The sequence below is a fragment of the Pseudomonas flexibilis genome (assembly GCF_000802425.1).
GTDB classification, from domain to species: domain Bacteria; phylum Pseudomonadota; class Gammaproteobacteria; order Pseudomonadales; family Pseudomonadaceae; genus Serpens; species Serpens flexibilis.
This window is the reverse complement of the sequence record NZ_JRUD01000016.1, coordinates 1-53,390: the sequence shown is the minus strand read 5'-3', so window position 1 is coordinate 53,390 and position 53,390 is coordinate 1. Positions and strand designations below refer to the sequence as shown.

Sequence of the window (53,390 nt, the reverse complement as noted above, 5' to 3'; positions counted from 1 at the left end):
CGCGGATCATCGCGTACTCCTCGCGAATCTTCGTGGCGTACTCCGGCTTCATCTCCTTGGACAGCAGGGTGGTGGCCACGCCCACGGCGCGCGAGGCGTCGGTGACGTACACCACCGCGTCGTTCTGATAGTGCGGATCGATCTTCACCGCCGTGTGCGCCTTGGAGGTGGTGGCGCCGCCGATCATCAGCGGCAGCCGGATGCCCTGACGCTGCATTTCCTTGGCCACATGCACCATCTCGTCCAGCGACGGGGTGATCAGCCCGGACAGGCCGATGATGTCGCACTTCTCCTCGAGGGCGGTCTTGAGGATCTTGTCGGCCGGCACCATCACACCCAGGTCGACGATGTCGTAGCCGTTGCAGCCCAGCACCACGCCGACGATGTTCTTGCCGATGTCGTGCACGTCGCCCTTCACGGTGGCCATGAGGATCTTGCCCTTGGCTTCCGGCTTGTCACCCTTTTCCGCCTCGATGAAGGGGATCAGGTGCGCCACGGCCTGCTTCATCACCCGGGCGGACTTGACCACCTGGGGCAGGAACATCTTGCCCGAGCCGAACAGGTCGCCGACCACGTTCATGCCGGCCATCAGCGGGCCTTCGATGACCTCGATGGGCCGCGCGCACTGCTGGCGGCATTCCTCAGTGTCCTCGACGATGAAGGCGGTGATGCCCTTGACCAGCGCGTGCTCCAGGCGCTTTTCCACCGGCAGGCTGCGCCATTCCTCGTTCTCGACTTCCCTGACCGCGCCGCCGCCCCGGTAGTCTTCGGCGATGGCCAGCAGCGCTTCGGTACCGCCGGGGTGGCGGTTGAGGATCACGTCTTCCACCTTATCGCGCAGCTCGGCCGGGATCTCGTCATAGATCTCCAGCTGACCGGCATTGACGATGCCCATGGTCAGGCCCGCCTTGATGGCGTGGTAGAGGAATACCGAGTGGATGGCCTCGCGCACCGGGTTGTTGCCACGGAACGAGAAGGACACGTTGGACACGCCGCCCGAGGTCAGCGCGTGGGGCAGGTGGTCGCGGATGAAGGCGCAGGCCTCGATGAAGTCCACCGCGTAGTTGTTGTGTTCCTCGATGCCGGTGGCCACGGCAAAGATGTTCGGGTCGAAGATGATGTCTTCCGGCGGGAAGCCCACCTCGTTGACCAGAATGTCGTAGCTGCGCTGGCAGATTTCCTTCTTGCGCGCGGCGGTGTCGGCCTGGCCGGCCTCGTCGAAGGCCATCACCACCACGGCGGCGCCGTAGCGCTTGCACAGTCGCGCGTGCTCCTTGAACTGCTCGACGCCTTCCTTCATGGAGATGGAGTTGACGATGCCCTTGCCCTGGATGCACTTCAGGCCGGCTTCGATCACCTCCCACTTGGAGGAGTCGATCATGATCGGCACGCGGGAGATGTCCGGCTCGCCGGCGATCAGGTTGAGGAAGCGCACCATCGCCGCCTTGGAGTCGAGCATGCCCTCGTCCATGTTGATGTCGATCACCTGGGCGCCGGCTTCGACCTGCTGCAGGGCGACTTCCAGCGCCTCGGTGTAGTTCTCCTCGCGGATCAGGCGGGCGAACTTGGCGCTGCCGGTGATGTTGGTGCGCTCGCCGACGTTCACGAACAGGGAGTTGCGGTCGATGGTGAACGGCTCAAGGCCCGACAGACGGCAGGCCTTGGGGATCTCGGGAATCACGCGCGGCGGGTACTTGGCCACGGCCTCGGCGATGGCCTGGATGTGCGCCGGGGTGGTGCCGCAGCAACCGCCGATGATGTTCAGCAGGCCCGAGGCGGCGAATTCCTCGACCACTTCGGCCATCTGCGCCGGGGTTTCGTCGTATTCGCCGAAGGCGTTGGGCAGGCCGGCGTTGGGGTGGGCGGACACGTGGGTATCGGCCTTGGCCGCCAGCTCGGCCAGGTAGGGACGCAGCTCCTTGGCGCCGAGGGCGCAGTTCAGGCCCACGGAAATCGGCTGGGCGTGGCGTACCGAGTTCCAGAACGCCTCGGTGGTCTGCCCGGACAGGGTGCGGCCGGAGGCATCGGTGATGGTGCCGGAAATCATGATCGGCAGCTCGACGCCCAGTTCCTCGTATACGCCCTGCACGGCGAAGATCGCCGCCTTGGCGTTGAGGGTGTCGAAGATGGTCTCGATGAGGATCAGGTCGGCGCCGCCCTCGATCAGGCCGCGGGTGGCCTCGGCGTAGTTCTCCACCAGCTCGTCGAAGGTGACGTTGCGGTAGCCGGGGTCGTTGACGTCCGGGGAGATGGAGCAGGTGCGGCTGGTCGGGCCGATCACGCCGGCGACGAAGCGCGGCTTGTCGGGGGTTTCCAGGGTCTTGGCGTCGGCCACTTGGCGGGCCAGGCGGGCGCCTTCCACGTTCAGTTCATACACCAGCTCTTCCATGCCGTAGTCGGCCTGGGACACGCGGGTGGCGTTGAAGGTGTTGGTTTCCAGGATGTCGGCGCCGGCGTCCAGGTAGGCCTTCTCGATGGCCTGGATGACGTCCGGGCGGCTCAGCAGCAGCAGGTCGTTGTTGCCCTTGACGTCCTGCGGCCAGTCGGCGAAGCGTTCGCCGCGATAGTCGGCTTCGTCCAGCTTGTAGCTCTGGATCATGGTGCCCATGCCGCCATCGAGGATCAGGATGCGTTCCTTCAGGGCCTGCTGAAGAAGGGAGAGGCGGGTGCTGCGATCGGACATGGAAAAACCTGGCGAAGAGGGTGTGACAAAAGTGCGCGCATGATAGCAAAGCTGCACGGGGCTTGAGCCGGGCGTGGTTGTGCATGAGCACGGCTCATGTTGCAGCCACGGGCCCGCCTTCCGGATAGAATGCGCGGCCTTCCTTCAGGAGCGCCGCCGTGATTCGTCGTGCCGTCCTTGCAGTCGCCGCGCTGGCGCTGAGCACCCTGGCCATGGCAGAACCGCTGTCCTATCAGCGGGACATCCAGCCGATCTTCACCGCCAAGTGCGTGGCCTGCCACGCCTGCTACGACTCGCCCTGCCAGCTCAACCTGGGCAGTGGTGAGGGGGCCGAGCGCGGCGCGCACAAGCTGCCGGTGTACAACGGCACCCGCACCCAGGCGCAGGACACCACCCGGCTGTTCCTCGATGCCCAGGGCGAGGCAGCCTGGCGGCGCAAGGGCTTTCATTCGGTTCTGGAAGGTCAGTCCGACCAGGCGGCGCTGATGGCGCGCATGCTGGAGCTGGGCCGCAGCCAGCCCCTGGCGCCCAATGTCCGGCTGCCCGAGTCGCTGGATATTGGCATCTATCGCGACAACCAATGCCCATTGCCGGACGAGTTCGCGGCCTACGCCAAGGCCAATCCGCACGGCGGCATGCCGTTCGCGGTGACCGGGCTGAGCGACGAGGAGTACGCCACCCTGCAGCGCTGGCTGGCGCAGGGCGCGCCGCTGGACAGCCGCTCATGGCAGCCGAGCCCACGCGAGCAGGTGCAGATCAGCGATTGGGAAGGCTTCCTCAACGGCAGCAGCCTGCGCGAACAACTGGTGGGACGCTGGCTATACGAGCACCTGTTCCTGGCCCACCTGTACTTCGAGGACGGCGAGCAGACGCACTTCTTCCAGCTGGTGCGTTCGCGTACGCCGAGCGGGCAGCCCATCGACCCCATCGCCACGCGGCGTCCCAACGACGATCCGGGCACCGATTTCCACTACCGCCTGCGTCCCGTCACCGATGTGATCGTGCACAAGACGCATATCACCTATCCGCTCGGCGCGGCGAAGCTGGCGCGGGTGAAGGCGCTGTTCTTCGCCGAGGACTGGGACCTGGAGCAGTTGCCGGGCTATGGCGTCGGTCGGCGCGCCAACCCCTTCGCGACCTTCGAGGCGATTCCGGCGCGGGCGCGCTACCAGTTCATGCTGGATAACGCCGAATATTTCGTGCGCACCTTTATCCGCGGGCCGGTGTGTCGTGGGCAGATCGCCACCGACGTGATCCGCGACCAGTTCTGGGTGCTATTCCAGGACCCGGAGCATGACCAGTACATCGCCGATGCGGATTACCGGCGCCAGGCGACGCCGTTGCTGGCCATGCCCGGCCAGCTCGACAACCTCGGCGACCTCTGGAGCCTGTGGCTCGCCTATCTGAACAAGCGCAACCAGTACGAGGAATTGCGCCGGGAACGCTACAGCGGCGCAGCGACGGAATGGGCACAGATCTGGCGCGGCAACGACAATGCGCTGCTAAGCGTGTTTCGCCATCACGACAGCGCCTCGGTGCGCAAGGGATTGATCGGCGCCGTACCGCAGACGTTGTGGTGGATGGACTACCCGCTGCTGGAGCGCACCTACTACCAGCTGGTGGTTAATTTCGACGTGTTCGGCAATGTCTCCCATCAGGCGCAGACGCGGCTGTATTTCGACCTGATCCGCAATGGCGCCGAACTCAATTTCCTGCGCCTGTTGCCGGCCGATTCGCGCCAGGCGTTGCTGGACAGCTGGTATGAGGGCAGCGGCCAATTGAAGCTGTGGCTGACCTACACGGGGGTCGACACTCGCACGCCCAGCGGCCTGACGCTGCCACAAGAGGGCGTGCTGCCGGCGTTCGCCGCCGGACTGCTCGGACGCTTCGAGTCGATCAACGCCCTGTCGGACGACCCACTGAACCGTTGCGGCGGCGCTGCCTGTGCTCGTGCGGATGGTCCGCCGGCGTTGCGCGAGGCCGAGCAGGCCCTGCGCCGGCTGGCGGCGAGCCCGGCGGCCGGGCTGCCGGTCATCCACCAGATGCCGGATGTCACGCTGCTGCGGGTGTCGCTTCCGGATGGCTCGCGGGTGATCTACACACTGTTGCGCAACCGCGCGCACAGCAACGTGGCCTTCATGCTCGGCGAGTCGCTGCGCTACCAGCCGGAGAAGGACACCCTCACGGTCTATCCGGGCCTGCTGGGCAGTTATCCCAACTTCCTGTTTTCACTGTCTGCCCAGGAGGTGCCAGCCTTCGTGGCGGCACTGGAGCAGGCCGGCAGCGCCGAGGCGTTCGCCGACATCGCATCGCGCTGGGGCATTCGCCGCAGCCATCCGGCCTTCTGGGACTACTTCCATGACCTGAGTGCCTACCTGCGGGAGCAGGAGCCACGAGAGGCTGGCGTGCTGGACATGAACCGTTATCGGAACCTGTAGCCAGAGGGCGCTCAAATCCGACTTGAATACTTGGACTTAACCGCCAAAGCCCTTTGGCGTACACTGCGCCGCATGTACGCGAGGAGTTGCCATGAGCACCATCACCATCACCGAATCCGCTGAAAAGTACCTGGCCGAGCTGCTCGAGAAGCAGAACACCCCCGGCATCGGTATCCGCGTCTTCATCACCCAGCCGGGCACTCCCTATGCCGAAACCTGCATCGCCTATTGCAAGCCCGGCGAGCAGAAGGCCGAGGACACCGCGCTGTCGCTGGCCAGTTTCACCGCCTGGATCGATGCCGTCAGCGAGCCCTTCCTGGAAGACGCCGTGGTGGATTACGCCACCGACCGCATGGGTGGCCAGCTGACCATCAAGGCGCCCAACGCCAAGGTGCCGATGATCAGCGAAGATAGCCCGCTCAACGAGCGCATCAACTACTACCTGCAGACCGAGGTGAATCCCGGTCTGGCCAGCCATGGCGGCAACGTGAGCCTGGTGGACATCGTGGAGGAGGGCATTGCCGTCCTGCAGTTCGGGGGCGGCTGCCAGGGTTGCGGCATGGTGGATACCACTCTCAAGGATGGTGTGGAGAAGACCCTGATGGAGCGCATTCCGGAGCTGAAGGGTGTGCGTGACGTGACCGACCACAGCAATCGCGAGAACGCTTACTACTAGTCGGCAGGGTAGCGGTTAAAGAGCCTCGCTTCGGCGGGGCTTTTTCATGCCTGCGCGTCAGTCGCGACTGAAGTCGCTCCTACAGGTTCGGTGGCTCCAGCCGCGATGCGCTGGAAACAAAAGGGCCCGTGTCTTGCGACACGGGCCCTTGGTGTTACCGGCTAAGGCTTAGGCCTGAACGACCGGGATCTTCGCGTTGGCCGCGGCTTCGCGGAACTCGGCGATCTGGTCGAAGCTCAGGTAGCGGTAGATATCGGCAGCCATGCTGTCGATGTCCTTCGCGTAGGCCATGTACTCCTCGACGGTCGGCAGCTTGCCGATGATCGAGGCGACCGCTGCCAGTTCGGCAGAAGCCAGGTACACGTTGGTGGCATCGCCCAGACGGTTCGGGAAGTTACGGGTCGAGGTGGAGACCACGGTGGAGCCGGTCTGTACGCGCGCCTGGTTACCCATGCACAGCGAGCAGCCCGGCATTTCCATGCGGGCACCGGCCTTGCCGTAAATGCCGTAGTAGCCTTCTTCGGTCAGCTGGTGGGCGTCCATCTTGGTCGGCGGTGCCAGCCACAGACGGGTCGGAATGCCACCCTTGACCTTGTCCAGCAGTTTACCGGCAGCGCGGAAGTGACCGATGTTGGTCATGCAGGAACCGATGAACACTTCGTCGATCTTGTCGCCGGCCACGGTGGACAGCAGACGAGCGTCGTCCGGATCGTTCGGGGCGCACAGGATCGGTTCCTTCACTTCGTTCAGGTCGATCTCGATGACGGCCGCGTATTCGGCGTCCTTGTCGGCTTCCAGCAGCTCCGGCTTGGCCAGCCAGGCTTCCATCGCCTTGGCGCGACGCTCCAGGGTGCGGGCATCGCCGTAGCCTTCGCTGATCATCCAGCGCAGCAGGGTGATGTTGGACTTCAGGTACTCGGCGATCGAGTCTTCCGGCAGCTTGATGGTGCAACCGGCAGCCGAACGCTCGGCGGAGGCGTCGGACAGTTCGAAGGCTTGTTCCACGGTCAGACCGGTCAGGCCTTCGATTTCCAGGATGCGGCCGGAGAAGATGTTCTTCTTGCCCTTCTTCTCGACAGTCAGCAGGCCCTGCTGAATGGCGTAGTAGGGGATGGCATGCACCAGGTCACGCAGGGTGATACCGGGCTGCATCTTGCCCTTGAAGCGCACCAGCACGGATTCCGGCATGTCCAGCGGCATGACCCCGGTGGCGGCGGCGAAGGCTACCAGGCCGGAACCGGCCGGGAAGGAGATGCCGATCGGGAAGCGAGTGTGGGAGTCGCCACCGGTACCGACGGTGTCCGGCAGCAGCATGCGGTTCAGCCAGCTGTGGATGATGCCATCACCCGGGCGCAGGGACACACCGCCACGGTTCATGATGAAGTCGGGCAGGGTGTGGTGAGTGGTGACGTCGATGGGCTTCGGATAGGCGGCGGTGTGGCAGAAGGACTGCATCACCAGGTCGGCGGAGAAGCCCAGGCACGCCAGGTCCTTCAGCTCGTCGCGGGTCATCGGGCCGGTGGTGTCCTGGGAACCGACGGTGGTCATCTTCGGTTCGCAGTAGGTGCCCGGGCGCACGCCCTTGCCTTCCGGCAGACCGCAGGCGCGGCCGACCATCTTCTGGGCGAGGGTGAAGCCCTTGCCGCTGTCAGCCGGCGCTTCCGGCTTCTTGAACAGGGTGGACGGAGCCAGACCCAGCTCGGCGCGAGCCTTCTCGGTCAGGCCGCGGCCGATGATCAGCGGGATACGGCCGCCAGCGCGGACTTCGTCCAGCAGCACGTCGGTCTTCAGCTGGAAGGTGGTGACCAGCTCGTTGCTGTCGTGACGACGGACTTCGCCCTTGTACGGGTACACGTCGATGACGTCGCCCATGGCCAGGTTGGTGCAGTCGAATTCGATCGGCAGGGCGCCGGCGTCTTCCATGGTGTTGTAGAAGATCGGGGCGATCTTGGTGCCGAAGCAGAAACCACCGGCGCGCTTGTTCGGCACGTAGGGGATGTCGTCACCGAAGAACCACAGCACGGAGTTGGTGGCGGACTTGCGGGAAGAACCGGTACCGACCACGTCGCCGACGTAGGCGACCGGGAAGCCCTTGGCCTTCAGCGCTTCCATCTGCTTGATGGGGCCGACGGAGCCGGGAACGTCCGGGTTGATGCCGTCGCGGGCCATCTTCAGCATGGCCAGGGCGTGCAGCGGGATGTCCGGGCGGGACCAGGCGTCCGGAGCCGGGGACAGGTCGTCGGTGTTGGTTTCGCCGGTGACCTTAAATACGGACAGGGTGATCTTTTCGGCAACGGCCGGACGGTTCTGGAACCATTCGCCGTCGGCCCAGGACTGCAGCACGGCCTTGGCGGCGGCGTTGCCCTTCTTGGCACGTTCGGCCACGTCGTGGAAGGCGTCGAACATCAGCAGGGTGTGCTTCAGTTGTTCGGCGGTCACGTTGGCCAGTTCGGCATCGTCCAGCAGCTCGACCAGGGTGGCGATGTTGTAGCCGCCCTGCATGGTGCCCAGCAGCTCAACGGCGCGCTGCTTGCTGATCAGCGGAGACTTGGCTTCGCCCTTGGCGATGGCGGAAAGGAATCCGGCCTTGACGTAGGCGGCTTCGTCGACGCCCGCGGGGACGCGGTTGGTGATCAGGTCAACCAGGAAGGCTTCTTCGCCAGCCGGCGGGTTCTTCAGCAGCTCGACCAGGCCTGCGGTTTGTTCGGCGTTCAGCGGCTGAGGCACGACGCCTTGGGCGGCGCGCTCTGCTACGTGTTTGCGGTAGGCTTCAAGCACAGTTATTACCTCATCAGTGGTCCCATGGGCCGGGACACTCATCCCGGGAACCTCGAGCCTGCACTCCACCGCTTTATGGGCGGCTTTGCCTGGGCTGCGAGATTTCCCCTCAAGAAGCTGCTTTCAAAGTTTTACGCCAAGGGGGACGAAGCGAGGAAGCGCTGCGATGAGGTTCTCGTCCCGCTCGGTTCGACTGTGCTCGTGACGCTTTGAAAACAGCTTCCGGCGGTTGGTGATGCCAAAAACGGCGGATGGATTCTACTGGAAAGGCGCTGTGAAAGTAAGTCGCGCAGCCACTACAAGCCGGGGTGACCCGGGTTAGACAAAGGGCTAAGATGCCCGCCCCGCAAGCCGCCACCCGGTCTTCGCCATGTCCGATTCCCGCCTGCCCACACCCTGTGTCGGACGCTGCTCCACAGTGTTTGGCGACCTGGTGTGCCGGGGTTGCAAGCGCTTCCTGCACGAGATCGTCGACTGGAACGCGTACGACGAGTCCCGCAAGGCACAGGTATGGGGGCGACTCGAGCAATTGCTGGTGCGGGTGATGGAGAAAAAGCTGGTGATCCAGGATGCGCAACTGTTGCGTCATCAGCTGGAGCGGCGGCAGATCCGCTTTGTGCCGCAGCTGTCGCCCTACTGCTGGGCCTATCAGCTGCTGGCCCATGGCGCCCGGCATATCCGCCGCCTGGACGCCTACGGGTTGGCGCTGCAGCCGGCTTACGGCGAATGGACGCTGACAGCGCTGCGCGATGCGATCGATGAGGAGTTCTATGCGCTCTCCGAGGCCCGCCGCCGGCAGGAAGCCGGTGGGCAGGCCTGAGGCTTCAGCGCTGCAGCAGGGTTTCCAGGTGCTGAATGATGTCTTCCGGCTTGAGTACCAGCACGTCGCTTTCCAGTGAGTCCAGCACCACCTCTGCGGTATTGCCCATCAGGGCGCCCGCCAGGCCGGTACGGGCCACGGTGCCGATTACGGTCACCGCTGCGTTGAGCGCGTGGGCGGTCTTGGGGATCAGTACGTCCGCCGGTCCTTCCTGGATATGCAGGTGGCTGTCCGGAACTTCGTATTCGTCCTGGAACCTGCGGCAGGCCTCGCGGTAGCGCTGCTCGATGGTTTCCTTGAGCTGGAAGGTCGGGTCGGCCGCCGAGAGCATGGGGGAGGGGTGGGCGCTGAGAACGTGCAGCTCGCCCTGGCACAGGCGGGCGATGTCGCTGGCATGGCCAACGATGCCGGTGTGCAGCGTCTGGTGCTCGCTGTCGGAGTTGCCGACATCCACGGCGGCGAGGATGGCACGGCCGGTCCAGGGCTGGTCGTTCTTGACCATCAGCACCGGGCAGGGGCAGTAGCGCAGCAGTTTCCAGTCTTCCGGAGTCAGGAAGGCCTTCTTCAACAGGCTGTCGCGGCGGTGCTGCTTGATCACCAGTGCGCACCCTTCGGCCTGCTGCACGGCGATCACGGTCTGGTGCGGGCCGTCCTGCCAGGCTTGTTGGGCGGTGACGGAGTATCCCTCGTCGGTGAGCGTTTTGGTCAGCGTGTCGAGCAGGGCGGCGTGGTTCTGAGCGGGCTCCGCGCAGATCAGCAGATGCAGATGCGACTGGGTCACGCTGGCAATCAGCTGGGCGCGCTTCAGCGCGAGCTGTTCCGGAAGATCGGGCTGGATGACGACCAGAATGCTGCGGATCGCTTGCATATGTGTGCTCCTTTGCGGTGTGCCTGGCTGAACTGTAGCCGCCTCGTCGGCCCATGCCGCTGACCTGGGTCAAGCGCGGGCGCTGGCTGGACGGGCGTGCGGTCGTATAATGCGCCGTTTTCGCTGTCGAGCCGAGCGTAATGTCCCCAAATCGAGTCCTGGATTCAGCTTTGTCCATCCCGCGCATGCCGAGCGGGAGGTGCTGATGAACTTGCCGGAAATTCATGCATTCCTGGGTTGCCGCACGCCGGATGCCTGGGTGGCGATGGCGCTGCAACACCAGGACATCCTGCTGATCGATCACAAGAACTGCGAGTTCAAGGCCGCTTCGACCGCGCTGAGCCTGATCGCCAAGTACAACCAGCGCCTGGATCTGGTCAACTACATGTCGCGGCTGGCGCGCGAAGAGCTGGTGCACCACGAGCAGGTGCTGCGCATCCTCAAGAAGCGCAAGGTCGAGGTCCGACCGGTGTCCGCCAGTCGCTATGCCTCCGGGCTGCGTGCCGGGGTACGCACGTCGGAGCCGCACAAGCTGATCGACACACTGGTAGTGGGTGCCTATATCGAGGCGCGAAGCTGTGAGCGCTTCGAGGCACTGGTGCCGCATCTGGACCTGGAGCTGGCCAAGTTCTACGCCGGCTTGCTGCAGTCCGAGTCGCGGCATTACCAGAATTATCTGAAGTTCGCCTATCAGTTCGGCGAGCCGGCCGATGTGGAGCGCTCGGTCGAGCGCTTCCGCGAACTGGAGCGGGAGCTGATCGAAAGCCCCGACGCGGAATTCCGCTTTCACAGCGGCGTGCCGGCTTAAGGGCAGCGGCCGGACGCAGGGTCCGGCTTACGCCTCCAGCGGGAAGGGCGCCTGTCTCCGTCCGTTGCCGTCGATCTGCAGGGCCCAGCCCTGCCTGTCCCAGTCGCCCAGCACGATACGCTGAGCGTCCTGCCCATTCACCGAGAGCGTATGGACGTCGGGTCGGTGGGTATGGCCATGAATCAGCGTGCGTACGCCGTGCTCGGACATCACTCGCTCGACCTCCGCCGGTGTTACATCGGTGATTTCGGCGGTCTTCATGCGGGTCTGTGCCCGGCTTTCATTGCGCAGCTTGCGCGCCAGTTGGCGGCGCTTGCTCAGCGGCAGGTGGCGCAGGATGAATAACGCCAGCGGATTGCGCAGGATGCGGCGCATGCGCATGTAGGCTTCATCGGCGGTGCACAGGCTGTCGCCGTGCATGAGCAGCACCCGCTCGCTCTCCAGCGTGATGACGCTGGGGTCCTTCAGCAGCGTGCAGCCCGCCTCGCGGCAGAACGCCCGGCCGATCATGAAGTCGCGGTTGCCGTGCATCAGGAAGATGCGTGTGCCGGTTTGGCTCAGCTCGTGCAGGGCGGCGGCAATCTGGTGCTGGAAGGGCGTCATGCCGTCATCGCCGATCCAGACCTCGAAGAAGTCGCCGAGGATATACAGGGCGTCGGCCTGCACCGCGCGTTCCCGCAGAAAACGCAGAAACGCCCGGGTGATGTCCGGGCGTTCCTCTTCAAGATGCAGATCGGAGATCAGCAGGATCATTCGGTGACTTCGGCACGCTCGATGATCACGTCGTCGACCGGCACGTCCTGGTGGCCGCCACGCATGGTGGTTTGCACTGCCTTGATCTTGTTGACCACATCCATGCCCTCGACCACTTCACCGAAGACCGCATAGCCCCAGCCCTGTACGGTCGGCGCAGTGTGATCGAGGAAGTCGTTGTCCTTGACGTTGATGAAGAACTGCGCGGAGGCGGAGTGCGGCTCCATGGTACGTGCCATGGCGATGGTGCCGGTCTTGTTGGAAAGACCGTTGTTGGCTTCGTTCTTGATGGGGGCGCGGGTGGACTTCTGCTTCATGCCGGGTTCGAAGCCGCCGCCCTGGATCATGAAGTTGCCGATCACGCGGTGGAAGATGGTGTTGTCGTAATGGCCATCCTTCACGTACTGGATGAAGTTGGCTACGGTTTCCGGCGCCTTGTCGGCGAACAGTTGCAGGGTGATGGTGCCGTGATTGGTGTGCAGCTTGATCATGACAAGGGCTCTCTGTCGCAGGGGAGTGAGGTCTGTCAGGTGTATGACAGCTCGGCTATGATACGGCGTTTATTTTGCTCGGCCTACCCGGGGCCGCGCAGCAGTCAGTCCAAGGATCCCATGAGCAAGCCCGAGATTCCCGCCGCCGCGAATTTTCTCCGTCCCATCGTTCAGGCTGACCTGGACAGCGGCAAGCACAGCACGATCATTACCCGCTTCCCGCCGGAGCCCAACGGTTACCTGCATATCGGTCATGCCAAGTCGATCTGTCTGAACTTCGGCCTGGCCGAAGAGTTTGGCGGCCAGTGCAACCTGCGCTTCGACGACACCAACCCGGCCAAGGAAGACCAGGAATACATCGATGCGATCAAGGAAGACGTGCGCTGGCTGGGCTTTCAGTGGGCCGGCGAGGAACATTACGCGTCGGACTACTTCGAGCAACTGCACGACTGGGCGATCCATCTGATCAAGGCCGGCAAGGCCTATGTCTGTGACCTGTCCCCCGACGAGGCCCGCGAATACCGCGGCAGTCTGACGGAGCCGGGTCGGAACAGTCCGTTCCGTGAGCGCTCGGTGGAGGAAAACCTCGACCTGTTCGCGCGCATGAAGGCTGGCGAGTTCCCGGATGGCGCACGTGCGCTGCGTGCGAAGATCGACATGGCTTCGCCGAACATGAACCTGCGCGACCCGATCCTCTACCGCATCCGTCATGCCCACCACCACCAGACCGGCGACAAGTGGTGCATCTATCCGAGCTATGACTTCACCCACGGCCAGTCGGACGCCATCGAAGGCATCACCCACTCGATCTGCACCCTGGAGTTCGAGGATCACCGCCCGCTCTACGAGTGGTTCCTGGACAACCTGCCGGTGCCGGCCAAGCCGCGCCAGTACGAATTCGCGCGCCTGAACCTGAACTACACCATCACCAGCAAGCGCAAGCTCAAGCAACTGGTCGATGAAGGCCACGTGAATGGCTGGGACGACCCGCGCATGTCCACGCTGTCCGGCTTCCGCCGCCGTGGCTATACCCCGGCCTCGATCCGCAACTTCTGCGACATGATCGGCGTCAACCGCGCGGGCGGCCTGGTGGACATTGGCATGCTGGAATTCGCCATTCGTGAAGACCTGGATGCCAACGCTGCGCGCGCCATGTGTGTGCTCAAGCCACTGAAGGTGGTGATTACCAACTATCCGGAAGGCCAGGTCGAGAACCTCGAGCTGCCGCGCCATCCGAAGCTGGACATGGGCGTGCGCGTTCTGCCGTTCTCCCGCGAGATCTACATCGACGCGAGCGATTTCGAAGAAGTGCCGCCGGCCGGCTACAAGCGCCTGATCCCGGGCGGCGAGGTGCGCCTGCGTGGCAGCTACGTGATCCGCGCCGACGAGGCGATCAAGGACGCTGAGGGCAACATCGTCGAACTGCGTTGCTCCTACGACGAAAACACCCTGGGCAAGAACCCGGAAGGCCGCAAGGTCAAGGGCGTGATCCACTGGGTGCCGGCCGCCGAAAGCGTCGAGTGTGAGGTGCGCCTGTACGACCGCCTGTTCCGTTCGCCGAATCCGGAAAAGACCGAGGAGGGCGGCAGCTTCCTGGACAACATCAACCCGGAATCCCTGGTGGTGCTCAAGGGCTGCCGCGCCGAGCCGTCGCTGGCCAGTGCGGTGGCCGAAGAGCGTTTCCAGTTCGAGCGTGAGGGCTACTTCTGCGTGGACCGTCGCGACTCGACGCCTGGGGCGCCGGTCTTCAATCGCACCGTGACGCTGCGCGACTCCTGGGGAGCCTGATATGGCGTTATCGATCTACAACACCCTGAGCAAGACCAAGGAGCCGTTCAAGCCGCTGGTCGACAACCAGGTGCGCATGTACGTGTGCGGCATGACGGTCTATGACTTCTGTCACATCGGCCACGCCCGGGTGATGGTGGCTTTCGACGTGGTGGCCCGCTGGCTGCGCCACCGTGGCTACGACCTGACCTATGTGCGCAACATCACCGACATCGACGACAAGATCATCCGTCGGGCCAACGAGAACGGCGAGCCGTTCGAGGCGCTGGTCGAGCGCATGATCGCGGCGATGCATGAGGATGAAGCGCGCCTCGGCGTGCAGCGCCCGGATCTCGAGCCGCGGGCGACCCGGCACATCGACGGCATGTTCGCGATGATCCAGACGCTGATCGATAAAGGCTATGCCTACGCACCGGGCAATGGCGACGTGTACTACCGGGTCGGCAAGTTCGAGGGTTACGGCAAGCTGTCGCGCCGCAAGATCGAAGACCTGAAAATTGGCGCGCGCATCGAGGTGGACGAGGCCAAGGAGGATCCGTTGGATTTCGTGCTGTGGAAGGGCGCCAAGCCCGGCGAGCCGAGCTGGCAATCGCCGTGGGGTGCGGGGCGCCCTGGCTGGCATATCGAATGCTCGGTGATGTCCACCTGCTGTCTGGGTGACACCTTCGATATCCACGGCGGTGGTCCGGATCTGGTGTTCCCGCATCACGAAAACGAGATCGCCCAGAGTGAGGCGGCGACCGGCAAGCCCTACGCAAATGCCTGGATGCATGCCGGTGCAGTGCGTGTGGATGGCGAGAAGATGTCCAAGAGCCTGGGCAATTTCTTCACCATCCGTGAGGTGCTGGAGAAGTATCACCCGGAAGTGGTGCGTTACCTGCTGGTGTCCAGCCACTACCGCAGCCCGATCAACTACTCCGAAGATAGCCTGCGCGAGGCCAAGGGTGCTCTGGAGCGTTTCTATAACGGCCTGAAGGGGCTTCCGGATGTACAGCCGGCGGGCGGCGAGGAATTTGTTGCACGCTTCACAGCGGCGATGGACGATGACTTCAACTCGCCGGAAGCCTGCTCGGTCCTGTTCGAGATGATCCGCGAAGTCAACCGTCTGCGTGAAAACAACCTGAATGCTGCTGGCGCGTTGGCTGCTCGCCTTCGGGAGCTGGCCGGTTTGCTAGGGGTGCTGCAGCTGGAGCCGGACGCCTTCCTGCAGGCTGGCGCCGAAGGAAAGGTGGATGGTGCCGAGGTGGAAGCGCTGATCGCCGCCCGCCTGCAGGCTCGCGCCGAGAAGAACTGGGCCGAATCGGACCGTATCCGCGATCAGCTCACCGCCATGGGTGTGGTCCTGGAGGATGGCAAGGGCGGCACCACCTGGCGTCTGGCTGAGTAACTCGCCGCTGCAATGCAAAAGGCCGCTCTCGTGAGCGGCCTTTTTATGTCATACACAAAGCGGGCCTCGGCGGAGGTGCCCGGCAGTAATTCAGTTATCAGAGGAGGGTGCCCGGTCAGCCTGATTCTTAGGCTTTGGGCAAGTGCTGCGAAAGGAGATGGTGCGGACGGAGAGACTCGAACCCTCCGCGCTTCGTTCCTAAGACACTGATTTTCAAAGACATTTTTAAGAACCGTCGCCGCTGGGAACGAATATGGGAACAGCGCCTGCCCGGGCGGTGCCGAGCGGGCATGAAAAAGGCGGCCAGACCGGGTGGTCGTGGCCGCCTTATGGACAGGGCAGGGTTACAGCTGCAGGGCGTGTTCCAGGATGCCGGCGAAGTCCGGGCCGTCCTCGCTGATCCACTTGCCGTAGTGCTTGCGGATCATGTCCGTGGACGTGTGGCCCATCTGGTCGGCGATCCACTCCAGCGGCACCGCGCCGGTGCTCAGCGACTGGCTGGCGAAGGTGTGCCGGCAGTTGTTCGGGCCGCGATAGCGCACGCCAGCGGCCTTGAGATGCGGCCGCCACCAGCCCTTGAGCAGCATGTCCGAGCTGGTGTGCGCCGCGCCGGTGCTGCTGTTGTGGAACACGAACCGCAGCTGCCGCACCCGCACCGTCTTGTTGTCGCGCTCGGTCACCGGTACCGCCACCGGCGGCAGGTCGCGGGTGTACGGCGCCTGCGCCTGCAGCGCCTCCCGCGCCGGGCGCAGCAGCTTCACCTCGCGAACGGAGCGACGCGTCTTGGTGGCCTTGTAGTGCCCGCGCACCTGCGAGCGCTGCAGCCGCACGATGCCGGCCTCCAGATCCACCACGTCCTCCCAGGCCAGCGCAATCGCCTCGGAGACGCGAGGCCCCGCCCAGATCATGAACTGCGCCAGGTTGCGTTCCTGCCCGCGCTCGGTTGGCGTGCCCAGGATCGCCGCGATTTCGCGCCGGTCAAACGGATCGGGATCGTCCGGGTCTGGCAGCAGTACCCGTAGCCCCTCGGTGGGATCGTGCGCCACGCGGTTGCGCATCCGATACAGCAGAAAGATCTGCCGCAGCAGCCCGACGATCTCCCGCACCGTCTTGTTGTGCAGCACCGGCATCAGCTCGGTCTGAACCCACACCTGCAGGTCCAGGTGGTCGATGCGATCCGCCTGGAATGCGCCCCAGCGCGGCCGGATATACCGCTCGGCGCGGCCCTTGTAGACGCGGAAACCCGAGGGGGCCAGCTCGTTGCGCTTGATGCCCAGCCACAGGTCGATGTAATGCCCCAGGGTGTTGGACGCGACGCGGGGCGACTCGGGGAAATGCCGCGCGTAGCTGAATGTCCCGTGCCGGATCTCATGGTTGATCAGCCCCACCAGCCGCTCGGCATGGGCCAGATTTTGCGGCGTTGCCGCGCCGGGAACGGGCTCGCGGCACAGCTCGCCCTGGTAGCGGAAGTACACGCGGACGGAGTTGCCGCGCACTTCGACGCCTTCGTATTTGCTCATGGAAACAGCCCGAAAAAGAAGGGTGGGGAGTCTATGCCCCACGGAAAAAGGCGCCCCGAGGGGCGCCCTAGAACCAGGCGGCGCGCTTTCTAGCGCAGTCTCACAAACACATCGGCGCCTGGTCGCGCCCCTCGAACTCCAGATCCACCCGTTCCCAGGTCGACAGCGGTTCGCGCATCGTTCGCTGCCAGCCGGCTTCGGCCTGGCCGAGCGCGGCCTCCTCGTCCGCGGTCAGCTGCAGCGGTGCCGAGCGGTCGGCGCGGCGCAGCATGGCTAGGGCGTTGAGGTAGGCACGCCGATCGCTCGGCGTGCTGCTGGTGAACACCGGGCCATGGCCGGGCTTGGTGAAGCGCAGGTGGCCGCCTCGGGTCAGGCTGATCTGCCAGCCGTGGTCGGCGGCATAGATCAGCAGCTCCCAGACCCCCTTCCCGCAGCGGCGGGAGAGGGAGGCCATTTCCACGGGCTTGTGATGGCTGGTCATTGCAGGCACCCCCGTACCAGTTGCCAGTCGGCGTCGCTGATCGCGCCCAGGGCCCGGGCCATTTCGGCCAGGGCCTGCACGCGGGCGCGCTGCTCCGGGGTGCGCTGTGACACAGCGCGGCGCCCAGCAGGGCGGTGGCGCGAGCGGCCGCAGGGATTGCAGCGTGCTGATTAACCACGGCGAGCCTCCTTGCTCAGGCGGCGCACCGCTTCCTGCTCGGCCATGATCGCCGCCCAGGTGGCGTCCTTGCGCTTCTGGCGCAGCTTGCTGCAGCGGGCATGCTTGCCGGTGGAACGGGCGTTGCCGCAGATGTCGCAGATATGGGGCAGGTCCAGCCGCTTGCTGGCCATCGGGGGACGGGTGCGCATGTTCATGCCTCCACCACTTGGGCCATACCAGCCGGCGGCGGCAGCTCATCGCACAGTCCATAGGCGCTTGAGCATGCACCGGCATCCTCCTCGCCATCGCTGGCGATCAGGTCATACTGAAGCCCGCCGCGTGTGGTGCGGGACCACTCGACGGCCTGGCGGATGTTGGCGATGTCCACGATCTGTGCGGCGGACATTTCCTTGATGGAACCCTGCTGATGCTTGGCATTGGCGCCTGCGAAGAAAGTTGCGCCGCCGCGCTTGCTGGCATGGCGCACCAGATCCTCCCAGCGCTCGATCCGGTCAATGTGCTCAGGCCAGCGGGCGGCAATTTCGCGCAGTTCTGATTTGCGGCAGTTGATGCACGGCATGCAGCCGACACGGCTGGCTCCCAGCATGTAGAGCGGATTGGGCTTGATGCCCATGTAGCGATGGGCCTCGAAGACGGCAGCCACGTCCCATTTCAAGATGGGCCGATAGTTGTAAAGCCCCTCGCCCACATAGTCGCACTCTGGCAGGTACCGACGGGTCAATGACTCGTCACGGCGAACGCCTTGCCAGGACAGAATCATGTTCTGGCCGTCCATAAGCGGGAGCATGACCTGCTCAACGATCACGTTGCGTTTCAGTTCCTCAGTGCAGAACTGTGCTTTACGGCTGGGGAATCGGCCCTTCCAGAGGCAAAGGTCCAGGAATGGAACGCCAGTTGGTTGAAGCACTTCCAGGGCCGCATCGACAGTGGCATCGCTGATGCCCTGCTCGCGCCACTTGGTATCGATGAACTGCCGTTTACGTGCGATCTGTTGGGTGAAGTCGGCGCGGCGGCGTTCGATCGTCACGCCAGTGGCCTGTTCCAGATAATCAACGTATTCCAACGTCAGCTCGTGCTCATTGCCGGTGTCCGCGAAAACCCCGCGCAGGTTCGGCGCATCCTGAGCTATGGCGAGCGCTAGGGTGGCGGTGCTGTCCTTGCCGCCCGAGACGCTGACGATGTTGTGCTGATCGCCGGCCAGTTCGTTGGTAGGGCTCCAGGGCCAGTTTTCGGCTTTGATTGGTTCGTGACTGACCAAAGCGTTCATACCCCCACCCCCGGATGCACGAACAGCGATTGCTGATTGCCGAGCAGGTCCGGCTGTTCCTGGAGCAATGCTGTGTCCAGCCCGAGCTTGGTGCAAACCGCCTCGGCGGCCTGGCGGGCGCCGATGGTGTTGCTGGCCGAGCATTTGAGGCCGATTGCCCTGGCCACGTAGGTGCCGGTGGTGAACCGAGCGATGATTTCCACGGAGCCGGCTGTGTTAGCCTTGGCGCCGCTTACCTTGGGTTGATTCATGGTGTTTCTCCTTGGGTAGGTTCGGCGTCGGGGAGTTGCCGCTCCCCGCGCCACTTCTCTCGAATGCCTGCCGATTACGCGACCACGTAGCCGGCGGGCGTTTTTCGTATGGCCCCGCGCTCAAGTGCGAGACCGAATGCCGCCACCGCGCGGCTGTTGCCGATGCGCAATGCTTTGGCGAAGTCGCGGGTGCCGTAGCGCGTTCCCGGCTCCAGCTTCCCGACGATGGCCAGCAATTCACCGAGCAGCGCGTTTTCGCTGTGCTCGCCGGCGTCTTCCTCGGCGTGCTCCTGCGCCGGTTCCTGTCGTTGCGGAACAGGCCCGGCCGTGCGCAGAGCCGCGAAAATCAGCGCGGGAACGATCTCCAGCGCCGCCGCGAAACCCAGGCAGAGGAGGGTGGCCAGTTGCGCCGGCAGGCTGGCCGCCTTGGCCGGCTGCGAGCGCAGCGCGGTCAGCTCGCGGGAGCTGGCCTCCAGCCGAGCCCGGGCCTGTTCCCGCTGATCATCCAGCCGGCGCAGGGCCGAGGTCTCCAGCAGCAGCGCCTTGCTGACCATGCCGCGCTCGCGCATGGCCGCCGCCTGTTCCTGGACGGAACGGGCTTCGGCATCCAACGCGGTCAGGCGGGCCTGATCGGCACGGCGGGCGGCCTCGATGTCGGTGATGCGCTGCTCCTGGATCGCCTGGTGCTGGGCACGACCGGCGAGCATCGAGGACATCAGCCGGTCATAGGTCGCCCAGCCCGACACGCCACCGAGGATCAGGGCGCAGACCATCATCAGCACCGCGCTGCCGTGGCGCCCCACGGCGAGCAGCCCCAGGGCCAGCGGCCAGGCCGCGTACTTGATCAGGTCCAGGACCACCGCCGCGCCGGCGAACAGCCCGGCCAGCAGGCGGTCCTCGATCAGCGCAAGCATGGCCAGGCAGACCGATACGGCCGTCACGCCACACAGGGCAACGGCCATCAGGGTCAGCAGCTGGGCCATGTGGGCGCCAATGGGTTGGGTGTGCATGGTTGGCTCCTCAGCGCGCAAACAGCATCAGCAGATCGGGCACGTAGTTGGCCGCTGTCACCAGCGCACCCAGGCCGAGGCCCTGGGCGATCCAGCCGGTGAATCGGTTCAGCAGTCGGTTCATGGTGTTTCTCCTTGGGTAGGGTCCGCCCCGGAGTTGCCGCTCCAGGGCGTGACGGTCAATGGCAGCGCTTGCGCAGCTGGTCCCACACGGCCCAGCCGCCCTTGACGTACTCGTGCACCTCGCGCTCGCCGAGGCGGTCCAGCTGCAGCACGGCCAGGCAGTCGGCATACAGCTCGCTGTCCAGGCCGCGCAGCTCGGTGAGGTCGAAGGGGTAGGCCTGGCCGTTCCACAGGCCGAGCAGGAAGCGGCCGATCACCCGGCTCTGGCCGGTGTCGTTCAGGCTGATGGGGACCAGGCGATTCAGCGCTTGTATCCCCTCCTGACGGCGGCGCGGGCGGTGGGATTGCTCGGCGAATACCTTGTTCAGGGCTTCCTGGATTTGCGGGTTCAACATGGTGCTTCTCCTTGGGTAGTTGGGCCGGGCGTTGCCGCGCCCGGTGGGTTTCAGCTGATGCGGATCTGGGTGCCGTCTTCATGCAGGACGATCAGGTGCACGTCCTCCAGTCGGTACTGGCCACCGTACCCGCCCTGCACCACGTAGCCGTCGCACTCCGGGGCGAGGGTTACCGGGAAGGGATAGGGGCCAGTCTCGCGTTGCCGCTGCGCCTGGTGGGCGTACCGGCTGGTCTTGCGGATCTCGGCGTAGAGCTGTTGGGGCATGGTGCTTCTCCTTGGGTAGTTGGGCCGGGCGTTGCCGCGCCTGGGGTTCACTTTTTGAACACCCAGCACTTCACCGTGGTGCAGCGCTGGTTGAGGGGGTTCTTCAGGTTCCAGTGCGCGCGCACGGCGCTGTCCACGCTCTTGTTGGCCTCGATCAGCTTGTGGCGGCGGCTCTCGCGCAGCAGGTCGCGCAGGGTGTTCACGTCGGCCAGCTTCTGGCGGTGCTCGGCGGCGCGCTCGCAGAACTCGTTGAGGTTGATGGCGATCAGCTCGTCCTTCTTGCTGTGGTTCACCATCGGGCCGTCGCCGAGCGATTCCAGGTACTCGTACACCTCCCAGAACTCGGCCACCTGTGGGTGGTCGGCGTTGATCGCCGCCTGCCGCTCCAGGGCCATGCCCATCAGGGTCTGCTGCACGCTGGCCAGCTGGTGGTCGGTGAGGGGCACGATCAGGCGCAGGGCGTCCACCAGGGCCATCATCTGCGCGTGGTTCTTGATGATTCGCTCCACGCGGATCTGCTGCAGGCCGCGCAGGGTCGTCTCGTGGACCTTCACCCGCTCGCGGAACAGCTCCAGGACGGCGCCTTCCTTCTTCACCGCCATCAGCAGGAAGTGCGACACCTCGCGGGCGCTCAGGTGGTTGAGGTTGTCCGCCGCCGCGCGACTGGTGCTGGTGACCTCCGGGCGCACGAAATGCAGCTTCACGATCCGCGTCATGATCGCCTCGGAGGCCTGCACCGCCGCGTTCTGGCTCATCACCAGCGTGCCCCGGAAGGGCGGCTCGTGGGTCTCGTTGCCGGCGGTCTTCACGCCGGTCACGCCCAGCGAGCCGCCGTTGAACATGGGCTTGAACTCGTCCCAGTCGAACGCCTTGCCGTGGCCGCTGCCGGCCACGTCGCTGCGGTCGGCTTCCAGCATCACCAGCGGCATGCCGCTCACCTGGGCGAGCCAGCGGCGCAGACCGGCCTTGGACATCTTCGAGGGGTCCTTGCCTTCCTCGTCCGGGCGGCCGAACAGCTTCCACAGGAACATCAGCAGGGTGGACTTACCCGCGCCGGCCTCGCCGGTCACTTCCAGGAACGGGAAGGACTGGAACTCCGCGCGGATCTGCTCGGCGAACAGCGAGCCAAACCAGAAGGCCAGCGCGATGACGCCCTTGGGGCCGAAACAGGTCCACAGCCAGTCCAGCCACTCGCGGCGGTAGCCTTCATCGGACACGGCCAGCTCCAGGCGAATCGACTTCTGCAGCGTCTTGAGGCGCAGCTTGCCGAACTCGAAGTAATCCTCGTCGTTGGCCTTCTCGACGATGCCGCCGCGCACGGCCAGGTCGCCAAACACATAGGCGCCGTGGTTCTTGCTGTAGCCGATGAAGTCGATGGTTTCGACGGATTTAATGTTGTTGAGCTGCTCTTTCATGATGCGATCCAACTGGCCTCCTGAGCCGGTGAAAATCGCGCCCTTCCCGGCGTGGGCCAGGCGCTTCTTGAATTCGCTGGCCGCGACGACCTGGCCGGCAGTGAATGCACTGCGCTCGGTGGTGTCGTTGGGCAGATCAATGCGGAAGTAGAACCAGGCCTCGTCGGTGACCTCGTTGCGCAGGTAATAGAGGGCCTGGAAGGAACAGTTGGCGATCTCCACCACCGCGCCGCACTGGCGCAGGGCCTTGTCACGCAACTGGCGGTCTGTGAGGGAACGGTCCTCGGAATGGTCGCTGTCGCGCAGTGTCTGCACGGCCTTGTTCAGCTTCTCCAGGTCGAGCTTCCACCAGTACAGGCGGCGCTCGTACACGAAATGAAATTCATGGTGTTCCCGCCATTCGTACATCAGCGCGCCCTTTTCGGCGGCGCTCTCAGCCAGCAGCAGTGCGCCGTGGTGACGGGCCTCCTTGAGGTCGCGCTCGATCTGCTCGGTGCGCTTTTCGGCGTCGTCGATGAACTGCCAGCGCTGGTGCAGGTCGTTCCAGTCCGCCTTGCGGTCGCGCTGCGGGATCTGCGCCGCCTCGCAGCGGAAACCCAGCTCGCGGGCCAGTCGGGCGTGCTTGCGGGTGTAGCGATGGGCTCCCGGCTCGTTGTCCAGCGCCCAGACCAGCTTCGGCAGCTTCTGGCCGGCGTCGGCCCGTTGCCGCACCAGGGCCTTGAGCGATTCCTCCGGGTAGTAGGCGCTGCTCATGGCCGACACGGCGGCGATGCCGTGGTGGAGCAGGGCGATGCAGTCGAAGATCCCCTCGACGATCCACAGCTCGTCCACGGCCAGCAGATCCACGCTGGGCGGGCACCACCAGTAGCCGCGCGGGCTCTGGCCGGGGGCGAAGCGGGCCTTCATCTTGCCGAAGCGGTGCGGCCGGTCGATCAGCCGCTCCCAGTAGCCGCCGTGCTCCAGGGCGAAGCGCACCGTGGCGCTGCCGGCACTGGTCTGGCGGTCCCAGTAGTTCTCCTGGGTGAACCAGCCGCCGATCAGGCCCAGGTCGAAGCCGCGGGCGAACTGCAGGTAGGCCATGGCGGTGGCCTTCGGGTCCTGCTCGGTGGACGGGGCGCGCTTGCTCCAGTCGTCGAACAGGTCCTCGTAGATTTCCTTGACGTGCCACTGCTGGCCGCAATTCTTCTCGCGGCCGCACTTGATGAACCAGGGCTCGTCCTGGCGGGAATACAGCTCGCGCTTGCCGCAGGCCGGGCATTCACCCTTGCGCAGGTAGTGGGTGCCAGTGACGGGGCGCAGGCCGTAGTCGCTCTCCAGGCGGCGCAGCACCTCGGCGCGGATCTCGCGGTCCATGCTCTTCATGCCCGCACCTGCTTGCGCAGCTCGCGCGCCGTGCGGTTCAAGCCGGCGATGTAGGGGTGGTCGCGCAGCACGGCCGGGCCGCGCATGCCTTCCGGCACCTTGCGGTAGCGGTCGGAGTACCACACCTCGGTCATGGCCAGTTCGTACTGGCGCACCACCCAGGCCAGGTAGGCCTCGGCCTGGGTGGGCGAGAGCTGGATTGAAACGGTGATTTGCGTACTGCTCATGGGTTGCACCTGAAATTCGGGCGTAGCAATCCCCTGCCCACGAAAAGGCGGGCATGGGCTCAAGGGGTTCGGGTTAAGCGGTGGCGCTGTCCCAGTGCTCGGCGACGGGCTCGTCCGGGGCTGGGCTCATGGCCAAATGCGCCAGGCGCGGCGCCATGAAGGCCGGCACGTCCAGCGAGGTCACCAGGTAGTCCGTGGTGCGTTCGAACAACTGCTGGTCGTTGCCCAGGTGTTCGTCGCGGTGGCGGGCCACGAACTGCCGGGCCGCGTCGGTCATCTGCTCCTGGTAGTCATTGTGGTTATCCATGGGCGGCCTCCAGTGTGTCGATCAGGTCCAGTTGCTGTTCGTTGTCCCGCTGCATGGCTTGCCGACGCAGGGTGGTGGGCGCCACCGGCAGGCGCACCGTCGGGTTGGCCATGCCGGAGGGGCTGAGTTCATGGGTCATCTGGAACTCGGCCCGCACCGACCAGCCGCAGGCCTCATTGGTGCACTGCAGGTAGGCGATGCGCAGGAATATGTGTTGACCATCGCTGGTCCTGATCCGCATGCGCCCGTGGCAATGCGGGCATACGAGCTTGTAGGTACTCAAACTGCCTCCCCAACGGCTCCGGCCGGGCCGGTAAAACAGGGGCGCCTTGGCGCCGATTTATTCGTGTTATTGGTGCAGGTCACGGGCATCGCACAACTGCTGCTGGCGGCCGTCGAGTTCGCCGTTGAAAACTGGGATCAGTCGGGTTGTGGTATTCATGTGTTCCCTTTAAGAACGGAAGGATTTCCAAATGGCAAACGCGCTGATCCAGAAACTGGATGTCATTGACAGGGGTAACCTGGCTGACGAGTACCTGGCCATGGCCTACAACGTTGAGCAGTCGCTCCTCCTAGCAGGTGCTGTACCCGGCAAGGACTACACGCTTCTTGACCTGTACAAGCTGGCGCAACCGCTTGTGATTGAGCTGTTCCGCGACAACAGCAGGCAGATGAAGTACGACATTCCGGTTTGGTGACCCGCACGGCCACCGCTACGCGCTGGTGAAAGGCCGCCTCGGATTCACGTGGGGATTTGACGGCATCCACCGGGATGTCCATCTCGATGTGCTCACCACGGTTGTTGCCCTTGTGCACGGTGTAGGTGGCTTTCGCTTGTTCGGTCATGGCTTGGCTCCTGATTTGCGATGCAGGGTGATAACCGCCCCGATTTCGGAATGTCGCGCCGCGATGTGTACCCGGTGGGCGGCCACGATCTCTGCGAGCTCGGCTTCGTCGATCAGGCCGTCATCCAGCGCCTGGACGATCAGCTGATCCACCCGGCCGCGCTTGGCCTGGGTGTTCAGGGCGCGCTCGAACAGCTCCACGTTGTCCAGCTCGCCCTGCTCGGGCATGGGCACGAACACGCCGCCATACAGGGCGCAGATGTAGTCGGGCAGGTGGGTGGTGCCGGTGGTCTGCTCCAGCAGGTGCAACTGGGCGTCGTTGAGCGGCTGGGCGCCGGCGTTCTCGTACACCTGGTTGTCCAGGCGCTTGAGCGGCAGGCCCAGGCGGGCGGCGGCGCACTCGCGGCCGCCGGGGTAGGCACACACCACGGCACTCATGACCTGGCGGCGGGTTTCAAGGATCGGGCGCTTCATCTTCTCGTTTTCCCGGTAATGGCCAAGGGCTAGGTTCAGCAGGCCTTGGCGAAGGGGTGATCCAGCAGGCCGGGGATCAGCTCCACGCCGATCTGAGTCGAGAGGTCGCGCATGACGGAGAAGGCGATGCGCCCATTGGGCAGGGTTTCAGAGCCGGCCCAGCGTTCGACCGTCTGGGTGACCGTGCGCGGCTCGTAACCTTTGCTCAGCGCGAACTGACGAAAACTGAGGCCTTGCTCAATAAGTCGGGCTTGGATCTGGCGCTTATTCATGGTTCCAAGGGTCTCGCTTGGCTAATATGTTCCCAATGCGACGCACCTTAGATTCCCAAATGGGATTCGTCAAGAGGAATTTTCCCATATGGGAATTGGAAAGCGAATTAGAGAAGCAGTTGATGCGCTTGGGCTAAGCCTGAAACAGGCCGCAGATCGCTGCGGAATCTCCTACAGCTCCCTTCAGAACTGGGCCGGTGGTCATCGAGAGCCACGGCCTGATGCACTGATCACCCTTGGGTCCCAATTGGGAATTTCGATTGACTGGCTGCTGACAGGCGAGGGTCCGATGCTGCGCGGCCAAAGCGCGCAGGCCACCGCCGCATCATCCGAGCCTGCGAACCCCCGTGAGCAGGCAATCCTGGAGCTGTACCGCGCCCTGGATGAGGACGCCCAGCGAGAGATACAGAGCGCTGCTGAGGAAAAGAAACGGCTGAAAGCCCTTGAGCAGCGCCTCCAGGAGCTTGAGGCCGTTGTCGCTGATATCAAAAGGCTGGCATGATCTGTTCCCATCAGGAACACACAAGGAACGTGAGACATGCCCTCACTGTCGTCCAATGAAGTACATGGACTGGGCCTACGCGGCATCAACGTAGAAACCGACATCTACGGCTCCCACTACACCTTCACGACCCAGGGGTTGTACTGGCTGTTCAACGTGCTTCACGAACAGCCAGCCGCAAAGCGCTCCAAGAAGCTCACCGTCTCCCTCCTCAAGACCATTGCCAAAGCTGCGCCGAACGACCACTGGCGGGAGCTGCGCATCAAGGCCGTCGAGCTTCCTACCGACGGCGCCAGCTATTACCAGCTCGCGATCTACCTGAACGGCACACCGCCGCGCAGCCCGCTGACGGTTGGCCCCCTTTCCGGGCTGTCTGGGCCGATCCCGTTTCTCCTGGAAGGGCGCTTTCTTGCGCTGCCCGATTACGCCGATGCCAATTTGCTGCTGACTGAAGAAGAGCAGGGCGAGCTGTTGGCGGGCGGATTTCTCAAGGCCCGCTTCGGGCTGCAGGGCTGAGGTCTGGAATGGCAGAAGGGATACTTCGGTTTATTTATACCAATGCTGTCGGTGAAACGATTACTCATAGGATACGTCTGAGAGGGGCGCGGAATTGCAGTCTAGCCAAATAATTCTTACTTTTGATGGCAGCCTTGTGCTGGGTCACTCTGTTTCTCTGCGGACTCTTTCCTATACGCTCCCTCATATACAGCGAGCTATTGATAAAACGGTTTATTATTCCGTAAGAAAAGAGATTAGGAAGTTCACTACTCTACCTGGTGATATGTACCCTTTGGCGGATATATATCTTCATGCAGTCGAGAAAGGCTCATTAAAAATCCCTTTTCTTAGTGACTTGGCTGGTGAGATTCCCAGGTTGTTCAATGCTTTTTTGAATGAACCCTACGAGAGGGCTGGGCGGGAGGTTCTGAGTAGTGTTAATCAGATTGCAGTGGATGTGGAGAATCGAAAAATACACGTCGGCTTGCAAAATGTTGATATTGTTACGCAGGACGATTTGCTGAATAGAGAAGATGACTTTAAGTATGCTTACGCTCAGAGCGCTGTGCTTCGCGATATTGATACTGCGCTAAGTGTTGTTCGAAGTAATGAGGGGTCGATTCTTAAATTTGCCGTAAATGATGATTCTGGGTTTCGTGAATATTCATTTGATCCTCTAAGGGCTTCAAGGTTCTCTAGGATAACAAAGACTAAGCGGTTGGCTGATCCGGCTATATATACAGGTCGGCTACTGGGTCTTGAAAGGCAACGAAAGGGCAGCCTTTTCGAATATTCTGCAAAATTTCTTAGCTCGTTGACAGGGCAGGAGTCGAAGATATTAATAGCAGAATACGATGATGTAATGAAGTTGCAGCCGTTCAATTTGGTTGACGAGGAGGTAACTATTTGGGGGGCTCCAGTTTCAATAATGGACGTTTATGATCCAGTAAGGGGTGATTTTGTCTTTATTGACTTTTATCAGCCATGATACAAGATAAGGTTTTAGATTTTTTGTATGAACGCGCAGCGCCATTATTTACGGCTGCGCGCTTTTTTTGTTTCTCTGGTTCTGTTTTTTGGATAACCGATTCTTTCAGTTTGGTTTGGGATTTCGAATTTTGGGCCTCCAGTTCTTCCGACGCAGGCGCGCGCTTCCTTGATGTTTTCTTTAGTATCTCTGTTGCTGAGTTTCTATTGCTTTTGATTTCTTCGTTTCTGGCTGTTCCAATATTGGTTAGGTGGATTCTTTTAATGCTATCTCGGCGTGAGGTGAGTCGTATTGCTTATAAGGATTGTCTGCGGGATATACACGATTCTGTTTCTGATCTAAATGCGGATCAGGTAAAGGTTGCAGTGCGTGATGCGTATCCAAAGGCGGCTTTGGCTGAAAGGAAGATTAAGCGAGTAATAGACATTACTGAAGTTTACGCTTTTTCCCTGCTTTTCTTTTTTTATGAATTTCTTGCGGGGAGAAGCGGTGGTGCTTTTACTTTTCTTCTAATCCCTTTTCCGCTGGTCGTCTACTTGCTTGTTCAGAGATTACTATTTTTCTATGCAAGACACATATATTACTGCAAGTGCGTTGCGGCGCGCTTTGCTAAATTCAGAATTTGATTTTTTAACTCATTGAATTGTTTTGGTGGAAGTTATGCTTGGTGAAGATGGTAAGGTCGTTCAGATTGATGAATCTGGTGTGAGGGACTTAAGGGCTAGCGATCTTCTAAGTTATTTTAAGAAATCAGGCAGGCACACACGTTGCCCGCACTGTGATCATGTGGGTATATGGGAGTTCCATATTAAAATCGACGAAGAGGGGCGAGCGGATGCAGATCCTATCCTGATCCCGTTCAAGCTTTCGATGGATGATAGGAACGACGAGGCCTGGACCAAGTGCGCCGCCATTACCTGTCCGAACTGTGGCCATGTGGCGTTGATCAGCATGTACAAGATCGCCGCTTTCAAGGAATCGAATCATGAGCAGTAATGTCGTTGAGCTCGATTGGACACGCGGTCAGAAGAAGAACGATACTTCGGGCACGAACCCACCCACCGGAGGCGACGACTTGGAAAAGCGCGTTGAGGCACTGGAAAAGGCCGTTCCTGACATCCGGGAGCGGCTGGTACGCATCGAGACCAAGCTGGAGGCCATCGACAAGCATGGCGCCACCAAGACCGATATTGAGGCGGTGTTAACCCGAATCGAAGCCACGGGCACCAAGATCGAAACCATGGGACGCACGATGATCCAGTGGTCGATAGGCACCGCGCTGGTGTTGACAGGCATCGCCTTCACCGCCGCCCGAGTTATTCCTGGCGGCTAAACACGGCGGAACACCCGAACCCCGGCCAGGCGCCGGGGTTTTTTTATGCCTGCGCTTCCTGCATCCGCCCCCACTCCCTCTCCACCGCCCTCCGTGCCGCCGCCTGCCCGCTGTACAGCTGCTTGAGCCGCAGCACATTCCCGCCCCGTCCCGCCGTTTCGTATTTCTGCTGCCCGCTGGCGTCGCGGTAGTACGCCCGCACGCCCGTGTAGCCCTCGCCGCTGTCCAGCAGGTCGGCGATCTGCTCGTCCGGCAACTGGGACTCCAGCTCCAGGCTGGTGGTGTACGCCTCGGGCCGGTAGCTGTGGGTCAGGTTGCGGCCGAGCCAGATGAGGGCGCCGATCTCGTCCTTCACGCCGGTGAGGCTGAACGTCTGGTCCGGTACCAGGTCCGGGCGGCCCTTGGCCAGGGTGTAGCTGAGCGTGGCGGTACCGCGTTGCAGGCGGGTCCATTCGGCGCGGGCGGCGCTCAAGGCCGCGTCGCGGTCGGCGTAGCTGTGGCGCAGGTCCTTGAGGTTGCCGTCGGCGCCGGCGATGGCTTCCTGCTTCTTGGTGCTGCCGGGGTTGTAGTAGTGGGCGCGCACGCCGCTGTAGCTGTCGCGGTCGGCTTCCAGGTAGCGGTGCTGGTCGCCGTCCTCGCGGGTCAGGGTGATATGCGGCAGGGCCAGCCCGCTGGCGGTACTGGCGCCGCCCACCGGCATGAACAGCAGGCGCCCGGCCTTGATGGCGGCGATAGCGTCGTGCTCGTGGCCCAGGCGGGTGAGCAGGTTGGCGTCGGATTCGTTGGCCTGGTCCAGGTGCGCGATCGGCACGGCGGCCAGGCTCGCTTCCACCTGGGGCGTGAGGTTGTGGCGCGACGCGATGGCGGTCAGCACCGCGCCCAGGGTGGTGGCGTGCCAGCTCTGTTCGCGGCGGGTTTTCAGGTCGCCGCGCAGATCCGCCGAGCGGGCACGGATGCTCAGGGTATCCGGCGCGCCGCTGTGCTCCAGCTCGTCCACGGTGAACACGCCCTTGTCCACCAGGCCGCTGTCGCTCCAGCCCAGCCACAGGCGCAGTTCGGCGCCGCGCGGGGGAATGGCCAGCTTGCCGTCGTGGTCGCTGAGCGCCACGTCGAGCTGGTCGGCCTCCATGCCCCGGTTGTCGGTCAGGGTCAGTTCCACCAGGCGCTTTTCCACGGCGGCGGTGATGTCGGTGCCGTTGACTACCAGACGGCAGAGGGGCCGGGCGTAGGCCAGCTGTTTGCGGGCGGTCTCGATCATAGCCGGCGGCCCTGCAGCAGGCCGAAGCCGGCCTGGGTGGCGGTGCCCAGCAGGTCGATGCTGCCGTCATCGATGCGCTGCAGGGTGAGGGTGAACTCGATGCGGCGCGCGGCGCCGTCGCGGAAGAACAGGGTTCGGGTCTCCTGCAGGTTCTCGATGATCCACACGCCGTAGATCTTCCCGGTGCCCTCGATCAGCGGCCAGGCCTTGCCGGTGTCGCCCATGAAGCGCAAGGCATCGAGGCTCAACGCGGTGCCGGCCAGGCCGGGCAGCAGCACGCCGGACAGGGTGATGGTGTCGTCGTCACGGCCCTGGAACTGCCGCGCCGGATTGGTGCCGACGCGGCTGGTCTTGCCGTGTACCCAGGCGGTCTGCCGCTGGAAATCCTGATAGGCCAGCGTCTCCAGCGAGAAGACGAACAAGCCGAGGGCCATCATCATGGGTCGGTTACTCCTGGTCGTGCAGGCTGCTGCGGATGCGGGCGGCCTTGGCGCGCTCGCGGCGGTCCAGCTCGGCGGCCACGGCCTGGCCGATTGCGTGGGGGTCCATGCCGGGCGCGGCGTGGATGGTGATGTTGTAGGTATTGCCGCCCGAGGCAGGGGCCGGTGCGCTCAGGCTGGCCGGGCTCAGTGGGGCGCGGTTGTCGATGCGGATCGGCTCGTCGGCCAGCAGCGGGCCGGAGGCGGCCAGGGTCAGCGCGCCGGCGGCAGCCAGGCGCTTGCTCATGTCGCCCACGGCCGCCAGCGGGCCGCCTTCGCCCTGGACGATGCCTTTCTGCAGGCCGTCCATGGTGTGGCCGCCCAGCTCGGCGAACACCCGCGAGGGCGAGTGAATGCCCAGCGTCTCCTTGAACCAGCCGATGGCCGAGCTGGCCGCGCCGGTGATGGCCTCCTTGACCGCGCCCAGCCGGCTGGTGATGCCGTTGACCATGCCGTCCAGCAGCATGCCGCCGAACTCGGTGAAACGTCCGGGCATTTCCACGCCCAGGTAGTTCATCACGCCGGCGAACGCGCTGTAGAAGGCGCCCAGTGGGCTGAAATTGACGATGGTGGCGGCGATGCCGGCCAGGCCGCCGCTGAAGCCTGCCTTCAGTTCCTCCCAAAGGCCCAGCGCGCCGGCTTTCAGGCCTTCCCAGAGGGCGGCGAACTTCGGCCCCAGGGTGCCCCAGTTCTTCCAGATCAGGTAGGCGCCGCCGGCGATCAGGGCGATGGCGCCGATGATCCAGCCGAGCGGGGTCATCAGCAGCGCCTTGCCAAGCAGCAGCACGCCCTTGGCGGCCAGCGGCAGCGCCGTGCGGCCAAGGCTGATCAGTGGGCCGAGGAAGCGAGCGGCGCCGAAGCGCAGCACGCTCATGCCGTAGCTGACCATGGCGATGGGGCCGAGCACGCTGGCCAGCACCAGGGCCAGGCCACCGCCGGCGGCCATCAGGATGCCCAGCCCGGCAGCGGTCTTGACGATGTTGGCGGCCAGGGTGGGGTTCGCGGCGATCCACTCGCGGACGCGGCCGACGATGCGGGTGATGCCTTGGGTCAGCTGGCGCAGTGGGCCGTTCTGGTCGCGCATCATGGTCGAGGTGAGGTTGGTCCAGGCGCCGCCCAACTTGGCGATGTCGCCGCGCAGGTCGTCGCGCAGCACGGTGCCCAGTCCTTCGGCGGCGCCTTCCACCTGCCCGAGGTTGTTCTTGGAGCGCGACAGGGCGCGCAGGAAGTCGGGGATCTGGTCCACGGCCAGGTCCTCGACGGGCGTACCGAACAGGGCGATGGCGGCGTTAGCGCGTTCGGCGGGGTCGGTGATGGCCAGCAGCGCCTTGGCGGTGGTTTGCAGGGCGCGCTGGGCACCATCACCGCCGCCTGCGATGGCCGAGGACATCGCCTCGGCGTCCAGGCCGATGCTCTCGTAGGCCTCCTGGCTGGCCTTGCTCATGTCCGAGCCGCGGATGCTGAATTCCTTGATGGCGTCGCCGGTCTTGTCCAGGGCGAACTTGCCCTGCTTGGCCATCTCCACCAGCAGGCTCATGGCCTCCTGGCCGTCGAAGCCCATGCCCCGGAAGTGCGTCGAATACTCGTGCAGGATTTCGGGCAGCTCGCCGCGCATCTGCGTGGAGACGGACTGCATGCCCCGGGTGAGCAGGTCCAGCGCCTCGTCGCTGTTCTTGGCCAGTCCGTTCTGCATCATGATCGCGGCCACCTGGATGTTCTCCGCCACGTCGCCGCCCAGCACGGCGCTCATGTCCAGGGCGCGGCGGCTGATGCGTTGCAGTTCGTCATCCCCCACTTCGCCCAGGGCGCCCAGGGTGCTGCGCACCGCGCCCACGGCGGCACCGATGGCGGCCATGTCGTCGCTGACGCCCTCGGTGCGGATGCTCTGGATGATCTGGGTGTAGCGGGTGGCCTGCTCGCGGCCTTCGCCCGTCTGCGCGGCGATGATCCCGCCCTGCTGATCGGCGGCCATCTGCGGGGCCATCAGACGGGCGCCCGCGTACAGAATGCCGGTGCCGCTGGCCACCCCGGCGGCGCCGGTGGCGGCCATGCTGCCGGCCAGACCTTGCGCTTTCTCATAGCTGGCCTTGGCCTCGGCCAGGCGCTTCTGCTGCTGGCCGAGCTTGCGCAGGCGTTCGGTCTGGTCGGTGATGTCCTGGTTGGCCTCGGCCATCTGCCGGCGCAGCCGCTGCTCATGCTCGCCCAGGTTGCGCGTGCCGATGCCGGCCTGTTGCAGTCGGGTGCGCAAGCCGTGCAGTTCCTGCTGCTGGCCCTGGTGCTGCTGTTTGAGGCGCTGGGCCTGACGCACCGCCTGCTGGAATTCCTGACGCATCTGCCGGGTGGGCTTGTTGGTCGCGGCCAGCTGTTGTGACAGCCGGCGCACCTCGGACTGTTGCGCCTGGAGGGCGTTGCCGGTCTGCTGCGCGGCGCCCTTGAGCTGCCGGAAGCTGCTGATGTCGCGCTGCTGCCCCTGCAGTCCCTTGAGCGCTTCGCGGCTGGCCTTGAGCTGCCGGGACAGGCCGGCGCTGCCCTGCATCACGTTGCGGATCGGGCGGGTGGCCCGGTCCACGGCCTGCAGCACGACTGCCAGTTTCAGATCACGCGCCATCGGGGTCGACTCTCCGGCGGGCCTGTTCCCGCCATTCCATCAGCTCGGACAGGGGCAGCGGATTCAGGTCCGCCGGCCCCCAGTGAAACACCAGGGCGATGTCCGCCATGGCGTCTTCTACGCGGTGAGGGAGGCCTCCTCCTTGAAGCGCTTCTGCACCAAAAAACCGGTCACCGCGACGCCCAACTGGGTCAGGTCTGCCGGGTCCATGCGGCTGATCTCGTTCTCGGTCAGGGTGGGGATGGTGATGCGCGGCAGCACCTTGCGCAGGGCCATCACGTCCATCTGGATCAGGTCCTGGAGCGAGACGCCGCGCAGCTCGCCGGCCATGGGCTTGCGCACCAGGACCTCGGTGATGGTCTGCTCGCCGCGCTGGATGGGGCCGTCCAGGGGCACGGTTTCCTGGTTGGGGTTCTTCTTGGCCTCGGTCTTGTCGAGGGCGGCGGTGGCTTCTTGCTTGGCCATGATTGGATTCCTTGAGTGGGTAGGCCGCCGTCGCCGGCGGCGCCTGGGTGGGGTTTACAGGCCGAGGGCCTGGCGGTGGGCGGCCAGACGGTCGTCGCCGCCGACGTTGAAGATGAAGCTGAGGAGGTCGATTTCGATCACCACTTCGCCGTCGATGGTCAGCTTGTAGTAGCTGCAGGTGGTGACGTACTTGTGCTCGGTGTCCTCGCCGGACTTGCTCTCGCCGAAGTCGATTTCCTCGTGGCGGCCGCGCACGACCACTTCCACGGCGCTTACTTCGCCGGTGTCGTCGCGTTGCACCGAGCCGCTGAAGCGCAGCATGGCGCCGTCGATCTTGGTGGCGCCGAACTGCTTGAGGGCGGTCAGGTCCCAGCCGCCGAGGGTCCATTCCAGCTGGATGCCGTCGTCGCTGTGGCCGAGGTCGACCTTGACCGGGCCATCCATTCCCGCGCCGCGCCAGGACTCGAACTTGCGGCCGAGCTTGGGCAGCGTGACGGAAGCGCACTGCCCGACGTAGCTGTTGCCCTCGTTGAAGAGCAGCATGGATTTGAGTTTCTTGGGCATAGCCATGGGCGATCTCCTGTCAGGCCTTGATGCCGGCCGCGAAGTTGATGAGGTGGCGGTCGGTGATGCGCTGACGCAGGGTCAGGTCTTCCAGCGGCGGCACGGGGGTGTAGTCGTAATCCAGGAACAGCTTGCCGGCCTTGAGGGTGTCCTTGTCGTTGGCGGCTTCATCGAACCAGGCCTCGCCGCCGATCAGGTACCCACCCCGGACCAGCTCGCGGAACTTGGCGTTGATGCCTTCCAGCATGTCCTTGACCAGCGAGGGGTGCATGGGCTTGTCCATGGCCCAGAACTGCGCCTCGGCCATGGTGTCGGCCAGCACCTGGGCGGTGCGGGTGTAGTTCTCGAAGGCGAACAGCGGGTCGGCCGAGCAGGTGCGCGAGCCCCAGAAGCGGAATCCGTCGCGGCGGATCAAGGTGGTGACTTCGGAGCCGTTGAGCAGGCCGGCGTCGGTGGCGGGGTTCTGCAGGTCCCAGAACACCGGCTTGCTGATGCCGGTCACGCCGTTAACCGGCATGTTGGAGAGGGTCTTGTGCCAGCCGATCTGCTGGTCCAGCTGGGCCCGCAGGCCCAGGGCGCGGGCCACGGCGCTGGCCGGCATGTCGGCTGCCAGGGCGGTGTCGAAGGCCATGAAGTCCGGCCAGAGCAGCATCAGCTCGCGGGCGCCGAAGCCGTCGCGGTAGGCAATGGCGTCGGAGACGGTTTCCGCCCCCATGCAGCTGGCATAGGCGAAGCCGCGCAGCTTCTGGGCGATGCTGATCAGCTCGGTGGTGACCGGCAGGGTGTCCAGCCCCGGCACGCCCAGGATGCGCGGACGCACGCCCAGCTGCGATTCGGCCGCCAGCAGCGCCTTGAGGCCGGTGTATTCGCCGGTGGGCGTCACGCCGCCGATGACCTTGACGGCCTGGTCGGCGGCCTTGGCTTCGTCGTCGACGCCTTCGCCGTCGGGCACACGCACCACCACGGTCACCGGGCTGGCGTTGTCGGCGATGGCATCCAGGCTGCGGGCCAGGGTGCCCAGCTCGCCGGCCGAGCCGGAGGCGCGCAGCACGTCGGTGAGCAGCACGGGCTTGTTGAGGGGGAAAACGGTTTCGTCGGCGTCGCTGCCGGTACAGACCATAGCAACGATAGCGGTGGAGACGGTGCGGATCGGGCGCGAGCCCTCGTTGATTTCGAGGACCCGGACGCCGTGGTGGTGATCGGTCATTGGGCAAACCTGCGCAGGAGTGGGTAGTCCTGCGCAGGGTGACGCGCGCGCGTGGCACGGGCGACTGGCGGGGGTTGTAGCGGGGGTGGTTACAACTCGACGGGCGCGAGCATCCACAAATGCTCGGGCGTCACCCGGCCGATGCGGTTGCGTCGGAACCAGGGCGAACCGGCGGCATCGGCGGCCCAGGCCACCAGCTCACTGCAGAACCAGGCGCGCCGGTCCTGCCAGCCCCTGCGCAGGGCCAGGCCCAGGGCGCCGGCCCAGTCGTAGCGGCGACCGATCTGCGATTCGGCAGCCGCGACCACGGCGGCGGCATCCTGCACAGGCAGATCCACAATGCTGTGTGCGCTGCTCGCCGCGATCAGCTCGGCCAGGGGCCGGCGACGCACACCGGCGCCCATGGCGGCCTCGATGACCTCATCCCCGACGATCAGCGCGCAGTGCGACCAGCGCGACCAAGTGATCGCGCGGATCAGCCAAGAGCCGGGGAGCCAGGAGCGAGTGAAAACGATACGGACCGCCTGGCTCATAGCGTTGCGGCCTCGATGAACAACTCGTCCAGTTGCTGGTCGCTCAGGCCCAGCGCCTGCGCTACCTGCAGCACGAAACCTCGGTCGCGCTCGACGGTGGCGGAGTAGTCCCAGTCGATCTGTGCATCCTCGCGATCTGGGTCGGGTAGCGAGTCGATTGCAGGCTGTACGGCGTCCAGCAGGCCGTGCAGACGTAGACACCGACGGGCCTGGCGCATGGTGATCGAGTCCGGCACCCGTGGCCGGTCGGTTGGCGGCACAAAGGTCGTGCCGTCAACGATCCAGCCTTCATTTACGTCCGGATGGTCGGTGAGGTCTACAACAGCCAGTGCCGGGTTGTACTCAGGCAGCTGAGCCCCGTTGAACACCCACGCAATGCGCCCGTCGCGAACTTCGCCATAACGGCGGTTAGGGTCAGTTTTCATCGTTACCACTCCACGATTAGGAAGCCACTAGCCCCATGCCCGCCTGCAGTGCCTGCACGGCCACCCGCGCCTCCGCCTCCCCAGCCGGCTCCAGCTGATCCTGCAGACGACCGAGCTGAACCGCCGCCTCCAAACACGCTGGAGCCACCATGTCCACCAGCCAGTGAATCTGCTCCGTTACCGCCTCGCGCCGATGCGGGGTATTCCGGAAAAGGCACGCCGCCTCCGCCGCCCGAGCCAGAGCCGGCGGACAGGCCGCCCGCGCCACCGGCGAGGGTTAACAAGGACGCGAACGAGGTTGCTCCGCCCGCAGAGCCATTTCCCCCAGGGCCACCACCATTTCCGGCTGCCCCAATGCTCACGATGTATTCCGCGTCAGGGGTGACCTCCAGCGGTACGCAAAACGCGGATGCAGCACCGCCTCCACCCTGGCCGTATGCGCTCCCGCCGGCAGCTGGACCACCACCACCGCCCCCTCCGCCGCAGCCCGTCACATGGATGCGTGTGACTCCCGGCGGGCAACGCCACGTGCCGGATTCAAAGAACTCGGCTCGGCGATGAATGCCAGCCCCCTTCATAAGCGTGCGAGGGGTGACCGCTACAGCAGCACTTTCGCCAGCATCAATCTCTGCCTGCGTACCAATGCGCAACACACCGCGCAGTGTTTCCGAGGCATTAGCCGCCGCAGATCTCAGTGCCTGGAATACCCGGCGGGGCGTCATCTTCCGCGTGCCGTTCTCACCCTCTTCGGCTTCTGCCTGAGTAGCCTCGGTGGCAGCTTGCGCAACCAGGTTCTCGGCATAGGTCTGGCCCTGTTCCGCCAACTGTTCGGCATACGCACGCGCCGCCGCGTCGCCAGCCTCAACCAAGGCCCGGGTGGCCAGCACCACGCTGGGGTCGATCTTGAGCGCGATGTTGGCGGTGTTGCCCACCACGATGTGCATGCGGATGGTCTGGGTACGGCCGGTGTTCTGGACCAGCAATGGCTTGTAGCTGGGCGCAGGCTTGGCCACGGCAATCAGGTCGCCGTCCTCGTCGCGCAGGGCCGTCTCGCGAATCCACCAGCCACCCACGTTGGGCGGCAGCACCAGTTCGGCGATCAGCACGCCGGGGTCGGTCGGTGACGGATAGAGCGCATTCAGCGGGGCGTCATGCACCACGTTGATCAGTGCCGTCTGTGTCGGGCTGGGGGTCGGGTCGGGGAACAGCGCCGGCTCGCCGCCGGCGTCGCCCAGCTGCATGCGGGTGATTTTCCAGGGCAACTGCAGCGCGTTGGCATTGGTCTGTTTCACCACGCCCACGTTGGTCAGAAAGCCCCCGAACTGCGTATTCGCGTTAGCCATTGAGGTACACGTCCAGGATGTCGATGGTGTGGTCTGTCACCGCCTGGTAGGCGGCAACATGGATGTCGATGTCGGCGGGTTGCCAGGGGTAGATGTCCAGCACGTCGCCGTCGGTGAGGGCGCAGCCGTAGAAGGCGGGCACGCGGGCATCGAGGCTGATGTCCAGGCGGGTGATGTGCCGGCTGGCTGGCTTGGCGTCCTCGAGGAACAGCACCAGGGCGTCGTACAGCTCCTCGGTGATGCCGCTTTCCAGCGTGCCGATCTCCAGTTCGAAGGTGCCGCGCGGTCCGGGTGGGTTGGTCTCCCACCACTCGACGATGCGGATCAGGTAGCCGAGCGGTTCCACTACGCGGCGCAGGGCGCCGATGGTGCCCTTGTGGCGGTGGATGTACGGGCTGGCCTTGATGACCTCCCGCTTGGTGCGTTCCGGCCAGGCGTCATCCCAGCGATCCACCGAACGCTCCCAAGCCAGGTACGGCAGCAGCGGCTCCGGACAGCGGTCCGGGTCGTGCAGGTCGCGGATCGGGATCGGTACCCGCTCGATCTGCGCCAGGCCCTGGGCCGTGCGGCGCTCCAGCGGCGCGGCCTTGGGCGGCAGGAGGTCGACAGTCATGTCCGCACCTCGATGCTGTATCCCGTGCAATAGGCGGCCTGGGCGTAGGTAGGTACGATGTCGGACCAGCCCACCAGCTCCACCCAGCTCACGCCCTCGACATGCAGGGCGGCCTTGAGCAACGAGTCGGAGACCCGCTGACCGATGCGTCGACGCGGGTTGATCACGGCGGCGAGCGCGGCTTCGGCAGCCGTGCGGGCGGCCACGGCTTCGGGGCCGGCGGTGTTCATGTGCAGCACGGCGGTGATGCTGTACGGCAGCACCTCCACGCCTTGCACCGTCAGGCGGTCGCCCACCGGCCGGCGGTCCTCGTCGGACAGGTAGTCCTCCACGACGGCCAGCAGCTCGGCATCGGCGCCGCCATCACCCAGGGCTGACTGCACTGTCAACACCACCTCGGCGCCGGCCGGGCTGTGGACGCTGGCATCGGCGACCCGGCCGGAGGCGCTCCGGGCGTGGAAGATGTAGGCGTTACGTGCACCGGCGGAGCTCATGCCCTCCCAAGCCATCTGGGCGCGCTCACGCAGGCTGTCGTCATCCTCCATCACGGCCTGGCTGTTGGCGGTGGCCGGGGTGATGACCAGGCGCGCCACTTCGACGCGGGCGGCGGCGTGGTCGAGGTCCTCGCCCTCGGCGAACGCCAACATCGTGGCCAGGGCGGCTTCATTGATCCGCTTGCGCAGCAGTAGCTCGCGGTAGGCGTTCTCCTGGAGCAGCTTGTTCAGCGGCTCGGATTCCAGCTCCAGTTTCGCGGCGATGTCCGCCTGCTCGGCGGCGGGCCAGAGCGAAACCATGTAGGCCTTGCGCTCGGCGAGGATCTGTTCGTAATCCAGCGCCTCCACCACCTGGGGCGGCGGCAAGCGGGACAGGTCGATGGGCGTGTAGGTGCTGCTGCTCATGCCATCGCCCCCATCTGCAGCGGCACCCGCAGGTTCAGCCGCTCGTTGGTGTCGACGCGCTGGCCGTCCAGGTCGAGGAAGGCCTGGCCGGGGCGCTCGCCCAGGCTTAGCGCCACGGCGCTCAGGCTGATGCGCGGCTCCCAGCGCATCAGGGCCATGACGATGGCGGCATAGGCCTGCAGCGTGGTCTGACCGTTGAGGGGCCAGTCGATGAGATCGGGCAGCAGGCTGCCGTAGTCGCGGCGCATGATCCGGGTGTTCAGCGGGGTGGTGAGGATGTCCGCAATGGACTGGGCCAGGTGCTCGCGCTCGGTCAGGGCGCGGCCGGTGGTTGCGCTCATGCCGGTCATGGGATGGGGACTCCCGACGTGCCATTGCCGGGCAGAACGCCACTGGTGCGGTGCTTGGTGAGGCTGATGTCACCGGCCAGCACATCCGCGTCGGTGGTGATGTCATCAACGGCGGTAACGCCGGCATCGGTGCTGATGGCGTCTGTCGCGTGCAGGGTGCTGTCGGTGCTCACCGCTTCGGTGGCGTGCAGGGTGCCCTCGATGCGCACCGGCCCGACGATGCGCGAGCCGCCAGTGGCGATCAGCTCGAAGGTGCCGCCTTCGGGCAGTTCGGCGCGCAGGGCGTGGGCGGCGGTGTCGTACTCGATGACGGCGCCGTCGCGGTAGGCGCGGCGGTGGCGGTCCGGGCTGTCGTCCGGGGCCGGGAAATCGTCGCCGTACAGGCCGACCAGGGCGAATGCCTGTTCCGGGTTTCCGGAGGGGCACAGCACCAGGCATTGCTCGTTGACGCTGGGCGGGTCCCAGGTGCGGTCTTCGCCTGCGCGCTGGGCGAACACCATCAGCCAGCCGGTGAGCAGGCCGCCGGTGGCCACGCGCACGCGCAGGGGCGTGTGCTGGACCTCGGCGATGACTCCGGGACGGATCAGGTTTTCGATGCGGCGGATGACGTCGGCGATATTCATGCCGGCGATGCTGCCGCCCGCGCGCGCAGGGCGCACGGGCCGGGGGTTGTAGCGGCGGGGTTTACAACGCGAGGTGGTGCAGCAGGCGGTCTCGGATCATTTCCAGCTCGGCCTCGGTGAAGCCCAGCAGTTCGCGACGGGCGTAGCGGATCTCGGGGCCGTTGCGCTCCGGCCGATCCGTCAGGCCGTGCTGGTGGGTGTGGGCGATGCGCCCGGCGCGGCCAGTGATGACAAGGGCGATGCTGTCGGCGTCGCTCTGCAGCTTGAGGTGCTTGGCCTGGCGCAGCTTGGCGAACATCTTGATGCGGCCTTGTCGGCGCAGGTTCTTGCGAGGCTTGCGCGGTGCGTAGGCGCTGCCGTCCGGGTTCTGCTGGGCGGCGATGCGCTGCTGCTGGCTGCGGCGCAGCTCGCGGGCGAGGGTCTGGTTCAGCTTGCGCCGCTCGGTGGGCTGGAGCTTGGCCAGCAGCGCGCCGGCCCAGTCTTCCAGGGCGTTGAGGTTGTCGCTCATGCCGGGGCCTCGGGGCTGTCCCAGTCTGCCAGCGGCTCGCCGTTGGCGATCAGTTGCCAGTGCCTGGCTTCAAGGTAGGGCTCGGGTTGCGGCTCGTCCGGGTGGGTGACCTGCAGGGTGCCGTCGGCCTGCTTCTTGACGATGACGCGCTCGGTCAGCGGCAGGGTGATGGACAGGTCCACTGACTTGTTCGACAGGATCTCGGCCTCGAACTTGATCGAGCCGTTGGCCTTGTCCAGGTTCTCCAGCAGCTCGCGCTGGTGAGTACCCACCCAGGCCAGCAGCGGGATCATCACCGCGTCCGGGTGACCGGGGAAGTCGGTCAGCACCACGTTGAGGTCGTACTGGTATTCGAACGACAGCCCCGGCGCGGCGGTGCAGCGCAGCGAGCCGTTGTCCAGAAACACCAGCAGGCTGTCCTTGCGATGACGCAGCTGGGGGATGGCGGCCTCCAGATGGGCCCGCAGCGATCCGGTCTTGTTCATCGGGCGGCTTCCTTGGGCTGAGCAGCGATCACCGCGTCGACCTTGGCCGCGCACTCGGCCCAGGCCAGTTCCAGGGTGTCGGCGTCCTGGAGCAGTGCGCCGTTACTGCCCGGTGCCGTCGCCGGCAGCACGCACGGCGTCACGGCGGGACAGCCAGTCACGATAAGCGTCGGCGCCGGTGAGGGCGGGGCGCTCGCGCAGCCGGCGAGCAGCAAGAGGCAAAGGCTGGTCAGCCCAGCGGCGCAGGTCTTCGTTCTCACGTTTCAGCTCCTCGATGTCGCGCTGGCGGGCGGCCAGCAGGGTGCGCAGCTCGGTGGTGCGGGTTTGCAGTTGGGCCTGGGTGTTGCGCTCGGTGGCGAGCGTGGCGGCCAGGGTGTCGGCGTTGGCCTGGTGCTGCGCGGCGGTTTGCTCGGCCTGTTCGGCGCGCTCGACGGCGAGTTCCTTGCCGGACTGAGCGGCGTCGATGCGGGTTTGCTGATGCCAGATCAGCAGGGCCAGCGCGGCAACCAGGGCGAGCAGCCAGCGGGTCATTTGCGGTACCAGCCGGCGGCGTTCATTTCGGCTTCGGGGATCACCGAAATATCACAGTTCACCAACAGGAAGCGCTTGCCGTCATGTGCCGCTTTCAGCGCTTCGCCAAAGCGCAGAATTTCCTCGTGTGGAGTGTCTGCAGGGAGGACGAGCACATCGCCATCGCGCGGGCGGATCTGGCTCACGTCGAGGAACCACCGGGGTGCCGTCATGCGACCTCCTTTACCTGCTCGCTGAACTGCTCGAACGCCCGAGCCAGCTTCACGTCGTACAAATTGCGGGCATAGGCCGGGCCGTTGTAGCGGCGGGCGAACTCGGCCCACTTGCGGGCCTTGAGGGCCTTGTGCAGCGCTGGGTCGGCTTCGATGAAGCGCACGAACGCTTCCAGCTGTTCGGCCTCGTTGCGGGCCATGCGCTCGGTGAAGGCCTCGGCGCTGTCGTAGCCCAGCGCCTTCCAGTGGTAGCCCATCACCTGGAACAGACCCCAACTGGCGGATTCCAGGGCGGCGGTGTCGTGCAGCAGGCGGGCATTGGCCAGGCGCTGATGCTCGGCGGTGTCGCCGACGTAGCCGCCTGGCCGGCGACTCACCAGGCCGGGGTGGCGTGCCGCCAGGGCGTCCGCCTCGGCTTCGCTCAGGCCGTTGGCCTGCAGGCGTTCGTGCATCACGTGCCGCTCGAACAGGATCACCGGCCGGCCATTGGCGGCGAAGCCTTCGCCGCGACTTTCCACGGCATTCAGGGCCATGACGCTGGCCAGCGGCACGCCCAGGCGGTCGGCGGCGCGTCGCAGGTCGCGCTGGCTGAGTAGGCGGCTGGTGTCGGCGCCGTTCAGGGCGAGCCGTGTTTTCGGCCCTACCACGCCATCGGCCACCAGACCGGCGCGTTGCTGGAAGGCACGCACCGCCTTTTCGGTGGCGTCGCCGAAATGGCCGTCCGGGTACAGGCGCGGCGAGGCGCCCAGTTCGTTGAGGCGTTTTTGCAGCTGCAGCACGGCCAGGCTGCGGTCGTCGAGGCGCAGGGTCATAGCGAGTCCACCTTGCGATCCAGCAGGCGCTTGGCAGCGGCACGGCTGGCCTCGACACCGAACAGACCGACCATGCAGGCGAGAAAGACCCCCGCCTGCGGCGGTGCCCCGATCAGCGACGGCCCATAGCTGACGCCGACGCCAAGCAGGCCGCACAGCGGGGCTTCCAGGGCGTACTGCCGGAACTTGCCTCCGGTATAGATGTTCCGCCACACAGCGATCAGGAAGGCGAGCCCGCCCGCGTAAAGGCCTGGAAAGTTGTTTTCCAGCCAGGCGGCGAAGAACCCCCAGGTTTCAGGACGGTCAGGCATGTTGTTCATCTCGTTGGCCCTCGGGGAGGGGGTGGTCGGTCAGTCCCATAGGTTCACCACGTCGCGCTGGCTGGCCTGGGTGGCCACGGCGGGCATCCGGACCGGCGTGCCGATGGGCAGCACCGGCCCGAGGCTGGCCAGCCCGGGGTTGGCCTCCAGCACCTGCTCGACCACGCCGGCCGTGCGGCCGTAGTACCGCCAGCAGATCGCGTCGAGGGTGTCGCCCTGGGTGGCCCGGATCGTGTCCATCAGATGAGTTCCACCGTGCTGTGGGTGATGCCCAGCAGGTCGCGGATCGCGTAGCGGGCGTCGCGGCGGTACTCGTCGATGCTGGGGGTGAGCGCATCGGCGCGCTGGTTGCCGGCAGCGGTGGCGTCATAGCTGCGGAACCGCTCGGCCAGCTCGGCGCCGGCGGTGCAGTACACGGCGCGGCGATACAGGTGGACCAGCCCGCTCAGGCCCTGCAGCTGGGCGGACGGCACGTCCTCCAGCGTCTGGTAGCCCTGGGTCCGATACTCGGCCTGCAGCTGGCTCAGCTCCCGGTTCACGGAAAGCACGGCATTGACGGCGGCCATCGCCAGGCGCTCGTCGCTGACGGTGCCGTCCATGCGCAGGGAGGCGCGCAGGTGGTCGGTCTGGATGTCCGGCCAGAAGCCGTCGTTGGTCAGGGTGAAGGCCTCGGCGGTGCCGGTGGCGATAAATCCGCTCATCAATGCCTCGGAATCAGGTCGGCGGTGGTCGGGGCTTCACAGCGAAGGAATCAACCTGCTGATCCGCCCCGAGCCGCCGGGGTCGCGGGGACGCTCGGTTATGCCTCGGTGGTGACCGTGGCGTGTTTCTTGAGGAGGCGCGTGGCGCGCTCCAGGTCTTTCTTGCCGCCGCAGTTTTCGTGCAGCTCGATGGCGCGCAGCACGTGGGAGTGGGCAGCGTTCAGCTGGATCAGTTGCTCAAAGGTTGGAGACTCGTCCGGGACTAGACCCAGCAGCACGCGGGCGAGGGCCAGGTGCAGCTTGGCGCGCGCCTGGTCGGGCATGTCCTGCTCACGGGTGAGCTCCTCGGTCTGCTCCAGCACGGCCAGCTCGAAGGGCTGGCCGAGCTTGAGCGCCTTGAGCGCGGCCTCGGCGATTTCCTCGGCAACCAGGGTGCCGGGCGTACGCGCGAAGCGATCCGGCATCGGCAGCTTGTGCTCCAGGACGTAGCGGGCGAGGGGCAAAGCGCTGTGCCAGTCGCCGATGTCGAAGCACCAGACCATCAGGGTGGCCAGTACCTCGTCCTGGGCGCCGACGCCGGCCGAAAGCACGCCGTCGATATACGGGGCGTAGTGCGGGACCAGTTGCCGCTTGAGCTCGATCTTGCCCTCGGTCGATTGGATCTGTTTCAGACGGTGGCGGTCCTGGTGCAGCTGGGCCAGCTGCAGCTCGTAGGACGTCGCACCCGCCATGGAGGTGGCCGGCGCAGCGGCGGCGGCCTCCTGGGCCGCGCGTTTGCGCAGCTGGTTACGTTGGGCGAGGGTCAGGCTCATGGTCAGACGGCCTCGATGTTCTCGACCAGGGCGACGGCGCCGAAGTCCTCGACGACATAGGCGTCGTTGCTGGACTGGTAGTCGGCGATGCGGTCGTATTCCGGCTCGTCCTTCAGGTGGCGGCGGCGGGCGCCTTCCTGCCAGTAGATGGACAGGTTCTTCAGGAAGGTGACCAGCACGGTGCCTTCGGGGAAGAACGGGGCATCAACCACCGGCAGGCCGCCGAGGCGGGCGCGGCTGACCACTTCCTGCGCAGCATTCTCTTCCTGGTTGGAAGCGGCGCCTTTCTCCACGGCCTTGAGCAGCTTCTCGTGCATCAGGTCGCGGCTGACCAGCACCACCAGGTCCGGGCGGGTGCGGTGCCACGGATCGAGCATCTGCACGGCGTCGAACACCAGGCCGTCCAGGGTCTTGTAGTCGCCAGTGGCGCCGACGGTGACCTTGCCGGAACCTTCCACGCCCTCATTGAGTACGCGGTCCACTGCCTTGGTGCGGATCTTCTGCAGCCAGCCGATGTTCACGTCCTGGAGCATTGGGTTGGCGGCGCGATCGGTGGCGGCGGCGGCGCTGACGCCGTTGAAGCCAATCATGATCCGGTCCAGGGCCTGACGCTGGATGATGGCGTTGGTCAGACGCACCTGGAAGTCGGGGAACTTGGCCCAGGCGTCCAGCAGCGAGTACGGGAACGAGGTGTCGAAGTTGGTCTGCTTGCAGGCGTAGTCGTCTTTGGCCAGCGCGCTGCGATCGGTCGGGGTGCGACGGTTGCCGGCGGCGGTGTTGGTGCGGCCAGCAACCGGGCCGTTTACGCCCAGCAGCAGCGCTTCGCCGTCCTTTTCGATGACGCCGATCAGGTTGATGCGCCCCAGGAAGTCGGTGGACTCCTGCATGGCGGTTTCCAGAGTCTGCTGCACCGACGGGGTGACGTTGAATTTCTCGGTCGCGCTGGCCACGCCGTTGAGCAGGGCGATCTGCGCGGCCAGGGCGGTAAAGGCAAGGCGGGTTTCGTTACGCATGGGAATCTCTCTCCTGTGGCGCGCCGATCAGAACTGGGTCTTGATCTGGCCGTCGCCGCCGGCCACCGGCGGGCGCTGTTGTTGGCTGTGGTCGTGGGTTTTGCCGAGGGTTTCTTTGAGGGAGGCCAGGTCACCCGACAGCGTGGACAGTTGGGTTTCCAGCCTCTGGCGGGCGGTCTTCTCGGCGTTCAGCGCTTCGGCTTGCTCGGCCGAGTGCTTGGCGATGGCTTCCAGGGTCTCGGCCAGCTCGCCGAACTGCTCGTCGGTCTGCTTGCCCTTGCCCAGCAGCTCGCTGACCTTCTTGAACAGGCCGGCGACCTTGGACGGGGTGTCGTCCACTTCCTCGAACTCGAGTTCGGTTTCCTCGGCAGCGGTGAACAGGTTGTCCGCGTGCAGCTTGCGATTGGCCAGGGTGCCTTTCTGGGCGCTGAACTCCAGGGCCTCGGTGCCCAGGCTGGCCGGGCTGTCGGTCACGGCCAGGCCGACCAGGTAGGCCTTGCCGGTCTTGGCGAAGTTGGGCTGCACCTCGATGGAGGTGTAGATCTTCTGGCCCCGCTTGTTCAGGGCGATCAGCGCTTCAGTGGGCTCGATCTGGGCGAACAGGGCCAGCTTCTTCTCGCCGGCGATGTCGACTTCCTTGGCTTCCAGGGAAAGCACGTCGCCATAGCTGCCGAACACGGAGTCCGGGGCCAGGCCCTTGATGTGTTCGCAGTTCAGACGGGCGCCATAGGTGTTGCGGTTGTAGGTGGCGGCCATGTCCTCGATCCAGCTGCGCTGGATCTCGCGACCGTCCGTGGTCGCGCCTTCGACGGCGACGCGGAACAGCTTGGAGCGGAATTTCTTGCTCATCGGTGGATGTCCTCAATCCGGTCTGCGGGTGTGCAGTGGGTTGAGGGCATGGTCGGCAGGCGCGCGATGAGCGGCAACGACGGCGGGTTGTAGGCGTGTGCGTTACAACGCCCAGTGCTAGGGCGGTTCGCGCGCGGGCGGCAGCATCGCCGCCATGACTGAGACCGTAGCAATCCCCATCCGCGATAACCGCCGGCAGGCCAAGTTCCTGTACTGGACGGGTTGGCGCATCACCGACATTGCCGACTTCCTGGGCGAGCCCGAGAAGACCGTCCATTCCTGGAAGGGCCGGGACGAATGGGACCGGGCCGATACCCTAGAACGAATTGGCGGCGCCCTGGAAGCCCGGCTGGTGCAACTGCTGCTCAAGGACCCGAAGACCGGCAGCGACTTCAAGGAAATCGATCTGCTGCACCGCCAGCTGGAGCGCCAGGCGCGCATCCAGCGCTACCAGGGCGGCGGCACCGAAACCGACCTGAACCCGAACATCGCCGCGCGCAACGAGGGGCCGAAGAAGCAGCCCAAGCGTAACGAGTTCAGCGAGGAGGACATCGAGAAGCTGCAGGAGGCGTTTCTCGATACCTGCTTCGACTACCAGAAGGACTGGTACCGGGCGGGCAATCAGCGCACGCGCATGATCCTGAAGTCGCGCCAGATCGGCGCCACGTACTACTTCGCCCGCGAGGCGCTGCTTGATGCGGCGATCACCGGGCGTAACCAGATCTTCCTCTCGGCCAGCAAGGCGCAGGCGCACCAGTTCAAGAACTACATGCAGGACATGGCGCGCGAGGTCCTGGACCGCCAGCTGACCGGCGACCCGATCATCCTGGCCAACGGCGCCGAGCTGCACTTTCTGGGCACCAACTACCGCACCGCCCAGGGGCGGTCGGGAAACTTCTACTTCGACGAATTCTTCTGGACCCACAAGTTCGAGGAGCTGAACAAGGTCGCCTCGGGCATGGCGCTGCACAAGAAGTGGCGCAAGACCTACTTTTCGACCCCCTCCAGCAAGGGGCACGAGGCCTACAAGTGGTGGACTGGCGAGCGGCTGAACAAGGGCAAGCCGAGCGCCCAGCACATCAAGCTGGATGTCAGCCACGACGCCCTGAGCCAGGGGCGGCTGTGCGACGACAAGATCTGGCGACAGATCGTGACCATCCTCGACGCCGAGGCCCGCGGCTGCGACCTGTTCAACCTGGACGAGCTGCGCTTCGAGTACAACGCCGAACAGTGGGCCAACCTGCTGATGTGCGAGTTCGTCGACGACGGCGCGAGCATCTTCCCGCTGACGCTGCTGCAGCCCTGCATGATCGACAGCTGGGAGGCCTGGGCCGAGGACTACAAGCCGTTCGCGCAGCGCCCGTTCGGTGATCGTGCGGTGTGGATCGGCTATGACCCGGCCGAGTCCGGCGACAGCGCCGGCCTGGTGGTGGTCGCGCCGCCGATGGTGCCCGGCGGCAAGTTCCGCATTATCGAGCGGCACCAGTTCAGGGGAATGGATTTCGCCGCCCAGGCCGGGTTCATCCGCCAGATGACCCAGCGCTTCTGGGTGACCTACATCGGCATCGACACCACCGGCATGGGCACCGGCGTCGCCCAGCTGGTGCGTCAATTCTTCCCCGGCCTGACCACCTTCAGCTACTCGCCCGAGGTGAAGACGCGCCTGGTGATGAAGACCTGGGACGTGATCAGGAGCGGCCGCCTGGAGTTCGATGCCGGCTGGACCGACATGGCCTCCAGCCTGATGGCCATCCGCAAGACCATGACGGCCAGCGGCCGCCAGATGACCTATACCGCCGGGCGCACCGACGAGACCGGCCACGCCGACCTCGCCTGGGCGCTCATGCACGCCCTGCACAACGAGCCGCTGGAGGGCCGCACCGCCCAGAACAGCAGCTTCATGGAGATTTATTGATGAGCACTGAAACCGCTGCGGCGCAGCCCGGCATCGAGGCCTTCACCTTCGGCGACCCGGTGCCGGTGCTCGATGGCCGCGAGATCCTCGACTACCTGGAGTGCTGGCAGAACGGCCGCTGGTACGAACCGCCGCTGTCGCTTGACGGCCTGGCCAAGTCCACCCGGGCCAGCGTCTACCTGCAGAGCGGCATCGGCTTCAAGCGCAACATGCTGGAGCGCACCTTCATCCCGCACAAGCTGCTGAACCGTGCCGCGTTCGGGCAATTCGCCCTGGACTGGCTGTGGTGTGGCAACACCTACCTGGAGAAGCGCCGCAACATGCTCGGCCAGGCGCTGGGCCTGCTGCCGCCGCTGGCCAAGTACATGCGGGTGGGTACCGAGCCGGGTGAGTACTTCCAGGTGCGCGGCTGGAAGGATGAACACGAGTTTGAGCGCGGCACCGTGCTGCACCTGCGCGAGGCCGACATCAACCAGGAGATCTACGGCCTGCCGGAGTGGCTGGCGGCCCTGCAGAGCGCGCTGCTCAACGAGTCGGCGACCCTGTTCCGGCGTAAGTACTACCAGAACGGGTCACATGCGGGGTTCATCCTCTACATGACCGACGCCGCGCAGAACGAGGGCGACGTTGCCGCGCTACGCACCGCGCTGAAGAACGCCAAGGGGCCAGGCAACTTCCGCAACCTGTTCATGTACGCCCCGGGCGGCAAGAAAGACGGCATCCAATTGCTGCCGGTGAGCGAGGTGGCGGCCAAGGACGAGTTCGGCAGCATCAAGAACATCAGCCGCGACGACCTGCTGGCCGCGCTGCGCATCCCGCCGCAACTGATGGGCATCGTCCCGCAGAACGCCGGCGGCTTCGGCAGCCTGCGCGAGGCGGCCGAGGTGTGGGCCATCAACGAACTCGAACCCATCCAGGCACGCCTGCAGCAGGTGAACGATTGGCTGGGGGAGGAGGTGGTCAGGTTCAGGCCGTTCGAGCTGCCGGCCAAGGGTTGAGCCAGACCCGGAAACGAAAAAGCCGCCTCAAGGGCGGCTTTTTTATAACTGCACATCGCAGAGGTCAGCGGCCTTCTTTCGAATGTAGCCTTTCGCTAAATCTCGCAAGAGATCCAGGCTCCAACCGCCAGCGGCAAGCGCACCTTCTCTGGTCCGTCTCCAAACCTCCTCGTCACGGACGGCATCAACAAAATCATGACCGCGCCAAGTTAGGCGCTTGAACATGAAGTCGTTATCCAGGTTCCCAGAGCCGCCTTGGTCAATTAGACCCGCTTCCACCATCAGCTCAAGGTGGTACGCCGCCTGCTTATCGTCGAACCCTTCGATCGCAAGATCCGAGTAGTCCAGGAAGGTGAAGGGTTCATCGTCAAGCTCCACCTCCTCAAGCTTCAAGAGCAGCAATCGGATAAGGTTCATGTCTCGTTTCATATGGACCTCCATTTCGTCTTGCCACGCTACCAAGCGGGCCCCGGCGCGCGCAATCGTCCCCCCGCCACGCCTGCGGGCTTAATGTGTCGCTTTTTCTGCACCCCTGCGGGCAGGCGTGAGCCGCGCTAATGCTGGTGGGTTGAGGAGGTTTGGCGGTGCCGATTTCCCTGCGAATCCCTGCACGGTGGGGTGGTTTAGCGGTACAGGGGGAGTGGGGCAGGGGAGCGAGGATTGGGTGGGGGGATGCTGGAGAGGTAATTTCAGTTAGCACCACCCCAAGCCGTGGCTGTAACCCGCATGAACACTGGGTTAGGGCAATTACCTTGGATGGTGATTTTAGGTAAGGGTAAAGGTTAGGTTTTCTCAAGCCCTTGATTTACAAGGCTTCCAGCTTCTTGGGTGGCAACCTGAAAAAAGGTAATCAGATAACCATTACCTAACCGTTTCCTAACCTTGGCTGGAACGACCGCAGCCCAAGCGCAGCAAGGGTTTCAGCGGGCCGGTCTCCGGACATAACCGAAATTACCCCAGATTGAGGGGTCAACATAAAACGGCGGAAACCCCAGCCGGCCGCCCCGGATGACCTGATCCGTGCGCTTTCTCTGGGAACACTCTGGGAACAAAACAGAGAGTGAAACAGACGCTCGCGCCTGGATGACATCCGCTGAAAGCCTTGAGCCGCGCGGCTTTGCGGAGGAGGGGAGCTTGAGAGATGGTGCGGACGGAGAGACTCGAACTCTCACACCTTGCGGCGCCAGAACCTAAATCTGGTGTGTCTACCAATTTCACCACGTCCGCGTGGTTGAAACGAAAACGCCAGACTCAGGGTCTGGCGTTTTCTCGAATATGGGGTGGACGATGGGAATCGAACCCACGACACCAGGAGCCACAATCCTGTGCTCTACCAACTGAGCTACGCCCACCATATTGCGTTTGCTTGTGCCAAAGCTGCCTTTATGGCGCACCCGGCAGGACTCGAACCTGCGACCATCCGCTTAGAAGGCGGATGCTCTATCCAGCTGAGCTACGGGCGCCTATTTCTGCTATCTCGAAAGAGCGCAAATGTTGGCTTTGATTGCAGTTAGCCTTTGGTGAGGCTTGCTGCCTTCATGCCCAGCGACTAGCTGTGCTCGACAAGCGGGGCGTATGTTATTCATGTCGCCATACCTCGTCAACAGATTTTTTAAAAAAATCCTGTGAGATAAATGGGTTACGTCTGTCTGGCCTTCGCTGCTTTTGCCTTCGGGGGCTGGCGTGCGAGAATGCGCGCCTTCTATTTACCCTTTGTGATGGTTGACCAAGCGTAATGACCGCTCAATTGATCGACGGCAAGGCGATTGCCGCCCGTCTCCGCCAGCAGATCGCCCAACGGGTTGTCGAACGTCGTCAGCAGGGGCTGCGCGCACCTGGTCTGGCTGTGATCCTGGTGGGCTCTGATCCTGCGTCCCAGGTTTATGTGGCGCACAAGCGCAAGGATTGTGTCGAGGTCGGTTTCGAGTCCCGTGCCTACGACCTGCCGGAAACGACCAGTCAGGAAGAGCTGCTGGCATTGATCGACCAGCTAAACGCAGATCCTGCAATTGACGGCATCCTGGTGCAGCTGCCTCTGCCGAAGCATCTGGATGCGTCCCGGTTGCTGGAGCGTATCCGTCCTGACAAGGATGTGGATGGTTTCCATCCTTACAATGTGGGTCGCCTTGCGCAGCGGATTCCATTGCTGCGCCCTTGCACGCCGAAAGGCATCATGACGCTGCTGTCCGAGACAGGCGTCGATCTGCACGGCCTGGATGCCGTGGTGGTTGGGGCATCCAATATCGTTGGGCGTCCCATGGCGCTTGAGCTGTTGCTGGCTGGATGTACCGTTACGGTCACCCATCGCTTCACCAGGAATCTGGAGGAGCACGTCAGTCGTGCCGACTTGGTGGTGGTTGCCACGGGGATCACTGGATTGGTGAAGGGGCACTGGATCAAGCCGGGTGCCATCGTCATCGATGTAGGTATCAATCGCCAGCCGGACGGGCGTTTGGTTGGTGATGTCGAGTTTGAGGCGGCCAGCAAGCGTGCCGGTTGGATTACGCCGGTTCCCGGCGGGGTGGGTCCTATGACCCGTGCCTGCCTGCTGGAAAATACGCTTCATGCGGCGGACAAGTTGCACGCTTGAGCCTGTGTCACGAGAACGGCACCCTGCGGGGTGCCGTTTTTATTGGTGTGCTAGTGAGACAAGTGCCGCCCGTGTGCCCAGTCGTAGTGCTTGGGCTGCCCGATGCCATTGCAGGAGAGTTTATGAATCGTTGTCAGCCGGCCATCCTCGAAGCGCCGGTCCCTTTGCAAGCTCGCCATTTGTTCTTCTCGTTGCGTTCGCCGGATGAGTTGCGTGGGGCTCTGGATCGCCTTGTGCCATGGGTAGATGGCCGGGCTGTGGTGGTAGGGCTGGGGCAGTCTCTTGTGACGGCGATGGGGTGCTGTGTTTCGGGGCTTCGTGAGTTCCCGGCCTTCGAGGGTTCGCTCGTTGAGGTTCCTGTCACTCAGTTTGCGCTGTGGTGCTGGTTGCGGGGGAGTGATCGCGGCGAGCTGCTGCACTTGTCCCGGCGATTGGAGGTGGCGTTATCCCCTGCGCTGACTCTTGATCACGCTGTTGAGGCCTTTCGCCATCAGGCGGGTCATGATCTGACGGGCTATGAAGATGGCACTGAAAACCCGCTTGGCGAGGCGGCAGTCAAGGCGGCGATTGTTGTCGACGGTGAAGATGGGGAGCTGGGTGGTAGTTTTGCCGTCATCCAGCGGTGGGTTCATGATCTCGACTATTTCGAAAGTCTCCCTGGTTCTGAGCAGGACGACATTTTCGGGCGTCGCAAAAGTGATAACGAAGAGCTGGATGAGGCTCCGGAGTCGGCGCATGTGAGGCGGACGGCTCAGGAGAGCTTCGCACCGGAGGCGTTTATGGTGCGTCGCTCCATGCCGTGGGTCGAGGGGGCGCGGGCGGGGTTGATGTTTTTGTGCTTCGGACGGAGTTTTGATGCATTTGAGGTGCAAATGCGCCGGATGGCGGGAGTCGATGACGGGATTGTGGATGCGCTTTATCGTTTCAGTCGACCGGTAAGTGGCGGTTATTATTGGTGCCCGCCGCTGCGTGAGGGTGTGCTCGATCTGTCCGGGGTACGGGTTGGTTGAAGTTATATAAAAGAAACCTTGACCTTTGGCTGAGGCTCCTTATAATGCGCCCCACTTCCAG

63 protein-coding genes, 3 tRNA genes and 1 pseudogene (1 of these 67 running past the window's edge) are annotated in these 53,390 nt (G+C 64.5%); 18 read left to right on the top strand and 49 right to left on the bottom strand.

Annotated features, from left to right (window positions below; translation table 11 throughout):
- Nucleotides 1-2,683 carry the 5' portion of a methionine synthase gene (gene metH / locus SF06_RS11305; protein ID WP_039561480.1) on the bottom strand. The gene continues 1,010 nt to the left of window position 1, outside the view, so only the first 2,683 of its 3,693 coding nucleotides appear in the window; its start codon is at nt 2,681-2,683; its stop codon lies beyond the left edge, outside the window.
- 158 nt (nt 2,684-2,841) lie between these two features.
- On the opposite strand from metH, the gene SF06_RS11300 reads away from it, so the two are divergent.
- Together SF06_RS11300 and nfuA are read left to right on the top strand one after the other, a co-directional pair.
- Complete coding sequence (locus tag SF06_RS11300; protein ID WP_437123606.1) at nt 2,842-5,121, top strand: fatty acid cis/trans isomerase; 2,280 nt, start codon at nt 2,842-2,844, stop codon at nt 5,119-5,121.
- 91 nt (nt 5,122-5,212) lie between these two features.
- A complete protein-coding gene (gene nfuA, locus SF06_RS11295; protein ID WP_027590368.1) occupies nt 5,213-5,797 on the top strand; it encodes a Fe-S biogenesis protein NfuA in 585 nt (194 codons plus the stop codon).
- 168 nt (nt 5,798-5,965) lie between these two features.
- Here nfuA and acnB read toward each other — a convergent pair whose 3' ends face one another.
- Nucleotides 5,966-8,575 carry a bifunctional aconitate hydratase 2/2-methylisocitrate dehydratase gene (acnB, locus tag SF06_RS11290; RefSeq protein WP_027590369.1) on the bottom strand — a complete coding sequence of 870 codons (2,610 nt, stop codon included), beginning with the start codon at nt 8,573-8,575 and terminating at the stop codon, nt 5,966-5,968.
- 370 nt (nt 8,576-8,945) lie between these two features.
- Between acnB and SF06_RS11280 the strand changes: the two genes are divergently transcribed.
- On the top strand, nt 8,946-9,395 hold the full coding sequence (locus SF06_RS11280; RefSeq protein WP_039561477.1) for a DUF1289 domain-containing protein: 450 nt from the start codon (nt 8,946-8,948) through the stop codon (nt 9,393-9,395).
- 4 nt (nt 9,396-9,399) lie between these two features.
- Here the strand turns inward: SF06_RS11280 and SF06_RS11275 are convergent, their stop codons facing one another.
- Nucleotides 9,400-10,263 (bottom strand): universal stress protein, encoded by an 864-nt coding sequence (locus SF06_RS11275; RefSeq protein ID WP_027590371.1) that lies wholly within the window; start codon nt 10,261-10,263, stop codon nt 9,400-9,402.
- A 205-nt stretch (nt 10,264-10,468) separates the two neighbouring features.
- Between SF06_RS11275 and SF06_RS11270 the strand changes: the two genes are divergently transcribed.
- A complete protein-coding gene (locus SF06_RS11270; protein WP_039561476.1) occupies nt 10,469-11,071 on the top strand; it encodes a MiaE family protein in 603 nt (200 codons plus the stop codon).
- 27 nt (nt 11,072-11,098) lie between these two features.
- Here the strand turns inward: SF06_RS11270 and lpxH are convergent, their stop codons facing one another.
- Together lpxH and SF06_RS11260 are read right to left on the bottom strand one after the other, a co-directional pair.
- Entirely contained in the window at nt 11,099-11,824 is a 726-nt protein-coding gene (gene lpxH, locus SF06_RS11265) for a UDP-2,3-diacylglucosamine diphosphatase (protein ID WP_039561474.1), read from the bottom strand.
- The gene (locus tag SF06_RS11260) at nt 11,821-12,315 is read right to left on the bottom strand and encodes a peptidylprolyl isomerase (RefSeq protein WP_027590374.1); all 495 of its coding nucleotides are present in this window, start codon (nt 12,313-12,315) and stop codon (nt 11,821-11,823) included. Before SF06_RS11260 ends, lpxH begins: the two co-directional genes overlap by 4 nt.
- 120 nt (nt 12,316-12,435) lie before the next feature.
- Here SF06_RS11260 and SF06_RS11255 point away from each other — a divergent pair, with 120 nt between their 5' ends.
- Nucleotides 12,436-14,103, top strand: a complete 1,668-nt coding sequence (locus tag SF06_RS11255; protein WP_027590375.1) for a glutamine--tRNA ligase/YqeY domain fusion protein — start codon at nt 12,436-12,438, stop codon at nt 14,101-14,103.
- A gap of 1 nt (nt 14,104) precedes the next feature.
- The gene (gene cysS, locus SF06_RS11250) at nt 14,105-15,490 is read left to right on the top strand and encodes a cysteine--tRNA ligase (RefSeq protein ID WP_039561473.1); all 1,386 of its coding nucleotides are present in this window, start codon (nt 14,105-14,107) and stop codon (nt 15,488-15,490) included.
- Between the two features lie 344 nt (nt 15,491-15,834).
- On the opposite strand, the gene SF06_RS11245 is transcribed toward cysS, so the two are convergent.
- From SF06_RS11245 to SF06_RS11190, 12 genes are all read right to left on the bottom strand, one after another.
- The gene (locus SF06_RS11245) at nt 15,835-17,010 is read right to left on the bottom strand and encodes an Arm DNA-binding domain-containing protein (RefSeq protein WP_039561472.1); all 1,176 of its coding nucleotides are present in this window, start codon (nt 17,008-17,010) and stop codon (nt 15,835-15,837) included.
- Nucleotides 17,011-17,110: 100 nt separating this feature from the next.
- Nucleotides 17,111-17,491, bottom strand: coding sequence for a hypothetical protein (locus SF06_RS19040; RefSeq protein ID WP_065365682.1), 381 nt, complete (start codon nt 17,489-17,491; stop codon nt 17,111-17,113).
- Between the two features lie 170 nt (nt 17,492-17,661).
- The gene (locus tag SF06_RS11235; RefSeq protein ID WP_052199796.1) at nt 17,662-17,859 is read right to left on the bottom strand and encodes a hypothetical protein; all 198 of its coding nucleotides are present in this window, start codon (nt 17,857-17,859) and stop codon (nt 17,662-17,664) included.
- Between the two features lie 2 nt (nt 17,860-17,861).
- Nucleotides 17,862-18,938, bottom strand: a complete 1,077-nt coding sequence (locus SF06_RS11230) for a phosphoadenosine phosphosulfate reductase domain-containing protein (protein ID WP_081993427.1) — start codon at nt 18,936-18,938, stop codon at nt 17,862-17,864.
- A complete protein-coding gene (locus SF06_RS11225; RefSeq protein WP_052199795.1) occupies nt 18,935-19,189 on the bottom strand; it encodes a hypothetical protein in 255 nt (84 codons plus the stop codon). Before SF06_RS11225 ends, SF06_RS11230 begins: the two co-directional genes overlap by 4 nt.
- 74 nt (nt 19,190-19,263) lie before the next feature.
- Nucleotides 19,264-20,199 (bottom strand): hypothetical protein, encoded by a 936-nt coding sequence (locus tag SF06_RS11220; protein WP_039561469.1) that lies wholly within the window; start codon nt 20,197-20,199, stop codon nt 19,264-19,266.
- Between the two features lie 179 nt (nt 20,200-20,378).
- Nucleotides 20,379-20,717: a DUF7673 family protein gene (locus tag SF06_RS11215; RefSeq protein ID WP_039561468.1), complete on the bottom strand. Its 339-nt coding sequence runs from the start codon at nt 20,715-20,717 to the stop codon at nt 20,379-20,381.
- 50 nt (nt 20,718-20,767) lie between these two features.
- Nucleotides 20,768-20,983 carry a hypothetical protein gene (locus tag SF06_RS11210; RefSeq protein ID WP_039561466.1) on the bottom strand — a complete coding sequence of 72 codons (216 nt, stop codon included), beginning with the start codon at nt 20,981-20,983 and terminating at the stop codon, nt 20,768-20,770.
- Between the two features lie 47 nt (nt 20,984-21,030).
- Nucleotides 21,031-23,760, bottom strand: a complete 2,730-nt coding sequence (locus tag SF06_RS11205; RefSeq protein ID WP_039561464.1) for a toprim domain-containing protein — start codon at nt 23,758-23,760, stop codon at nt 21,031-21,033.
- A complete protein-coding gene (locus tag SF06_RS11200; protein ID WP_039561462.1) occupies nt 23,757-23,987 on the bottom strand; it encodes a hypothetical protein in 231 nt (76 codons plus the stop codon). Before SF06_RS11200 ends, SF06_RS11205 begins: the two co-directional genes overlap by 4 nt.
- 73 nt (nt 23,988-24,060) lie before the next feature.
- Entirely contained in the window at nt 24,061-24,294 is a 234-nt protein-coding gene (locus SF06_RS11195) for a hypothetical protein (protein WP_052199794.1), read from the bottom strand.
- A complete protein-coding gene (locus tag SF06_RS11190) occupies nt 24,287-24,535 on the bottom strand; it encodes an ogr/Delta-like zinc finger family protein (RefSeq protein WP_234703322.1) in 249 nt (82 codons plus the stop codon). Before SF06_RS11190 ends, SF06_RS11195 begins: the two co-directional genes overlap by 8 nt.
- Here SF06_RS11190 and SF06_RS18750 point away from each other — a divergent pair.
- Nucleotides 24,425-24,805, top strand: a complete 381-nt coding sequence (locus tag SF06_RS18750) for a hypothetical protein (protein ID WP_234703324.1) — start codon at nt 24,425-24,427, stop codon at nt 24,803-24,805. The genes SF06_RS11190 and SF06_RS18750 overlap by 111 nt on opposite strands.
- Nucleotides 24,768-24,992, top strand: a complete 225-nt coding sequence (locus tag SF06_RS11185) for a hypothetical protein (protein WP_039561457.1) — start codon at nt 24,768-24,770, stop codon at nt 24,990-24,992. The genes SF06_RS18750 and SF06_RS11185 overlap by 38 nt, the downstream gene beginning before the upstream one ends.
- Before the next feature lie 144 nt (nt 24,993-25,136).
- Here SF06_RS11185 and SF06_RS11180 read toward each other — a convergent pair whose 3' ends face one another.
- Nucleotides 25,137-25,613 carry a YmfL family putative regulatory protein gene (locus tag SF06_RS11180; protein ID WP_039561455.1) on the bottom strand — a complete coding sequence of 159 codons (477 nt, stop codon included), beginning with the start codon at nt 25,611-25,613 and terminating at the stop codon, nt 25,137-25,139.
- A 35-nt stretch (nt 25,614-25,648) separates the two neighbouring features.
- Nucleotides 25,649-25,885, bottom strand: coding sequence for a phage-associated protein, BcepMu gp16 family (locus SF06_RS11175; protein ID WP_039561452.1), 237 nt, complete (start codon nt 25,883-25,885; stop codon nt 25,649-25,651).
- Nucleotides 25,886-25,973: 88 nt separating this feature from the next.
- Between SF06_RS11175 and SF06_RS11170 the strand changes: the two genes are divergently transcribed.
- From SF06_RS11170 to SF06_RS11155, 6 genes are all read left to right on the top strand, one after another.
- On the top strand, nt 25,974-26,387 hold the full coding sequence (locus tag SF06_RS11170) for a helix-turn-helix domain-containing protein (protein WP_052199793.1): 414 nt from the start codon (nt 25,974-25,976) through the stop codon (nt 26,385-26,387).
- Nucleotides 26,388-26,423: 36 nt separating this feature from the next.
- Entirely contained in the window at nt 26,424-26,903 is a 480-nt protein-coding gene (locus SF06_RS11165) for a hypothetical protein (RefSeq protein ID WP_039561450.1), read from the top strand.
- Between the two features lie 94 nt (nt 26,904-26,997).
- Nucleotides 26,998-27,873 carry a hypothetical protein gene (locus SF06_RS18340; protein WP_139326712.1) on the top strand — a complete coding sequence of 292 codons (876 nt, stop codon included), beginning with the start codon at nt 26,998-27,000 and terminating at the stop codon, nt 27,871-27,873.
- Nucleotides 27,870-28,499, top strand: coding sequence for a hypothetical protein (locus SF06_RS18335; protein WP_139326713.1), 630 nt, complete (start codon nt 27,870-27,872; stop codon nt 28,497-28,499). Before SF06_RS18340 ends, SF06_RS18335 begins: the two co-directional genes overlap by 4 nt.
- Before the next feature lie 34 nt (nt 28,500-28,533).
- Nucleotides 28,534-28,869, top strand: a complete 336-nt coding sequence (locus SF06_RS18330; RefSeq protein ID WP_139326714.1) for a hypothetical protein — start codon at nt 28,534-28,536, stop codon at nt 28,867-28,869.
- Nucleotides 28,859-29,206 (top strand): p24 family protein, encoded by a 348-nt coding sequence (locus SF06_RS11155; protein ID WP_052199792.1) that lies wholly within the window; start codon nt 28,859-28,861, stop codon nt 29,204-29,206. Before SF06_RS18330 ends, SF06_RS11155 begins: the two co-directional genes overlap by 11 nt.
- 43 nt (nt 29,207-29,249) lie before the next feature.
- Here SF06_RS11155 and SF06_RS11150 read toward each other — a convergent pair whose 3' ends face one another.
- From SF06_RS11150 to SF06_RS11025, 26 genes and pseudogenes are all read right to left on the bottom strand, one after another.
- The gene (locus tag SF06_RS11150) at nt 29,250-30,464 is read right to left on the bottom strand and encodes a phage late control D family protein (protein WP_039561447.1); all 1,215 of its coding nucleotides are present in this window, start codon (nt 30,462-30,464) and stop codon (nt 29,250-29,252) included.
- Nucleotides 30,461-30,904, bottom strand: a complete 444-nt coding sequence (locus SF06_RS11145; protein ID WP_039561445.1) for a phage tail protein — start codon at nt 30,902-30,904, stop codon at nt 30,461-30,463. The genes SF06_RS11150 and SF06_RS11145 overlap by 4 nt, the downstream gene beginning before the upstream one ends.
- A 7-nt stretch (nt 30,905-30,911) precedes the next feature.
- Entirely contained in the window at nt 30,912-33,551 is a 2,640-nt protein-coding gene (locus SF06_RS11140) for a phage tail tape measure protein (RefSeq protein WP_039561444.1), read from the bottom strand.
- Entirely contained in the window at nt 33,541-33,660 is a 120-nt protein-coding gene (locus SF06_RS18015; RefSeq protein ID WP_039561441.1) for a GpE family phage tail protein, read from the bottom strand. Before SF06_RS18015 ends, SF06_RS11140 begins: the two co-directional genes overlap by 11 nt.
- 8 nt (nt 33,661-33,668) lie before the next feature.
- Nucleotides 33,669-34,016 (bottom strand): phage tail assembly protein, encoded by a 348-nt coding sequence (locus SF06_RS11130; protein ID WP_039561439.1) that lies wholly within the window; start codon nt 34,014-34,016, stop codon nt 33,669-33,671.
- Between the two features lie 54 nt (nt 34,017-34,070).
- Complete coding sequence (locus SF06_RS11125; RefSeq protein ID WP_039561436.1) at nt 34,071-34,586, bottom strand: phage major tail tube protein; 516 nt, start codon at nt 34,584-34,586, stop codon at nt 34,071-34,073.
- A gap of 13 nt (nt 34,587-34,599) precedes the next feature.
- Nucleotides 34,600-35,787: a phage tail sheath protein gene (locus SF06_RS11120; RefSeq protein WP_039561434.1), complete on the bottom strand. Its 1,188-nt coding sequence runs from the start codon at nt 35,785-35,787 to the stop codon at nt 34,600-34,602.
- 89 nt (nt 35,788-35,876) lie between these two features.
- Nucleotides 35,877-36,320, bottom strand: a complete 444-nt coding sequence (locus SF06_RS11115) for a C40 family peptidase (RefSeq protein WP_039561433.1) — start codon at nt 36,318-36,320, stop codon at nt 35,877-35,879.
- Nucleotides 36,317-36,745, bottom strand: a complete 429-nt coding sequence (locus SF06_RS17750; protein ID WP_052199791.1) for a hypothetical protein — start codon at nt 36,743-36,745, stop codon at nt 36,317-36,319. The genes SF06_RS11115 and SF06_RS17750 overlap by 4 nt, the downstream gene beginning before the upstream one ends.
- A gap of 2 nt (nt 36,746-36,747) precedes the next feature.
- The gene (locus SF06_RS18845) at nt 36,748-38,088 is read right to left on the bottom strand and encodes a phage tail protein (protein WP_052199790.1); all 1,341 of its coding nucleotides are present in this window, start codon (nt 38,086-38,088) and stop codon (nt 36,748-36,750) included.
- The gene (locus SF06_RS11095; RefSeq protein ID WP_039561431.1) at nt 38,081-38,701 is read right to left on the bottom strand and encodes a phage tail protein I; all 621 of its coding nucleotides are present in this window, start codon (nt 38,699-38,701) and stop codon (nt 38,081-38,083) included. The genes SF06_RS18845 and SF06_RS11095 overlap by 8 nt, the downstream gene beginning before the upstream one ends.
- On the bottom strand, nt 38,698-39,600 hold the full coding sequence (locus SF06_RS11090) for a baseplate J/gp47 family protein (RefSeq protein ID WP_039561430.1): 903 nt from the start codon (nt 39,598-39,600) through the stop codon (nt 38,698-38,700). The genes SF06_RS11095 and SF06_RS11090 overlap by 4 nt, the downstream gene beginning before the upstream one ends.
- Entirely contained in the window at nt 39,597-39,950 is a 354-nt protein-coding gene (locus tag SF06_RS11085) for a GPW/gp25 family protein (RefSeq protein ID WP_039561428.1), read from the bottom strand. The genes SF06_RS11090 and SF06_RS11085 overlap by 4 nt, the downstream gene beginning before the upstream one ends.
- Nucleotides 39,947-40,573 (bottom strand): phage baseplate assembly protein V, encoded by a 627-nt coding sequence (locus SF06_RS11080; RefSeq protein WP_065365681.1) that lies wholly within the window; start codon nt 40,571-40,573, stop codon nt 39,947-39,949. Before SF06_RS11080 ends, SF06_RS11085 begins: the two co-directional genes overlap by 4 nt.
- A gap of 61 nt (nt 40,574-40,634) precedes the next feature.
- Nucleotides 40,635-41,081: a phage virion morphogenesis protein gene (locus SF06_RS11075; RefSeq protein ID WP_039561426.1), complete on the bottom strand. Its 447-nt coding sequence runs from the start codon at nt 41,079-41,081 to the stop codon at nt 40,635-40,637.
- On the bottom strand, nt 41,078-41,566 hold the full coding sequence (locus SF06_RS11070; RefSeq protein ID WP_039561424.1) for a phage tail protein: 489 nt from the start codon (nt 41,564-41,566) through the stop codon (nt 41,078-41,080). Before SF06_RS11070 ends, SF06_RS11075 begins: the two co-directional genes overlap by 4 nt.
- Nucleotides 41,563-41,826, bottom strand: coding sequence for an Rz1-like lysis system protein LysC (gene lysC / locus SF06_RS18745; protein WP_039561423.1), 264 nt, complete (start codon nt 41,824-41,826; stop codon nt 41,563-41,565). The genes SF06_RS11070 and lysC overlap by 4 nt, the downstream gene beginning before the upstream one ends.
- Nucleotides 41,747-42,097: pseudogene (locus SF06_RS17740) on the bottom strand (Rz-like lysis system protein LysB); the annotation flags it as partial. The gene lysC and the pseudogene SF06_RS17740, both read right to left, overlap by 80 nt.
- A complete protein-coding gene (locus SF06_RS11060; RefSeq protein WP_039561421.1) occupies nt 42,094-42,309 on the bottom strand; it encodes a hypothetical protein in 216 nt (71 codons plus the stop codon). The gene SF06_RS11060 and the pseudogene SF06_RS17740, both read right to left, overlap by 4 nt.
- The gene (locus tag SF06_RS11055) at nt 42,306-43,121 is read right to left on the bottom strand and encodes an N-acetylmuramidase domain-containing protein (protein WP_039561419.1); all 816 of its coding nucleotides are present in this window, start codon (nt 43,119-43,121) and stop codon (nt 42,306-42,308) included. The genes SF06_RS11060 and SF06_RS11055 overlap by 4 nt, the downstream gene beginning before the upstream one ends.
- The gene (locus tag SF06_RS11050) at nt 43,118-43,432 is read right to left on the bottom strand and encodes a phage holin, lambda family (RefSeq protein ID WP_039561557.1); all 315 of its coding nucleotides are present in this window, start codon (nt 43,430-43,432) and stop codon (nt 43,118-43,120) included. The genes SF06_RS11055 and SF06_RS11050 overlap by 4 nt, the downstream gene beginning before the upstream one ends.
- Before the next feature lie 39 nt (nt 43,433-43,471).
- Nucleotides 43,472-43,681, bottom strand: a complete 210-nt coding sequence (locus tag SF06_RS11045; protein ID WP_039561418.1) for a tail protein X — start codon at nt 43,679-43,681, stop codon at nt 43,472-43,474.
- The gene (locus tag SF06_RS11040) at nt 43,681-44,142 is read right to left on the bottom strand and encodes a head completion/stabilization protein (protein WP_039561415.1); all 462 of its coding nucleotides are present in this window, start codon (nt 44,140-44,142) and stop codon (nt 43,681-43,683) included. Before SF06_RS11040 ends, SF06_RS11045 begins: the two co-directional genes overlap by 1 nt.
- Before the next feature lie 98 nt (nt 44,143-44,240).
- Nucleotides 44,241-44,954, bottom strand: coding sequence for a phage terminase small subunit (gene gpM / locus SF06_RS11035; protein WP_039561413.1), 714 nt, complete (start codon nt 44,952-44,954; stop codon nt 44,241-44,243).
- A 2-nt stretch (nt 44,955-44,956) separates the two neighbouring features.
- Nucleotides 44,957-45,967: a phage major capsid protein, P2 family gene (locus tag SF06_RS11030; RefSeq protein WP_039561410.1), complete on the bottom strand. Its 1,011-nt coding sequence runs from the start codon at nt 45,965-45,967 to the stop codon at nt 44,957-44,959.
- 27 nt (nt 45,968-45,994) lie between these two features.
- On the bottom strand, nt 45,995-46,816 hold the full coding sequence (locus SF06_RS11025) for a GPO family capsid scaffolding protein (protein ID WP_039561408.1): 822 nt from the start codon (nt 46,814-46,816) through the stop codon (nt 45,995-45,997).
- A 154-nt stretch (nt 46,817-46,970) separates the two neighbouring features.
- Here SF06_RS11025 and SF06_RS11020 point away from each other — a divergent pair, with 154 nt between their 5' ends.
- Both SF06_RS11020 and SF06_RS11015 read left to right on the top strand, forming a co-directional pair.
- Complete coding sequence (locus tag SF06_RS11020) at nt 46,971-48,731, top strand: terminase ATPase subunit family protein (protein WP_039561406.1); 1,761 nt, start codon at nt 46,971-46,973, stop codon at nt 48,729-48,731.
- On the top strand, nt 48,731-49,729 hold the full coding sequence (locus tag SF06_RS11015; protein ID WP_052199788.1) for a phage portal protein: 999 nt from the start codon (nt 48,731-48,733) through the stop codon (nt 49,727-49,729). Before SF06_RS11020 ends, SF06_RS11015 begins: the two co-directional genes overlap by 1 nt.
- Nucleotides 49,730-49,771: 42 nt before the next feature.
- Here the strand turns inward: SF06_RS11015 and SF06_RS11010 are convergent, their stop codons facing one another.
- The 4 genes from SF06_RS11010 to SF06_RS10995 form a co-directional block, all read right to left on the bottom strand.
- Nucleotides 49,772-50,158: a DUF2513 domain-containing protein gene (locus SF06_RS11010; RefSeq protein ID WP_039561403.1), complete on the bottom strand. Its 387-nt coding sequence runs from the start codon at nt 50,156-50,158 to the stop codon at nt 49,772-49,774.
- Between the two features lie 713 nt (nt 50,159-50,871).
- Nucleotides 50,872-50,956, bottom strand: a tRNA-Leu gene (locus SF06_RS11005).
- Nucleotides 50,957-51,005: 49 nt separating this feature from the next.
- Nucleotides 51,006-51,081, bottom strand: a tRNA-His gene (locus SF06_RS11000).
- A 34-nt stretch (nt 51,082-51,115) separates the two neighbouring features.
- A tRNA-Arg gene (locus SF06_RS10995) sits at nt 51,116-51,192 on the bottom strand.
- 272 nt (nt 51,193-51,464) lie between these two features.
- On the opposite strand from SF06_RS10995, the gene folD reads away from it, so the two are divergent.
- Both folD and SF06_RS10985 read left to right on the top strand, forming a co-directional pair.
- Entirely contained in the window at nt 51,465-52,319 is an 855-nt protein-coding gene (gene folD, locus SF06_RS10990; RefSeq protein WP_027590377.1) for a bifunctional methylenetetrahydrofolate dehydrogenase/methenyltetrahydrofolate cyclohydrolase FolD, read from the top strand.
- A 122-nt stretch (nt 52,320-52,441) separates the two neighbouring features.
- Nucleotides 52,442-53,329: a Dyp-type peroxidase gene (locus tag SF06_RS10985; RefSeq protein WP_039561400.1), complete on the top strand. Its 888-nt coding sequence runs from the start codon at nt 52,442-52,444 to the stop codon at nt 53,327-53,329.
- The last annotated feature ends 61 nt before the right edge of the window (nt 53,330-53,390 follow it).

Coding starts and splice junctions, on each gene's coding strand:
- SF06_RS11015 (WP_052199788.1), top strand. CDS start 48,731: ATGAGCACTGAAACCGCTGCGGCGCAGCCCGGCATCGAGGCCTTCACC.
- SF06_RS11170 (WP_052199793.1), top strand. CDS start 25,974: ATGGGAATTGGAAAGCGAATTAGAGAAGCAGTTGATGCGCTTGGGCTA.
- SF06_RS11190 (WP_234703322.1), bottom strand. CDS start 24,535: ATGCGGATCAGGACCAGCGATGGTCAACACATATTCCTGCGCATCGCC.
- SF06_RS11155 (WP_052199792.1), top strand. CDS start 28,859: ATGAGCAGTAATGTCGTTGAGCTCGATTGGACACGCGGTCAGAAGAAG.
- SF06_RS11230 (WP_081993427.1), bottom strand. CDS start 18,938: ATGAACGCTTTGGTCAGTCACGAACCAATCAAAGCCGAAAACTGGCCC.
- SF06_RS11210 (WP_039561466.1), bottom strand. CDS start 20,983: ATGCCCCAACAGCTCTACGCCGAGATCCGCAAGACCAGCCGGTACGCC.
- SF06_RS18015 (WP_039561441.1), bottom strand. CDS start 33,660: ATGGCGGACATCGCCCTGGTGTTTCACTGGGGGCCGGCGGACCTGAAT.
- SF06_RS11020 (WP_039561406.1), top strand. CDS start 46,971: ATGACTGAGACCGTAGCAATCCCCATCCGCGATAACCGCCGGCAGGCC.
- SF06_RS18845 (WP_052199790.1), bottom strand. CDS start 38,088: ATGGCTAACGCGAATACGCAGTTCGGGGGCTTTCTGACCAACGTGGGC.
- SF06_RS11010 (WP_039561403.1), bottom strand. CDS start 50,158: ATGAAACGAGACATGAACCTTATCCGATTGCTGCTCTTGAAGCTTGAG.
- SF06_RS11095 (WP_039561431.1), bottom strand. CDS start 38,701: ATGACTGTCGACCTCCTGCCGCCCAAGGCCGCGCCGCTGGAGCGCCGC.
- SF06_RS11280 (WP_039561477.1), top strand. CDS start 8,946: ATGTCCGATTCCCGCCTGCCCACACCCTGTGTCGGACGCTGCTCCACA.
- SF06_RS11180 (WP_039561455.1), bottom strand. CDS start 25,613: ATGAAGCGCCCGATCCTTGAAACCCGCCGCCAGGTCATGAGTGCCGTG.
- SF06_RS11145 (WP_039561445.1), bottom strand. CDS start 30,904: ATGATGATGGCCCTCGGCTTGTTCGTCTTCTCGCTGGAGACGCTGGCC.
- SF06_RS11080 (WP_065365681.1), bottom strand. CDS start 40,573: ATGAATATCGCCGACGTCATCCGCCGCATCGAAAACCTGATCCGTCCC.
- SF06_RS11070 (WP_039561424.1), bottom strand. CDS start 41,566: ATGAACAAGACCGGATCGCTGCGGGCCCATCTGGAGGCCGCCATCCCC.
- SF06_RS11055 (WP_039561419.1), bottom strand. CDS start 43,121: ATGACCCTGCGCCTCGACGACCGCAGCCTGGCCGTGCTGCAGCTGCAA.
- SF06_RS11260 (WP_027590374.1), bottom strand. CDS start 12,315: ATGATCAAGCTGCACACCAATCACGGCACCATCACCCTGCAACTGTTC.
- SF06_RS11275 (WP_027590371.1), bottom strand. CDS start 10,263: ATGCAAGCGATCCGCAGCATTCTGGTCGTCATCCAGCCCGATCTTCCG.
- SF06_RS10985 (WP_039561400.1), top strand. CDS start 52,442: ATGAATCGTTGTCAGCCGGCCATCCTCGAAGCGCCGGTCCCTTTGCAA.
- SF06_RS11085 (WP_039561428.1), bottom strand. CDS start 39,950: ATGACCGGCATGAGCGCAACCACCGGCCGCGCCCTGACCGAGCGCGAG.
- SF06_RS18330 (WP_139326714.1), top strand. CDS start 28,534: ATGCTTGGTGAAGATGGTAAGGTCGTTCAGATTGATGAATCTGGTGTG.
- SF06_RS11235 (WP_052199796.1), bottom strand. CDS start 17,859: ATGCGCACCCGTCCCCCGATGGCCAGCAAGCGGCTGGACCTGCCCCAT.
- SF06_RS19040 (WP_065365682.1), bottom strand. CDS start 17,491: ATGACCAGCCATCACAAGCCCGTGGAAATGGCCTCCCTCTCCCGCCGC.
- SF06_RS18335 (WP_139326713.1), top strand. CDS start 27,870: ATGATACAAGATAAGGTTTTAGATTTTTTGTATGAACGCGCAGCGCCA.
- cysS (WP_039561473.1), top strand. CDS start 14,105: ATGGCGTTATCGATCTACAACACCCTGAGCAAGACCAAGGAGCCGTTC.
- SF06_RS11120 (WP_039561434.1), bottom strand. CDS start 35,787: ATGACCGATCACCACCACGGCGTCCGGGTCCTCGAAATCAACGAGGGC.
- SF06_RS11175 (WP_039561452.1), bottom strand. CDS start 25,885: ATGAATAAGCGCCAGATCCAAGCCCGACTTATTGAGCAAGGCCTCAGT.
- SF06_RS11225 (WP_052199795.1), bottom strand. CDS start 19,189: ATGAATCAACCCAAGGTAAGCGGCGCCAAGGCTAACACAGCCGGCTCC.
- SF06_RS11075 (WP_039561426.1), bottom strand. CDS start 41,081: ATGAGCGACAACCTCAACGCCCTGGAAGACTGGGCCGGCGCGCTGCTG.
- SF06_RS17750 (WP_052199791.1), bottom strand. CDS start 36,745: ATGAAAACTGACCCTAACCGCCGTTATGGCGAAGTTCGCGACGGGCGC.
- folD (WP_027590377.1), top strand. CDS start 51,465: ATGACCGCTCAATTGATCGACGGCAAGGCGATTGCCGCCCGTCTCCGC.
- SF06_RS11040 (WP_039561415.1), bottom strand. CDS start 44,142: ATGAGCGGATTTATCGCCACCGGCACCGCCGAGGCCTTCACCCTGACC.
- SF06_RS18750 (WP_234703324.1), top strand. CDS start 24,425: ATGGGTCATCTGGAACTCGGCCCGCACCGACCAGCCGCAGGCCTCATT.
- SF06_RS11220 (WP_039561469.1), bottom strand. CDS start 20,199: ATGCACACCCAACCCATTGGCGCCCACATGGCCCAGCTGCTGACCCTG.
- SF06_RS11165 (WP_039561450.1), top strand. CDS start 26,424: ATGCCCTCACTGTCGTCCAATGAAGTACATGGACTGGGCCTACGCGGC.
- SF06_RS11255 (WP_027590375.1), top strand. CDS start 12,436: ATGAGCAAGCCCGAGATTCCCGCCGCCGCGAATTTTCTCCGTCCCATC.
- nfuA (WP_027590368.1), top strand. CDS start 5,213: ATGAGCACCATCACCATCACCGAATCCGCTGAAAAGTACCTGGCCGAG.
- SF06_RS11115 (WP_039561433.1), bottom strand. CDS start 36,320: ATGAGCCAGGCGGTCCGTATCGTTTTCACTCGCTCCTGGCTCCCCGGC.
- SF06_RS11215 (WP_039561468.1), bottom strand. CDS start 20,717: ATGTTGAACCCGCAAATCCAGGAAGCCCTGAACAAGGTATTCGCCGAG.
- SF06_RS11125 (WP_039561436.1), bottom strand. CDS start 34,586: ATGGCTATGCCCAAGAAACTCAAATCCATGCTGCTCTTCAACGAGGGC.
- SF06_RS11130 (WP_039561439.1), bottom strand. CDS start 34,016: ATGGCCAAGCAAGAAGCCACCGCCGCCCTCGACAAGACCGAGGCCAAG.
- SF06_RS11140 (WP_039561444.1), bottom strand. CDS start 33,551: ATGGCGCGTGATCTGAAACTGGCAGTCGTGCTGCAGGCCGTGGACCGG.
- SF06_RS11045 (WP_039561418.1), bottom strand. CDS start 43,681: ATGGACACGATCCGGGCCACCCAGGGCGACACCCTCGACGCGATCTGC.
- SF06_RS11050 (WP_039561557.1), bottom strand. CDS start 43,432: ATGCCTGACCGTCCTGAAACCTGGGGGTTCTTCGCCGCCTGGCTGGAA.
- SF06_RS11030 (WP_039561410.1), bottom strand. CDS start 45,967: ATGCGTAACGAAACCCGCCTTGCCTTTACCGCCCTGGCCGCGCAGATC.
- SF06_RS11195 (WP_052199794.1), bottom strand. CDS start 24,294: ATGGATAACCACAATGACTACCAGGAGCAGATGACCGACGCGGCCCGG.
- SF06_RS11185 (WP_039561457.1), top strand. CDS start 24,768: ATGGCAAACGCGCTGATCCAGAAACTGGATGTCATTGACAGGGGTAAC.
- SF06_RS11205 (WP_039561464.1), bottom strand. CDS start 23,760: ATGAAGAGCATGGACCGCGAGATCCGCGCCGAGGTGCTGCGCCGCCTG.
- SF06_RS11150 (WP_039561447.1), bottom strand. CDS start 30,464: ATGATCGAGACCGCCCGCAAACAGCTGGCCTACGCCCGGCCCCTCTGC.
- SF06_RS11090 (WP_039561430.1), bottom strand. CDS start 39,600: ATGAGCAGCAGCACCTACACGCCCATCGACCTGTCCCGCTTGCCGCCG.
- SF06_RS11025 (WP_039561408.1), bottom strand. CDS start 46,816: ATGAGCAAGAAATTCCGCTCCAAGCTGTTCCGCGTCGCCGTCGAAGGC.
- SF06_RS11245 (WP_039561472.1), bottom strand. CDS start 17,010: ATGAGCAAATACGAAGGCGTCGAAGTGCGCGGCAACTCCGTCCGCGTG.
- SF06_RS11200 (WP_039561462.1), bottom strand. CDS start 23,987: ATGAGCAGTACGCAAATCACCGTTTCAATCCAGCTCTCGCCCACCCAG.
- gpM (WP_039561413.1), bottom strand. CDS start 44,954: ATGAGCCTGACCCTCGCCCAACGTAACCAGCTGCGCAAACGCGCGGCC.
- SF06_RS11270 (WP_039561476.1), top strand. CDS start 10,469: ATGAACTTGCCGGAAATTCATGCATTCCTGGGTTGCCGCACGCCGGAT.
- SF06_RS11060 (WP_039561421.1), bottom strand. CDS start 42,309: ATGACGGCACCCCGGTGGTTCCTCGACGTGAGCCAGATCCGCCCGCGC.
- lpxH (WP_039561474.1), bottom strand. CDS start 11,824: ATGATCCTGCTGATCTCCGATCTGCATCTTGAAGAGGAACGCCCGGAC.